The sequence below is a fragment of the Nostoc sp. genome (assembly GCF_036917615.1).
In the GTDB taxonomy this organism is placed as follows: Bacteria; Cyanobacteriota; Cyanobacteriia; order Cyanobacteriales; family Nostocaceae; genus Nostoc.
The window spans coordinates 1-57,649 of sequence record NZ_JBALCZ010000045.1 but is presented as its reverse complement, the minus strand read 5'-3'; the positions used below and the strand labels follow the sequence as shown (position 1 = coordinate 57,649).

Below are 57,649 nucleotides of genomic sequence, written 5' to 3'. Positions count from 1 at the left end.
GCTGTTGGCTCAACTTTGGGTGCTAATGGTATAGCTCTTGCGATCGCTGTTGGCTCAACTTTCGGTGCTGGTGGTATAGTTGCTCTTGCGATCGCAGTTGGCTCAACTTTGGGTACTGGTGGTATAGTTGCTCTTGCAATCGCTGTTGGCTCAACTTTGGGTGCTAATGGTATAGCTCTTGCGATCGCTGTTGGCTCAACTTTCGGTGCTGGTGGTATAGTTGCTCTTGCGATCGCTGTTGGCTCAACTTTCGGTGCTAATGGTATAGCTTTTGCAATCGCTGTTGGCTCAACTTTCGGTGCTGGTGGTATAGTTGCTCTTGCGATCGCAGTTGGCTTAACTTTGGGTACTGGTGGTATAGTTGCTCTTGCGATCGCTGTTGGCTGTGGTTTGAGTGCTGGTGGTATAGGTGGTATAGTTGCTTTTGCGATCGCTGTTGGCTCAACTTTGGGTTGTTGAGGAGATAGATTTGGTGATTCTGCTTTCTGCTGCCTTGGTTCTGGCCGGAATACCTCTGCTGAAGATAAGGCTGTTGAGTCAAAAGGACTCTTGTTAGAGGACTTATGTGTATCTGAATTAGCTGACTTCACAGCAGAAACAGGTTTTTTCGGTAAAGCTTTACCACCTGCAATTGAATCTTTAGTAGCCCGGAATGAGCTTTTTTGGGGTATGTGTGTTTCATTGGGATAAACTTCAACTACCTCAATTGGAATCTCTTGCTTAGGCTCAGGCGTAAATGCTGTGAGCCAATATTTGCTCCCTATCAGTAAAATACAGTGTAGGAGGATGGAACTAACTAAAGCTGGGAGCATATCCAGGGAGCGCACGCTCCGATAGCGCTGAAATTCCTGAGAAAAAGCCATGTTATTGTGCTTTTGCGTGATAGATAACAGCCTCAACAGTCTATTTACTGTCTTCTAATTTAGAGGATATCGCATCTGATTCCAGCAAAACAACGAGATATTGGATGATATCTTCTTTGAACTGCATCAAGCTGAAAATTCTCTGGATAAGATCATTTACGATGAGCCAGAAGATAGCTTAATTCCTGAGTTTGATCTGACGGACTCCTACCTTGAAAATCACCTGCACTTGAAAGACTTTTAATACATCGGCGCTAGGCCATTACCTCGATAGAGCTTTAAAATCTCCTCTTGTGTAGAACGACAGATTATTTGATAGATTAGGGATATAGGAATCCTATTTGAGATCCGAACAGGGTACATACTGATGCAACTTCGGAAAATCAAATTCTTGATGATTGATAAAAAACTTAAATAGCCATTTGACAACAGTAAAAGATTTGCATATCATCCAAAATTTTCTCAAGAAGTTTTTGCTCTGTAAACAAAAATCTTCTACAGGATTTTGCTCTTGAGCATTGTGTACAAATCGAAACTGTTGAAATATCGCATTTCATCAGGATAGGTGAAAATCAGAGCGATGTCTACGACGGGCTACGCCTACGCGCTGCTTTTTCTAGTTTAGCTTTCAGGGGCGATCGCTTTTTTTATTACTAATGGAATTTTTCTCAGCGTAGTTGAGATTTTTCTGATATTCTCTAATTTTTTGTTGAGCTACTACATAATTTTGGCTGGAAGATGGCACAGTTTTCATAAGTGCGATCGCACCTTCCCACTGACTCATAACTATCTTCCAATCATCTGAAGATTTTGCTAATTGAGTAAGGTTAGCTGCATTAATTGCTTTCCTTACTGCTTCTCGGAATGTATCGGTTTTCAGTAACACAGCCGGCGATTCTGAAGTCACTGGTGAGGGTGTAACTAATACAGACTTTGATGGGATTTGTATTGAAATTTTAGAGGTTATGGGAAATATTTCCACGGATTTTGAATAAAAGTATATTCCTACAGCAATTGAAAATATCAAAAAGATAAACAGCCAATTTTTATTTAAATTGCGAGATTTATATTGATTATTGATAATTATAGTTTTTTCATCATTTGATAAGATATTTGATTTCATTTTGTGTACACCCATTTTCCCACGCAATCTATTGAGTTGTTTATCTACCTTTAAATCAGTGTTAGATTTACTTGTATCTATTTTTTTATTCTCAGAATAAGCAGATATAATTCGGTGTCTTACCAAATATTCAATTTGATAAGTTAATGCCCCACTAGAAATATAGAACAGTCCCAATATTAATATTAAATTATTACTAATATTTTGCATTTGTGTATAGTATTCAATTGGTCTGGCGTAAATAGGATTAAATAAGGATAGGAGTATTATAGAAAACAAAGCTGTTATCAGTGTAGAAATTGCAATTACAAGCCAAGCATACAATCCTTCCCACCAACTCATTATTCCTGGTAATAATCCTTGTGTTTTACCTATTTCAGGTGCTTGAATTTCTGATAGAAACCTACTAATGAGCAAGTGTAAGCAGTGATGAGTAAAAGAAATTATAGGAATTGGAGATAGGAGTAACAGTATTGTAAATATAAAAAATAATTCCGGACTGTTGACAAAATAGGCGATACGGTAGCCTACCTTTCCAGTATTATTAACTACAAATATAATAACTCTCAAAAATAGAGCCAAAATCAATACTTTTAACCAAGAACTAGGATAAGGAAACCATAAAGTCCAGTAAAATTTTTGTAGCTTTTGCTTAGTAACATTCAGAATATTCGGCTGTGTCATAATCAATAAATGTAAAAAACTGATAAACTATCGTCTATCTTAGGATTCCCCATTTACACGATAAAGCAACATTTTCAAAAATTTTAAAGTTATATATTTAAAATTTAGATTAAATCTGTTACATTTATTACAAAAATACCGAATTTAGACTCTTTCTCTGCATCTCTGTGTAAAGGAAATTCAATCCTAACGTTCCTTTGTAATAACAGAACTACCATTACTAATACTTACTTTTTGAATAAAAACGTCAGTACAAGATGATAAAATATCAGTACTTATTTGATTAGCAATAAATTCAAAATCTTGGTTTGTTAATTCCTGTGCAGTATCGCCACTGAAGTTAATAGAAATAGTTAGAATTTGAGGATTACTAGAAGACTGTTCATCATCTACTCCTTCTATTTGAGCTTCTGCTATGCCCAAATCAAACTCTTTACTCCAAGCTGGAAACTCTTTACCTATTTGTTGTCCATAAACTTTCACTATTTCAACAGATACAGCCCCTAAAGCCGTTAACCCTTTACGGATAAATGCAACTAAAATTTGCTGATTTGGTACTTCAGCAGATTCTAGGATTACCTCTAAGCAAGCATCTTGGAAGGCAACTTTTGCAGTGATCCCTTTGGGGTATAGATGGCGGTTCATCAGAGATGCGATCGCCTGGGTATCTCCCTGTTTTGCAAGTTCCAGAATATTCGGCTGTGTCATAACCAGTAAAAGAGAAAATCTGGGAAAATAAACTTATATTCTCAGGGTTCCCTCTCGACAGCCTTAAGTAACATTCTCATGCAAGATATCAACTAACCAGGGTTAAAATATCTAGTATAAAGATAGTCTTTCATAGAGTTTTGCAAAAAATATATTTTGACTGCATCAATATCAAAAATTCCCAAGATTGATATCAATCAATTTAATTCCCCATTAAAACATGAAGATTTATCAAGATTATGCTTGGCCCTCAACGCTGGAGGAAGCCATAGTTATCCAAGAAAAGTTCCGAGATCAGGTAATTACTGAGGATCAACTGCAAGAACCTATCCAGTATGTTGCTGGAGTAGATATGGGTTTTGAAGCCGATGGAACAATTAGCCGTGCAGCTGTCGCAGTCCTGAGTTTTCCTGATTTGCAAGTAATTGAGACGAGCCTAGCACACCGTCCTACTTCCTTTCCCTACATTCCTGGTTTCCTCTCATTTCGGGAAATCCCAGCTGTTCTTGATGCTTTGGAGAAAATTAAAATAACACCAGATATCATCCTGTGTGATGGTCAAGGAATTGCCCATCCCCGCAGATTAGGTATAGCTAGCCATCTAGGGTTACTTATAGATATGCCAACAATTGGTGTAGCTAAGTCGTTGTTGGTAGGCAAGTATGAAGAATTGCCCCAAACCAAAGGCAGCACGCAACCACTGATATATAAGGGTGAAACCATTGGGGCAGTTTTACGCACACGCACCGGAGTAAAACCTCTGTACATCTCCAGTGGCCATCGAATTAGTTTACCTACAGCAATTGACTATGTATTACGCTGCACGCCAAAATATCGGCTGCCAGAGACTACACGCATTGCTGATAAATTAGCGTCAGCGAAATAAAGCTTATGGAAATTTTTTCTAAATACTTGCTTGCACTTACTCAATCGTGTTAGGAATCGCACAGAAAGAAGTTGAAGTAGCTAAATACGAGTTACGAAGTTAGAACAATGAACGCACTGACTTTACAGTGGCACGATGCAGGTCAAGATAGAACTCAGAACATTTACGAACAACAGCCAAGTCAAAATCCTGGCACTGTCCGCATCGGTCGCGATCCACTCCGGTGCGATATTGTTCTGAGTCACCCCACTGTCTCTGGTCTGCACGTTGAAATCTTTTTTCATCACCAGCAACAGCGCTTTTATATCAGGAATTTGCGATCGCAAAATCCCCCCATTGTCAATGGACAGCAATTAGTCCAAGGTGAAATGCCTTTAACTGAGGGTGCTAGTATCTGTTTGGGACAAATAAAACTCAAGGTTACTAGTATTTCCACGGGTAGCATTCCAGCAACAATTTTGCTGCCACCGCATCCACCAACACCCCCAGGAGTTTATGGCTTAGAATGCCCCAAATGTCATAAAGTTTCCCCAGGAGAAAATCTACAAATTGGCTGTCGTTGGTGTGGGACATCTTTGGCGGCGGCTGTGAGTGTGTTAGTAGCACCGAGTAGTTGATGAAGCAGGGGGAGCAGGGGGGGACAAGGGGACAAGGAGAATAACCATGCCCTGTTTGCCCAATACCCAATACTTCTCTACGAGAAGCTGCGCCCTAAGCGTAGCTATGCCGCAGGCTTTACGACTACGCTCAGTACAAGTGCCTAATGACTAATGACTAATGACTAATGACTTACAAATTAAATTGAGTTGGGAAGATCCAGCGACGGGAGAACGGCGAGAACCAATGTTGAGTATGCCGATCGCTTTTGGTCGAGAATTCGCTCGCTTACCTGCTGAACTCAGGGAAGTGCGGGTTTCTAGGATGCTGCTTAACAGTAACGAAGTTTCTCGCTACCATGCCCTAATTGACTGGGAACAAGACCATCTGGTGGTGATTGACCAAGGTAGCGTTAACGGTGTGTATGTCAATGGTCAACCACAAACGCGCAGTGTTCTAGCTAATGGCGATACGTTGCAAATGGGCCCCTATGTGATAATGGTGACATTTGCTGCTAGCGCCTCTGAACCAGATACCAGCCCCCCTTCAACGATTCACTTTAACGCAAATACCAATCTCCCAGACCCCAGATTGCCTGTAGTTCAGCCGCTAACGCCCTTGGCAAGTAATTTCCCGCCATTAGCGTTTGGGGCACAAAAAGTCGCTGTGCAAGCACTTCATGCTACGGGATTGCCAGTAGATGAATCCGATTATCTAGCGATCGGGGCGGGACTGGGTAGCTTTTTTTGGGCTGATTTGCTGCGAATTAGTGGTGTGCATGCTGAGAAGATTGTGGCTTTGGGATTAGAGGCGCAGCCTTATGCTCGTTACAAGCGCCTGTGTCTAAATTCGCAAATTCCCTTACATGAAAGACTGCGTTCTAATTCTGACTCTTGTCCTGATAATATTTGGGGCTGGCCAAGTTATGCCTTGCGTGAGGCTTGGCACGATTTCACCAAGGGACAGATGAAATCAGCATTCAAGTATTTGTGGCAAGTGTTTGCTGAACCAACATTTGCAGAAACTTATACTCCCCGTGCGGGTAATGTCTTTGATTCCATAGACCGGGAGGCGAAGCGCATTGGCTGGAATCAAATTTATCGCTATGGGCGAGTTAGGGTAATTCGCAAAACTGATGACGGCAGATATTGCGTAGCCTATTCTCGCGGCCCAGGAAATTATGCTTTTTTAGTTACTCGTTATTTACATTTAGCTACTGGGTATCCAGCAATTCAGTTTCTCCCAGATTTGCAAGCTTATAGGGAAAAATATCAAGATTTTAAATCTGTCGTCAATGCTTATGAAGCCCACGATCATGTTTATGAACAACTAGAGCAACAAGGTGGTACGGTATTGATTCGTGGACGGGGAATTGTGGCTTCGCGAATTGTGCAGCGGATTTATGAAGCGAGAAAACGAAATCGGAATATTGCAGTTTTGCATTTAATGCGATCGCCTAAACCCCAAGGCAACAAATTTCAAAATACCCAGCGCCTAGTCAAAAATCATTACGAATTTCAACCCTTTAACTGGCCAAAAGCTTGTTGGGGCGGCGAACTCCGGGCAATGTTAGAAAAAGCAAGTCCTGATGAACGCAAGCGTTTACTAGCAGACTGGGGTGGAACTACCACCGCCGACCGCCACGACTGGCAGCAAATTACTGCCCAAGGCATCAGCGAAGGTTGGTATCAAATTACCTTCGGAGAGGTTTTGGATGTAGAACGAGATGCCCAAAACCGGACTGTTACCCGTATCCGAGAGCAAAGCTTTGGGGAAATGAAGTTGCTAGCTGACTTTATTGTTGATGCTACTGGACTGGATGCCAAGGTAGATACTAATCCCCTCTTAGCAGATTTAGTGAAACATTACAACCTGCCAGTGAATCATCTTGGGCGATTGGCTGTAGCGAACAATTTTGAATTAGTAGAAATGCGTAGTGATAAAGGTCAAATGTATGGTGCTGGGGCTATTACTTTAGGTGGCCCTTATGCAGCAGTTGATAGTTTCTTGGGCTTGCAGTATGCCGCATTAGTCGCCATTGATGGACTCGCCGTCGCCCGTGCGCCTGAAGTTCAAAAGTTGAATCTTGTAAGTTCCTTTGGGCAGTGGTTGAAGTGGGTGTTAAATCGGTCACCTTAGTGTGAGGAGACAGGAGGCAGGAGGAATACAGTAGACCTCTTGCATAAATCAAAAATAAGAACCCCACCCCGCCAAAGCTACGCTTTGTCTCCCCTCCCCGCTTGCGGGGAGGGGTTGGGGGTGGGGTGTTAGGGACTTTTGCAAGAGGTCTAGTATTTAACTAGCTGTTTTGAGTACCAAATTCCAAATTTAAGATTCAAAGGCTCAACGTTCGAGTAAAAAGGTGCAACGTTTGAGTAAAAAGGCTCAACGTTCGAGCAAAAAGGTGCAACGTTCGAGCAAAAAGGTGCAACGTTCGAGCAAAAAGGCTCAACGTTCGAGTAAAAAGGCTCAACGTTCGAGCAAAAAGGCTCAACGTCGAGTCAAGGGCTTTATCAGCAAGCAGAACCTTGGTTGCAGCAGTGTGAAAAAGTCACTAAAAATCGTCTTGGTTTAGAACATCTCAATGTCGCGGCTAGCGTGAACAATCTGGCAACATTTTACCGTTCTACAGGACGCTACAACGAAGCTGAACCCCTGATGCAGCAAGTTTTGGCACTGGTCAAACGCCTACTGGGAGAAAACCATCCCCGTGTCGCCACTAGCCTGAACAATCTGGCAGAACTCTACCGTTGTACAGGACGCTACAATGAAGCTGAACCACTGTTTCAACAAGCTTTGGAACTGAAAAAACACCTACTGGGAGAAAACCATCCCCGTATCGCTACTATCCTAAACAATCTGGCAGAACTCTACCGTTGTACAGGATGCTACAACGAAGCTGAACCACTGTTTCAACAAGCTTTAGAACTGACAAAACGCTTACACGCAGACAACCATCCTGATGTTGCCACTAGCCTGAACAATCTGGCAGCACTCTACCGTTTTACAGGACGCTACAGTGAAGCCGAACCTTTGTATAAGCAAGCTTTAGAACTGACAAAACGCCTGCTGGGGGACAATCATCCTGATGTCGCCACTAGTCTGAACAATCTGGCAGAACTCTACTTTTCTACAGAACGCTACGACGAGGCTGAACCTTTGTTTCAACAAGCTTTGGAACTGAGAAAACACTTACTGGGAGACAACCATCCCGATGTCGCCACTAGCCTAAACAATCTCGCATTACTCTACCGTTCTACAGAACGCTACAGCGAAGCCGAACCCATGTTTCAGCAAGCTTTGGAACTGAGAAAACGCTTATTGGGAGAAAACCATCCCCATGTCGCCAATAGCCTGAACAATCTCGCATTACTTTACGGTTCTACAGGACGCTACAGCGAAGCCGAACCCCTGTTTCAGCAAGCTTTGGCAATTTCTGAGCAGACTTTAGGTATAGGTCATCCTACTACTATGAGGATTCGGGGAAATTATGCAAGCTTTTTAAAAGAAGCATATCGCTAACGATCGCACCCCTTCTCCCAAAATCACACCATAACCCTTCACTTATACAAATCTTTACCTAACTGCAAGCAATAATTGATGCCACACAACAGTTGTAGTTCAAATTTTAACAGCGATCGCCTCCAAATTGTAACCTCAAACAGCGATCGCTCCCTCTTAATCTCTTTCTCCGTGTCCTCTGCGCCTCTGCGGTTCGATTTTTATACTAATTGACAACGTGCAATTACCCTCTTATATCTAAAGTACAGTGAAAAATAGAGCGATCGCATAGCCATTTTGAGTACAAAACTCGAAACTTGAGGTTCAAAGGCTCAACTATCAGCCTCAAAGGCTCAATCGTCAGCCTCAAACGCTCAACTGTCAGCCTCAAAGGCTCAACGTTGAGGTTCAAACGCTCAACTGTCAACCTCAAAGGTTCAACATTGAGGTTCCGTAATCGCCACAATCATACTGGCAATTCCCCCAATCGACAATGAAGTTAAAATTGCAGCCGCGAGGATGATTTTAGTGAGACTGTATCCATCTCGCATCCAAGTAGATGGATTCTCTACCGATGTTGGCGAGGCGGGGATTAATTGCGAAGTTTGGGTGGTTTAATTGGAGTTGACTGGAGTTTTTAAGGCAGTTTTCACGGCTGGAACCTCTTCTAAATCTTTCTATGGAAATGGTATTTCTGCCAGAAGAAGAGGAGATTCCCTAGAAATGGGTAGAAATTAAGTAGAATCGAGAAGAAATCTCACAAGCTGTCTATGCAATGGGTTGATTTTCTAGCCAACGAAGCTGCTACTCATAACTTATCTCCAGAGCAAACGGCAGCTTTTGTAGAGCGTTTGAAGAATGAAAACTTAGGTAAGAGTCAGGTGAAACTTGCCAGCGAATTGAATATCAGTATTGGTGTTTTCAAAAAGCTGATGACTAAGGTGTATGACAAGTTTGCCCAGAGTTGTCCTGAGTTAGGGACTTCTAAGAGTCGGGGCAAACTAGAAAAGTTACGGGCTTACCTGAGCGCAAAATATAATCGCAGGCAAGACTTCGGCGTGAGCGCTACTTCTCTACAAGAGGCTGCGCCAACGGCAACGGCTCCATCGAGCGTACCCCTACGGGGAAGCAAGCTACGCGTAGCGTCTCGTAGAGAAGTCGAGATGCTCAGTACAAGTCAGTCGAACGCTGCCCACACCACAATAAAAGAAATTCATCAAAATATTCCCCCTGGTGTCCCATTGGAAAAATTTGTGGGACGTGAGGCGGAACTACAAAACCTGCACTCCTCATTACAAATATCTGGGCAAGTTGCCATTGTCGCTGGGGCGGGTATGGGTGGTGTAGGTAAAACTGAACTCGCTACCCAATACGCCAAACAGTATTTGCAGAATTATCAGGGTGGGGTTTGCTGGTTATCTGCACAGGGTATTGATGTCGGAATTCAGATTCTCAGATTTTTTGAATTAAAATTCAACATCATTGCACCGGACGATTGGGAATTAGCAGATAGGCTTCGATACTGCTGGGATAATTGGCAAGAAGGTGAAGTACTGCTGGTGTTTGATGATGTCAGCGACTACAAAAAACAGGTTCAGCCTTATCTCCCCCCAGAATCACCCCGGTTTAAAGTATTGCTGACAACGCGTCAGGAATTTGATATTATCCTGCCGCAATTACGTTTGGGTGTTCTCAAACCATTGGCGGCGATGAAATTATTAAAATCGCTAGTTGATAGGGAAGGACTTAAAAGCGAGGCTTGGGTTGCCAGAAGAATTTGTAAATTCTTGGGATATTTGCCTTTGGCATTAGAGTTAGTGGGGCGATATGTGGATACAATGCCAGATTTGTCTCTGGAAACACTGCTGAAGCAGCTAGAGAAAAAGCGACTGGAACACGAAGCAGTAGCCAAGGCTAACCCATTGATGTGTTATGAATATGGCGTTACTGAAGCTTTTGCATTGAGTTGGGAACAATTGGATGAGAATGCACAAAGCTTTGGCTGTTGGCTGAGTTTGTATGCCTTGGCTGACATTCCGTTATTTGTTGAGGCGATAGAAAATGACGATGAACAAGAATTCTGGGAAAAAGCTATAGCCCAGTTGCAGAAACTGCATCTAATACAATCGCAAAGTCAGGGAATTTATCGGTTACATCCACTGATTCGACAATTTTTCCAAATAAAGTTGGATGAGTCAAGTGAGGCAGATAAGGTAAAAACTGCCTTTGCAGCCATGATGTTAGAGGTGGCAAAGCAAATTCCTCAACAGCCTAACCCTGAAGATATTCTCAACTTCACTCTCGCTATCCCCCACATTGCAGAAATTGCAACCCATCTTTCCCAGTATCTCAGTGATGAGGATTTAAGTTGGCCTTTCACAGGCTTAGGCTGGTTTTATAACGGTCAAGGACTTTATCAGCAAGCAGAACCTTGGTACAAACTATGTATTGAGGTAGCTGAAAATCGTTTTGGTTTAGAACATCCCGATGTCGTCACTAGCCTGAACAATCTCGCAGGACTCTACATATCTACAGCACGGGACAGCGAAGCCGAACCCTTGTATCAGCAAGCTTTGGAACTGACTAAACGTTTACTGCCAGACAACCATCCCGATGTTCTCACTAGCCTGAATAATCTCGCAGGACTCTACAAATCTACAAGACGCTACAGCGAAGCCAAACCCTTGTTTGAGCAAGCTTTGGAATTGAGCAAACGCTTATTGGGAGACAACCATCCCGATGTCGTCACTAGCCTGAATAATCTCGCAGCACTCTATCATTCTATAGGACGCTACAGCGAAGCCGAACCCCTATATCAGCAAGCTTTGTCACTGAGAAAACGCTTACTGGGAGACAACCATCTCGATGTCGCTATTAGCCTGAACAATCTCGCAATACTCTACGAATCTACAGGACGTTACAGCAAAGCTGAACCCCTATATCAGCAAGCTTTGTCACTGAGAAAATGCTTACTGGGAGACAACCATCCCGATGTTGCAACTAGCCTGAACAATCTCGGAGAAGTCTACCGTTATACAGAACGCTACAGCGAAGCCGAACCCCTATATCAGCAAGCTTTAGAATTGAGAAAACGTTTACTGGGAGACAACCATCCCGATGTCGCCACTAGCTTGAACAATCTCGCAGAACTTTACCGTTATACAGAACGTTACAGCGAAGCCGAACCCCTATATCAGCAAGCTTTAGAATTGAGAAAACGTTTACTGGGAGACAACCATCCCGATGTCGCCACTAGCCTAAACAATCTTGCATTAGTCTACGGTTCTACAGAACGTTACAGCGAAGCCGAACCCCTGTATCAGCAAGCTTTAGAATTGAGAAAACGCTTACTAGGAGACAATCATCACCATGTCGCCAATAGCCTGAACAATCTGGCATTACTCTACAAATTTACAGGACGATACAGCGAAGCCAAACCCTTGTTTGAGCAAGCTTTGACAATTTCTGAACATACTTTAGGTGTAGCTCATCCCAATACAATGACAGTAAGGGGAAATTATGCAATCTTTTTAAGAGAAACATATCGCTAGCGATCGCCTCCAGCACACTACGCGATGTCTACGACGGGCGTAGCTGCTGCACCTTTCTACCAAGACTACACCATAACGCTTCGCTTGTGAAAATCTTTACCCAACTGCAAGCAATAATTGATGCCACACAACAGTTGTGATTTAAAGTTTAGGAGCGTAGACGCGCAGCGGCTTGCCGTTAGGCATCGCATAGCCATTTTGAGTACTAAAACTCGAAACTTGAGGTTCAAAGGCTCAACGTCGAGGTTCAAAGGCTCAAGTGGCGATGTCTAACCGCAACCACTGCTTTTAAATGTTTCTATGCAAATGGTATTTTTACCCGAAGACAGAAGCTTTCCAAATGGAGACAAAGTAGAATTAAAAATAAGTATCATAAGCCATTTATGCAATGGGTTAATTTTTTAGCCAAAGAAGCTGCTACTCATAGCTTATCTCTAAAGCAAACGGCAGCTTTTGTAAAATATTTTAATACTGAAAACTTAGATAAAAGTGAAGCTAAACTTGCCAAGAAATTAAACGTTGATGTTACTGCTTTCAGAAAGTTAATGCGTGAGGTATATGGCAAGTTCGCCCAGAATTATCCTGAATTAACTATTTCCAACAGTCGGGGCAAACTAGAAAAGTTACAAGTTTACCTGAGCGCTAAATATAATAGCGAATTGGATGTTCTCAAACCATTAGCGGCGATGAAATTATTAAAATCGCTAGTGGTTCGGGAACGACTGCGACAAGAAGCTTGGGTTGCCAGAAGAATTTGTAAATTTTTGGGATATTTACCTTTAGCGTTAGAGTTAGTGGGGCAATATCTGGATAAAATGCCAGATTTGTCTTTGGAAACACTGTTGAAGAAGCTAGAGAAAAAGCGACTGGAACATGAAGCAGTAGTCAATGCTAACTCATTGATGCCTTATGAATATGGTGTAGCTGAAGCTTTTGAATTGAGTTGGGAACAGCTCGATGAGAATGCACAAAGCTTTGGCTGTTTACTAAGTTTGTGTGCCTTAGCTGATATTCCCTTATCTGTTGAGACGACAGAAGATAAGAAAAAACAACAACTCAATGAAAAAGCCATAGCCGATTTACTGGAATTGCATTTGCTACAACAGAAAAGTAAAGGAATTTATCAGCTAAATCCACTGATTAGGCAACTTATCCAAATTAAGTTGGATAAGTCAAGTGAGGCGGATGAAGTAAAAACTAAATTTGCAGCGATGATGTTAGAGGTAGCAAAGCTAATTCCGCAACAGCCTAACCCTGAAGATATTCTTAACCTTACTCCACATATCCCGCACATTATAGAAGTTGCAACCCATCTATCCCAGTATCTAGGCAATGAAAATCTAATCACTCTGTTTACCAAATTAGCCTGGTTTTATCAAAGTCAAGGACTTTATCAGCAAGCAGAAACTTGGTTGCAACAGTGTATAGAACTGACTCAAAATCGTCTTGGTTTAGAACATTCCTATGTCGTTACTAGTCTGAACAAATTAGCAGGACTCTATGAATCTACAGGACGCTACAGCGAAGCCCAAGCCTTATATCAGCAAGTTTTAGAACTCAGAAAACGCCTGCTGGGAGGCAACCATCTCGATGTCGCCACTAGCCTAAACAATTTAGGATTACTCTACGAATCTACAGGACGCTACAAGGAAGCCGAACCCTTGCTTGAGCAAGCTTTAAAACTGAGAAAACGCTTGCTGGGAGAAGAACATACCGATGTTGCCACTAGCCTGAGCTATTTAGGATTACTCTACGAATCTACAGGACGCTATAGCGAAGCCGAACCTTTATATCAGCAAGCTTTAGAACTGTGGAAACGCCTAGTGGGAAAAGAACATCCCCATGTCGCCACTAGCCTGAACAATTTAGCAGCATTGTACTGTTATACAGGACGCTACAGCGAAGCCGAACCCTTGTTTAAGCAAGCTTTAGAACTGAGAAAACGCCTGCTGGGAGAAGAACATATTGATGTTGCCACTAGCCTGAACAATTTAGCACAACTCTACGAATCTACAGGACGATACAGCGAAGCCGAACCCTTGTATAAGCAAGCTTTAGAACTGAGTAAACGCCTGCTGGGAGACAACCATCCCGATGTTGCTATTAGTCTGAACAATCTAGCAGCACTCTACCGTCATAGAGGACGCCACAGGAAAGCCAAACCCTTGTTTGAGCAAGCTTTAACAATTTGTGAACGGACTTTAGGTGTAAGTCATCCAACTACTATGACGGTTCGGGCAAATTATGCAAACTTTTTAAGAGAAGCATATCACTAGCGATCGCTGCACTTGATTCGTAATTAGTAATACTCGCCAAGGCGCGAGAAGCAAGCTACGTAATTCGTAATTAGTTAAAATAATATCCCCCTCTCCAGCAGCGAAGAAGGGGTGAAAGTCTACTTACATCCTAAAGACTTGCGAGTATCCACAGCAGTTTTAGAATTCACACCACTTGCCTTAACACAAAGTTTTTTCACTTGCGTCCCATCTAAAATTGCATTCGTAAAATCAGCACCAGTGATATCTACGCCATCAAAAGTAGAACGCAGCATCATTGCATCGGTCAATACAGCATCACTTAAATCAGCATCCTTAAACCTTGTTAGATAGGCTATGCCTTCACTAAAATCAGCACCATGCAGATTTACTCCCTCCAATAGGGTACCGTTAAACACGCCACCACGTAAGTCAGCATTGCTAAAATTAGCATTCTCTAATTTTAGATTGGTAAACTCAGTGCCAATTAAACTTTGACCAGAGTAATCCTTGCCCTTAAGTTCATCATTACCCACAGAACGGGTAATACTGGAAGAACTTGCAGCTTGCGCCGATAGGGGAAACAAAAAAAGAACCATAGCTAAGACAAAGCTAGCTAGTAGTCGCCAATATTTCATAATCTCTTCTTAATAAATCTCAACACTTCCACCATTAACTATTAAACCTCACTGAAGAGAACAAGGGGGACAAGAGGACAAGGGGACAAGGGGACAAGGAAAATAACCATGCCCTGTTTGGCCAATACTTCTCTACGAGAGGCTGCGCCCTAAGCGTAGCTATGCCGCAGGCTTTACGGCTTCGCTCAATACAAGTGCCTAATGCCCCAATTCAATACACAAGACTGTAAAACCAGAAAGCATCTCGTAGGATGATAGATGTTGAGGTGCGATCGCAAAATTACCTGTGGCTAATCAAGAAGACAACGCCCAATCTCTGGCGCGAACCCCTTTATATCAACTGGGTGTAGAACTCAAAGCCCGCCTTACCAGCTTTGGCGGCTGGGAAATGCCTGTGCAATTTAGTGGCATTAGCCGCGAACACGAGGCTGTAAGAAATACAGCCGGAATGTTCGATATTTCCCACATGGGCAAATTTACCCTCCAAGGTAAAAACCTGATTTCCCAACTCCAGCCTCTAGTGCCTTCAGACTTGAGTCGTTTGCAAGCTGGTCAAGCACAATACACCGTATTGTTAAATCCCCAAGCCGGAATTATTGACGACATCATTGTCTATTATCAAGGTGAAGATGCCACTGCTATACAGAGGGCATTTATCATAGTCAATGCGGCAACCTCCAGTAAAGATAAAGCATGGCTATTGCAACACCTTGACCTGGATAAAGTGCAATTCCAAGACCTTTCACCAGAAAAAGCCTTAATCGCCGTGCAAGGGCCAAAAGCGATTAAATATCTCCAGCCATTAGTGCAAGAAGATTTACAAACAATCAAAGCCTTCGGACATCTAGAAGCCACGCTACTAGGTAAACCTGCCTTCCTGGCCCGCACAGGTTACACCGGAGAAGATGGCTTTGAGGTGATGGTAGATCCGGATGTGGGAGTAGAATTGTGGCGAAGTCTCCATAATGCTGGTGTTATCCCCTGTGGACTCGGTGCAAGAGATACCCTGCGGCTAGAAGCGGCGATGGCACTTTATGGTCAAGATATCGATGACACCACCACACCATTAGAAGCAGGATTGGGGTGGCTAGTTCACTTAGATACCAAAGGCGATTTTATTGGTCGGGAAGTTTTAGCACAGCAAAAAGCTGCGGGAGTGCAACGCCGATTGGTAGGTTTGCAAACTCAGGGACGGAACATTGCCCGTCACGGTTACCAAGTATTATCCACAGGTAAAATTGTGGGAGAAGTTACCAGTGGCACTCTATCACCCACACTTGGTTATCCCATTGCCTTAGCTTACGTTCCCACCCAGTTAGCAACTGTCACTCAGCAACTAGAAGTCGAAATTCGTGGCAAAGCTTATCCAGCAGTTGTAGTTAAACGTCCCTTTTATCGGTCAAAAAATCGTGTCGCCAACTGATAAGGGCGAGGTTTTTGAGGAATAATGTGTTGTGAGTTACTCAATCTACAGTAAGGTTCATTACCAGATATAGCTTGGATGACTATTGGGGCAATAATTTTTTTGATAAGGGAGAGGAAGTGATATGTCTTTTGAATATCCTCAAGATTTCAGATACCTGGATTCTCATGAATACGTGCGAATAGATGGTGAAATTGCCACCATTGGCATTACTGAATTTGCCGTGCATGAATTGGGTGATATCGTCTTTTTGGAACTGCCAGAAATTGGCGATGCTCTTAGCAGAGGAGAAAACTTTGGCACAATTGAATCAGTGAAAGCAGTTGAAGAACTGAATTCACCAGTAACAGGCACAGTTATAGAACGCAATGAAGCCTTAATTAATTCTCCCGAACAAGTAACAGAAGACCCCTACGGGGAAGGGTGGTTTTTGAAAGTGCGCGTCAATGACCCTGGCGAAGTTGAGGATGCCTTAACAGCGGATGAGTATCGCGCCCAGGTAGAAGGGGACTAGGGAATGGAGGATGAGGGGGACAAGGGGGACAAGGTAAAATTTTCTCCCTTGTCTCCCCCATCTCCTATTCCACCTAAAGATAAGTCATGAAATTTAGATGATCAGAAAAATTACACTTACTTCTCATGAGTATTTGTTGCAAAATATTAAATAGTACCATCTGGAGAGTAATTTGTGGTATCACACGCCCCTATTCTCAAATCTAATGAGCAGCAAGTGCTGGACCAAAGAGGTCAAAAGTTAAGTAGTTTTGCGCCAAGACACATTGGCCCTAACTCCGATGACATCCAGCAAATGCTTAAAGTTTTGGGGTTTCCCAGCCTGGATGCCCTAATCGACCAAACAGTCCCACAGGCAATTCGGCTGAACGAACCGCTAAAGTTATTAGAAGCAGAAAGTGAGTACGCAGCACTGGCATGGTTAAAAAAAGTTGCTGCCAAAAATCAGGTTTTCCGCTCATACATTGGTATGGGATATTACGACAGTATTACCCCACCTGTGATTGGGCGTAACATCCTAGAAAACCCCGGTTGGTATACTGCCTATACTCCTTATCAGCCAGAAATTGCCCAAGGGCGATTGGAAGCGCTGCTGAATTTTCAAACCCTGATTATCGACTTAACAGGTTTGGAAATCGCTAATGCCTCGTTACTTGATGAAGCCACAGCCGCAGCTGAAGCGATGAGCCTAAGCTATGGTGTTTGTAAAAATCAGGCAAATGCCTATTTTGTCTCTGGTGACTGCCATCCCCAAACTATTAACGTGTTGCAAACACGTGCTAAACCATTGGGGATTAAGATTATTATCGGCGATCATCAAACATTTGATTTTGATCAACCAATTTTTGGGGCTGTTCTGCAATACCCTGCAAGTGATGGCACCATTTACTACTACCGCGCTTTTATAGAAAAAGCCCATGCTAAGGGTGCATTGGTGACGGTAGCAGCAGATCCTTTAAGTTTAACTTTGCTGACCCCTCCTGGGGAATTTGGCGCTGATATTGCAGTAGGCAGCACTCAGCGGTTCGGTATTCCCTTGGGGTTTGGGGGACCTCATGCGGCATACTTTGCTACGAAGGAAGACTATAAACGGCTGGTTCCAGGGCGAATTGTGGGAGTATCAAAAGATGCCCAAGGTAAGCCGGCATTGCGTCTCGCCTTGCAAACCCGTGAACAGCACATCCGCCGCGAAAAAGCTACTAGTAATATTTGTACAGCACAGGTGCTACTGGCCGTAATGGCGAGTATGTACGCCGTCTATCATGGCCCAGATGGACTTAAGACAATAGCTCAGAGGATACATTCCCTGACTTTGATTTTGGCAGAGTGGTTGCAGCGACTAGATTACAGCATCAGTTCCAAACCTTTCTTTGATACGCTGCGGGTGGAGTTAGGAACTAAACCTCTGCAAGAAATTCTACAAGCTGCTGAAGCCCGTCAAATTAATCTGCGTATTTTTGATACATCTACTGTTGGTATCTCGCTGGACGAGACTACCACATTGGATGATGTGCGAGATATATGCCAGATTTTTGCAGGGACAGATGAGCTAAGGTTTGTTTTGAATGTCCAAGAGATGGAATGGATAATTCACCAATCAGGTTTAAGCGGTGAACCATTTAGCCGTCAAAGCACTTATCTCACCCATCCTGTATTTAACCGCTATCACTCAGAAACTGAGTTGTTGCGCTATCTGCACAAGCTAGAAAGCAAGGACTTGTCACTAACGACATCAATGATTCCCTTGGGTTCTTGCACAATGAAGTTGAATGCGACAGCTGAGATGATTCCAGTAACTTGGGAGGAATTTGGCAAGATTCATCCATTTGCCCCTGCGTCGCAAACGCAAGGTTATCAAATTCTGTTTGAGCAACTTGAGACATGGCTAGCTGAAATTACCGGGTTTGCCGGAATTTCTCTGCAACCAAATGCTGGTTCTCAGGGCGAGTATGCTGGACTTTTAGTAATTCGTCAGTATCACGAAAGCCGTGGGCAAAAACACCGCAATGTCTGTTTGATTCCCACCTCAGCACACGGGACAAACCCAGCTAGTGCGGTGATGTGCGGGATGAAGGTGGTGGCAGTTGCCTGTGACTTACAAGGTAATATTGACGTTGATGACCTGAAAGCGAAGGCAGAAAAACACAGCAATGAACTAGCCGCTTTAATGGTGACATATCCCTCTACTCACGGTGTCTTTGAGGAGTCAATTCAGGAAATCTGTGCTGTTGTCCATAGTCACGGTGGACAAGTTTACATGGATGGGGCAAATATGAACGCCCAAGTAGGGATTTGCCGTCCTGGAGATATTGGCGCGGATGTCTGTCACTTGAATCTACATAAAACTTTCTGTATTCCTCACGGTGGCGGTGGCCCAGGTATCGGGCCCATTGGCGTCGCTTCTCATCTTGTGCCATTTTTGCCTGGACATACTGTAGTAGGGACTGGGGACTTGGGACTGGGGACTAGGAAAGAAGAAATTCCCAATCCCGAATCCCCAATCCCCAGTAACCAGCATATTGGTGCGGTTGCTGCTGCGCCTTGGGGTAGCGCTAGTATCTTGGTGATTTCTTGGATGTACATCGCCATGATGGGTACAGCTGGTTTAACTCAAGCAACTAAGGTGGCGATTCTCAACGCTAACTACATCGCTAAGAGACTGGAATCTTACTATCCGGTTTTGTATCAGGGCAAAAATGGTCTAGTTGCCCATGAATGTATTTTAGATTTGCGATCGCTCAAAAAATCGGCTGCGATCGAAATCGATGATGTTGCCAAGCGTCTGATGGATTATGGTTTCCATGCGCCGACTGTCTCTTGGCCCGTAGCAGGTACAATCATGGTAGAACCTACAGAAAGTGAATCTAAACAAGAGTTAGATCGTTTTTGCGATGCGTTGATTTCTATTCGCCAAGAAATTGCTGAGATTGAATTAGGCAAGGTGGATGCCCAAGATAATGTTTTGAAGAATGCACCCCACACTGCCGAAAGTCTCATCACCGGAGAATGGCATCATCTTTATTCTCGCGAACAAGCTGCCTATCCTGCGCCTTGGACTCGTGAGTATAAATTCTGGCCGGCTGTTGGTCGCATTGATGCAACCTTTGGCGACAGGAATTTTGTTTGTTCTTGTCTGCCAATGGATGCTTATTAAACTGAAGTGAAGAGTTAGGAGTCATTCAATTTTGGATTTTAGATTTTAGATTTTTTCTTCAATCCCTTCGGCTTGGTGCAGTCACTCATGGGGGAAACCCCCTTCTCTACGAGACGCCAAGGGCGAACGCGTAGCGTCTCGTAGAGAAGACCGCGCTGCTTCACCAAAATCCAAAATTCAAAATCTAAAATTGACAGAGTTAGGAGTTAGGAATTAAAACTCCTAATTCCAATTCTTTTCGTAAAGATAAAGGCTGATACCCCAATGCAAAAGCTTTGGAACTATCTAAAGAAACATCTGCTGGTCTAGGTGCTGCCATTTTCACATCTTGTTGTCGGCAGGCTTTTAGTCCAGTAGCGGGAAGTTGAAATACTTCCACTAGTAGCTGTCCAAAATCATAGCGAGAAATTCGCTCTTTGCCACCTAAGTGAATGATGCCGTTAACTTTTTCCAATGCTAATAAAAGTCCTTTGGCAGCAGTTGTTCCACTTACTGGTGTACGGAATTCATCGATAAATAAACTTAGTTCTTTTTCGGCTTTTAAAGTTTGAATAAATGGCTGAATAAAGCTTTTAGCTGTGGGTGTTGCTGTACCAAACATCAATGGCATTCGACACACTGCTGTCAGGGGATATCTTTCTAGCATACCTGCTTCGGCGATCGCTTTTTGCTCACCGTAAAGATTGACAGGACACACGCTATCTGTTTCTCGATAGGGGGCATTTAAACCATCAAAAACTAAGTCGCTTGAGGTAAAAGCACAAGGAATAAAATTATCTGCACAAAGTCCGGCAAGATTACAGGATGCTGTGACGTTAATTGCGTGCGATTCTTCCGGATGAGTTTGACAAAAATTTGGTTGCGAATGTGCAGCAGTATGAATTACTGCTGCTGGTTTGACATCACTAAATATGCGCTGCAATTCCTGAAAATCTGTTAAGTTCGCTTTTAAGATTTTGATGCCAGGAATCTCTAAAGGATGGGAAAAATAAGTGCCATAAACTTCCCATTCTTTTTTTGCAAGCTGGTAAAGATGCCATCCCAAAAAACCACTTATTCCGGTAATTAACAATTTTTTCATGTCTAATCGGAAACTGCTCAATAAAAAAGTCTTTGTTATAGCAAGCTTATATTTTACACTGAGTGGTGGTGAAAAAATCCTATTGAAGTAATTCCTGAAACTGCTTTTCACTACGCACTTTGCTAAAGTCTGAGTCAGTTTTTGCTAACTTCTTGTATTTATCAGGAACAAGCTCGATTGCTTTATCTAAATTCTCAATTGCTAATTCGAGATTGCTTTGTAAAGCATAACAGCAAGCTTTGTTGTAATATGCTTGGTGCAAATCTGGCTTGATGGTGATCGCTCTATCATAAGATGTAATAGCATCGTGGTAGCGGTGCAGCTTTGTCAGAGCAATGCCTCGGTTAATTAAAGCTTCATATTTATCGGGTTGGATAGCGATCGCTTTGTCGTAAGATGCAATAGCCTCTTTGTAGCGTTGCAACGATGTTAGGGCTATGCCACGATTATACCAAGCTTCATATTTGTCGGGCTTAATAGCGATCGCTCTATCATAAGATGCAAGAGCCTCTTTGTCGCGTTGCAACGATGTTAAGCCTATGCCACGGTTAATCCAAGCTTCAGGATTCTCAACTTTGATAGCGATCGCTTTGTCGTATGCTTTTATTGCATCTTCGTAACGTTGTCCATCTAATAAATTATTACCTTGATGAAAGAAATCTTCAGCTTTTTGCGTAGCCTTCGCTTCTATCAAAAGTTGGGTTACATTACTTTCTTGCACAACTTGTGTAGTATTTTCTGTCGATGAGTTTGCCCCACCCCTACAGCCAAATGCACAGAAAGCTATCAAGCCAGATGCAACTAAGCAGCGCCGAAAAACCATGCTGTACCTACAAAACTTATCAGATGATGTGAAAATTTGTGCGTTTTTTGAGTATTATCAAAATACACTAGTTTTTACACATTAATTTACTTATATTTTGAGAAATAACTTTGTTGACACTGCATAAAAGCTTCTTAAAATCAAGCGGATGTTACATTATTATATTAAATAGACATAAAGCAATTGCTTAGATTTCCCTTTTAATGAACAAAGGTGCGATCGTTAACTATCTGAAGCTTACACGCTGATAGCAACCTCCTGCCTTATTCACATTACTCTGCTATCAATGGGTAATGAAAAGTCGCGAGACCATTCATTCCAAGACCCAAAATAATTTCTGGCGGAAATTCCTGCCATTTGCAGAGCAATCAGAGTATTCGCCGCCCTAGAACCTTTAAAACAGTAAACGTATACAATAGAATCGGAAGTAATACCTACAGATTGACAAATTTCTAAGATTTCCGCTTTTGAGCGGAACATGGAGATTTCCGATTCAGATGTCATCATCCGATGCCATTCTAACCATACAGCGTTAGGGATTCTACCTTTGCGAGGACAAAAATCAGCAGCATAGGGAGAAGAACTCAGCCCAAGCCATTCGTTGCGATCGCGCACATCTAATTTAATAATTGCTGGATTGTCAATTGCTTGCAACATCTCGGCGGTAGTAACCATCATGTCAGCGTTGGAATGCAATCTAAATATGCTGCTTTCACGTAATGGTACTTCATCGGTAGTAGGTAATCCCTCTGTCACCCATGCTCTATATCCTCCGTGTAAGATAGATACCTGAGCGCAACCCAAATACTTCAGTAAGAAAGCTGCTCGACAAGATTGCCCATAACCTTTATTTAAAGTATCTTCATAAACAATTAACCATTCTGCACCAGATATTCCTACCCTGCTCATAATTTCTGCAAAATACTCTTGTAATTTCTTTAATCCTGCTGGGTAAGAATTCTCTAAAAGATAGGTGAAAAAATCTCTAATATTTATGGATTGAGGAATATGAGAAATACCATAATCTTCTTGACTTCGCGTATCGATGATGACAGACTGTGAGGATTTTTCTGCTAACAGAGACGTGAGTTCTTGAGGAGAAATGAGGAGTTTTATATTCACGCTTTCATGCTTCTGTTATCGTACCATTAAGCATTATCGCTCTTGGTCGATTTACATTTTGGAATGCAAATTACAGAATAATGAATGTTGAATGTTATGAGAAAGCTTTTGTAGCTATGTTGTTTTAAAACTGACCAAATAAATTCAGTAAAATTAATGGTTAAAGATTCCCTCATCCCCCTCTTAAAAAGTGGTGCTAGTTTCCCCTATTTACCCCCTTAAAAAGGGGGTTGCCGTAGGCGGGGGGATTTTATTTGAAAAGTATTGGGCGTTATACCCTAATATCATCTCCGTCTAATTAATTATCAAAAAAACTCTCCGTGTCCCCGCGTCAGTCCTAATGATAAGTGTTCAAGCGGAATTGATATAATCCTTTCGGATCTTTGTGAACCCAAAATAATATTTTCAGCACAAAGATACAAAGACAAAAATAGATAATGGGCTTTATTTTTGCAATGCCTAACTAATCCCAAAGACTGACTCGACAGTTGACTTAATCGAATCTCTTGCATCCTTCAAAGTTTGACTAATAGGATGCTTTGCCTGTAAAAATGCGCGGGCACAATTGCGTCCCGGCATTCCCGAAATCGAACCGCCTGGATGAGTTCCTGCACCAGTCAAAAATAGATTATCAATTGGCGTTTTGTAGTTCGCTATTTCTGGCAACGGACGGAAAAATACCATCTGATCTAGGGTCATGTCAACATGGTAATAATTCCCTTTGTACGCACCTAATCTTTCTCCTAGTTCTGCTGGACTTTCTACACGACGGGCGATAGTTGCATTCTTGACATTTGGTGCATAGTCTGCCAACTTATCAATCACCCTATCTGCAACTTTGTTTTTCAATTCATCTGTCCAACCTGTACCTTTCAAACCAGTGCCTTCTGCACCCGCAATTTGATAAGGGGCAAAAAACTCAATCCATACGGTGTGCTTACCTGGTGGTGCTAATGTAGGGTCTAAATAGCTAGGCATTACCAAATACATTGATGGGTCAGCATCAGGAATTTCTCCCAAGGTACATTTGCTATGAGCCTGTTCTACATGAGCCACAGAATCTGCAATCAAGATAGAACCGACGAGATATTCATCTTTGTGGGCGTGGTATGGAAAGTGGAGTGGTTCGTCTAGAGCCAAATCTATCTTGAGGATAGTTTCGTTGTTGTTAACGATGCGGCGTTCTAATCTTTCCCATAAATTTGGGTCGGCTCCATCAACTTCGCTTTTATCAGTCATTTGCAAAAATAACCGCTTGGCATCAATATTAGAAATAACCCCGTGTTTCGCGCGATATTCTTTACCACCAGCAACCCGCACACCTACAGCTTTTCCATCATCAATTAAAACTTTTTCAACATGCTGATCTGTGAGAATAACGCCACCTTTACTTGTGACTAAATTCACCAAAGCTTGCACAAGTGCGCCAGTTCCGCCGCGAGGTCTTGCCATTCCAGGATTGTGACGCATTGCCATCATAATTGCACCAATAGCAAGGGTTTTTTGTGATGGTGGCGCACCAAGTTCTGCTGCTAATCTGGCTAGTGGCGCTTTCAGAAATTCCTCATCAAACCACTCGTTAAGTAAATCCTCAGCGCTGGTCAACATTGTGCGAATAAAGTCCAGCGTTTTGTTAGGGGAACCAATCACAGAAAATAAATCTTTCAGTTTGGTGATGTCGTAGTTACCAAGGATATCTATAACTGACTTTGGCGGTGCATTAAACATGGGAATCATCGCACCGAGCGATCGCTGCCAAAAGTCTACAAATTCAGCGTATTTTTTGGCATCACGTTCACTGTAACGAGCAATTTCTGCACAAGTCTTTTCCACTGACTTATGTGCTAAGAAATACTTGCCATCAGGATGAGGACAGAAAACAACTGGATCGCAATCCAGATAATGCAAGCCGTATTTTTCTAGTTCTAATTCTTCAACAACTGGCCCCAAGTGAATAAATTCATGGTCAATAGCACACAAGTTAAATTTAAATCCCGGAGCTTCTTGGGGTAAACATTCTTCAGTTGTTGCTGCACCACCGATAACAGAACGCTTTTCTAGTAACAGGACGCTATAACCAGCTTTCAGCAAATAAGCTGCACAAACTAGCCCATTGTGCCCAGCACCGATCAGCACAACATCATACTCTTGCATAGTTGTCACTTTTAATTTAAGTAGCTTTTAAAAGCTTACAAAACTTTTCAAAAATTTACATCATTCCCTAGTTACAAAAATTGTCCTTAACTAGTGTCAATACTACTAAAGAGATAGTTCAGTTATTGATGAGGGTATTTGCTTCACTTGAGTTTCTACCAGAAGTGTCAAACTACCCTTTTCTACTTTTATATCCTTAATCTTGAACGCCATATCTTCCCATTTCAAAGATGGTAGATTCATCAGTTCTTTGACTTTCTGCATTAATGCTGTAACTAATTCTATTGAAACACCGTCTCCCTCAGTGCAGTTAAAACTCTCCAGCATTGCGGGTTGTGAATTAGTCCGTGGGCGAAGCAGGGCAGTGTAAGCTAAAGGACGAGTATTTCCCTTTTCCTTTAATAACAATCTTCCTCTACATTCAATTTTGCCTTCACCAGGTAAAAATACTTGAATTTTTTGCGGCTTAAAACTCACAATCTCGCCATCTACATCAAAATCAAAGTTTTGCATCTGGCTGCTAACATAGTCTGATGCCAAAGTACGGTTCATATCCACTTCTGTGAGGACAATCCGAGCAATGGCATTTACAGCCTCATTGAGTTCTATTTGACCAAAAAGAGCGCTGAAGGGATTAATGGCAATACTATCTGTTTGCAGTTTTATTTCCTGTATGCGAATGTCTTCTTTAATCACTAATCCAATACCTGCAACGGAAACTCCATCCGCCTGTCCCTGAACTATTTTCAATAAATCGGTTTGTACATCTATTTCTATTTTTTCTGCTTCATCTAGCTTTTCGGATATTCTTTTTTCAGCTTCCTGGGATAGAAATTTTTCTTCCAACCGATTATCGTCAGGCATGAACTATTAATCTCATAAATGTCCTCTTCCTATTTACTGTAAAGGCTACTTCTGAAGAGGGAATCTATATTGGGGTATATGTTAATTTGAAAGATTACAGAGATTCGTAATTTCTCAACAGGACTGCGATCGTTAAGCACCAATTATAACGCTTTTAATTAATTATGAATTAGTTTGAAAATATGTCTAAATATATATAGCGTTTCTCATTTGTATGCAATAGAACTTGATCGCACTTCCATTCCTCTCTTTTAGAAAATAGAGGCTTTGAATCTTACTCCTCTTCTCTTGTAGGGAAGGGGTTAGGGGTTAGGTCTCTATTGGACTTAACTGAGAAACGCTATACATGGGAGTTTAAAATTTGCTAAACGCAACCATCAACTGCCAGAGTATTAAACAGTGGTTCTCTGTAGGATGGGAGATTTCACCTGACGTTGACCAGTGACAACCATCTGGATAGGACGATCTGGTCCTGTCACCAAACCACGGCGCTTAGGTCGCACTTCCCCATTGTCAACTAATTCTAATTCAAAGCTGGAAAGGATTTTGGCAAGTGCTAGCTTCATTTCCAACTGGGCAAATACTAGACCAATACAACGTCTTGCACCAGCGCCAAAGGGCAAATATTCATAGGCAGAAAATTGCCGTTCTAAAAAGCGTTCTGGCTTAAACTGCTTAGGTTCTGGGTAAATATCTTCCCTCTGATGGGTCAAATAAATGGAACCAAGTAGGACTGTACCCGGTTCTAGTTCGTAACCACCCAACGATATCGGTGTTCTTACTCTCCTTGGAAAAGTTAGCATAGCTACTGGGTAAATCCGCAATGTCTCGGAGCAAACAGCGTTGAGATAAGGTAACTTGAAAATGATGCTGGGATCTGGGTCATCGCCCAAGCTATCTAATTCTTGCAGTAGCTTTTGGCGCACTGATGGTATTTTGTGAATCCAGTAGAATGCCCATGCTAAGGCTGTCGCTGTGGTTTCATGACCGGCAGCTAACAGAGTCATCAATTCATCGCGCAACTCTTGCTCAGTCATGGGTTGACCTGCTTCATCTCTAGCAGCCATGAGTAAGCTAAGAATATCCGTGCGTGATGAATCTGGTTGTTCTCGACGTTCCCGAATTTCCTCGTAGATGAGTTGGTCAGCTTCCTGCTGACGGCGGATATGTTTTCCCCAGAAGTTAATCGCACCAAAATCCCTTTGCAAAGCGGGGAAATAAAGCAAAGCCACAAGTAACCGAGAACTAGCCTTTTCTAAAAACTCACCCAAAAATTGCTGTAGTTTTTCGGCGCGAGTCCCTTCATGTAGACCAAACACAGCTTGCATAATCACCCGCAGGGTAATGGCTTGAGTAACAGACCGAATGTTGAAGGGTTTGCCTATTTGGTATTGGCTGATAACTTTCTGGGTGACATCGGTAATCACCTGGCTATAGTTTCGCATTCTTTCGCCGTGAAAGGGAGGCATTAACAACTGGCGTTGGCGCTGGTGTTCTGCGCCGCTGAGAGTAAATACAGAATACTTCCCCACCAAAGATTCAAACACCTGATTCAAATCACCAGGCGCTTCCAATGCCTTGGTATCATTTGTCAAAATTTGCTGTAACGCTTGGGGGTTGCTGACCATCACCCAAGGAGGAAGATTTTTGCCTAACCTGATAGTAAAAATATCGCCATAACTTTTGGCACAAGCCTCCATAAATGACATCGGATTCCTAATCCAGCGCACCATCTGTACAAGGGGTGGGATTTGCGGCCCATTTGGTAATTTCATAAATTTTTTTGCTACTTAATATTTTTTACTACTTAAACTAACTGAAATTTTGTTGCGTAACCATTTAAAGTACTTATTCTAACGTTGGAAAAAACCAATAAACTGTTACAACCTCAAAGATGTAAAATTTTTGTTAAATTCAACGAGCATCTACAGTTTAATCTCATCGTCATAAGGTACTCAGCATGACCGCAATCACCCCAAAGGCATCTTCAGCGCTTCCCGATTTTTTTGAAGGTATTCAATATTTTGGTGAAGCGTTACCAAATTTTGAAACTCATGGTGCAACACCTGCTATAGAATCGGGCAAAGTAGCGATCGCAGATCCCACAGACAAAGCAGCTGTATATCAAACTTTACTGGCTGCTGATGCCCTCCGCTACCTGATTTTGCAAGTTACCGCTAGTAAAGCCTCTGGGCATCCAGGCGGATTCGCCAGCCAAGCAGAAGTTTACGCATCTCTTGTCATGCTGGGATACAAGAACATTCTCACTGAAGTCGGACACCACGCCCCCGGATTTTATAGTGCCATGTTCTTGGATCGTTCGCTAGAGGACATGGGAATTTTTACAGTCCAACAATTGCGCGATCGCTTCCGAGAAAAGCACGGACTTTTAGGACACCTTTCTGGTTTCATTCCCGGTATTCTTGCACCTGCGGGGCCTTTGGGACAAGGACAACACTTTGCAATGGCGGCTGCACTGTTGCACAAAGATAAGTTATTTCCCTTTACAGTTGGTGATGGTGGATTGGGTGAGCCTTATATTGTAAGTGCGATCGCACATTTCCATACTGCTTATCCTGCTGTCACCAACTTCTTGCCGGTGTTGGTGTGGAACGGTTACAGCCAAGAACATCACAGTATGGTTTCCCTTAAAACCAATGAACAGATGCAGGCATATTGGCAAGGTAACGGTTTTGATGAAGTCATATTAGTTAATGCCAAAGACTTCGACGATCAAAACCAACCAGGGGATTACGTTGATAGTACTGCTTTTTCTTTTGAAAAGCGCCTAGAATTCACTCAAGCAGTGCTTTCGGGTGTGGATAAAGCAGCGCGATCGGCACTGGGCGGTAAACTTACTGTATTTATAATTAAACAACTCAAAGGTGCAGGAGTCCACGCGCGCGGGGCAAAATCTCACAACCTCTATCCCAAAGATACGCTAAATGCTCCCCATATTATCAGTGCATTGCAAAGCCGTGCTTTGTCTGCGGAAGCTTGGCAATTAGTACGCACAAATGCAGAACGCGCAGGCGGTGGCCCAGCAGCGAAAACTGTGGTGACAGAATTTGAATTTCCATTACCAGAATTAGGCGAATTACCTTTAGAAGAATATGCAGTTGGAGGTGAACCCAAAGTTTCCACAACAGCGATGGGACGATTGGTAGGAATAGTTGGAAATAAAGATCAGAATTTCCTCGTCACCAACGCCGACGGTAATGAAGCATCTGGAATTGCCAACATCAACCAAGCATTAAAAATAATCCACCCCACAACCGACGATTTATATTACCAAGCACCAAATGGACAAGTTTATGAACCATTGAGTGAAGATGCTTGTGCCGGTTTAGCTGCGGGTTTGGCGTTAATGGGTGCGAGAACTTTGTGGTGTTCTTACGAATCTTTTGCCATCAACGGATTACCAATTTGGCAAACTGTAACCCAATCAATGGCAGAATTACGCCGTAAAACTCCCTCAACTATTACTTTATTCACAGCTGGCGCATTAGAGCAAGGGCGTAACGGTTGGACTCACCAACGTCCAGAAATTGAAGCTTACTTTGCTTCGTTGATGCGAAATGGCAATGTTTTCCCCTTATTTCCCCCCGATGCTAATAGTATTCAAGTCTGTTATGACTGGGCATTGAAAAGTAAAAATAAAGGAATTGTAATTACTGCAAGTAAATCGCCATTGCAAATTCGCACCACTTTTGAACAAACTCGTCAAGGGTTGCGCGATGGTGCAGTGCTGTTACATGAAGTCGCTGGTGATAAGCAAGTTGTATTTGCTGTGATTGGCGATATGACATTAATGCCAGTATTTGAAGCTGCTGCTTTCTTGGAAACTGAAGGTATTGGTGCCAAGATAGTTTCTGTGATTAATCCTCGGCAATTGTACCGTAGCCATGATACCGCTTGGGATACCTGTTCTGAACCTGAAGGCGGCTTCTTAGATGATGCCAAATTTGCCGAATTGTTTGATGCTGATGCGCTAATTGGTGTAACTGGTGGCGCTGCGGCGATGCTAGAACCAATTTTGTTACGGAGTACAGTCAAGCGCGACACCTTTGCTTGGAAACGTGGGGAAACTACAGCCAGTGCTGGAGAGTTGATGGCGTTTAATGGATTGACTGCTGAAGCGTTAACGAAACGTGCGATCGCATTAGTGCATTAAAGCTGGAATTGTTTCTCCTATTATCGCATTTATACGGATATAAACGCTGAAAAATTGCGTTGATAACCGTATATTTGCGTTTTTTATTTAAGATAACTTTTAGTGCATTGAGATTAGCAGATAAGAAAAATGCAGTGATATTGGCTGAAATTGGTTGATAATAAGAGCTATATGAGATGGAAGCTAGATTTTTGACTTCAAAACCTGATTTATGAGTTCTGAAGTTAGTTTATAATTTCAAAACTCGATTTAGAAGTTCAAAACTCGATTTAAAAGTTCAAAACTCGATTTATAAGTTCAAAACTTGATTTGGAAGTTCAAAACTCGATTTAGAAGTTCAAAACTTAGTTTAGAAGTTCAAAACTTGATTTGGAAGTTCAAAACTCGATTTATAAGTCCAAAACTTGATTTGGAAGCAAATGTGACACATTCGGTTGCAAGCGTGAGGAAACTACGTCAGTACTACTGAGTTGATGGCGTTTAATAGATTGACTGTGGAGGCTTGACGAAAGGTGCGATCGGGTTAGTGCATTAAGGATTTTCAAACCGCAGATGTACGCAGTTAAACGTGGATAATTTGGCGTTTGATTGCGTAGATTTGCGGTTTTTATTAGATAGCTTTTGATGTTTCTATAAAGTATGATTAAAAATATATATCTTTTATTTATGGGTGTCTGATTTTGCTAGAAAATATCAAAATATTTGAATTACCATCAGTTTATTTGTTTGACAAAGATCGTCCTCCTAATTGTGCAGCTATCTTTTGCATTTTCGCAAGTAAAAATTCTACAAAATCTAACGCCTCTTGTTGCTTATCAGGAGGTAATATTCTTACCTTGTCTATAATAATTTCTTCAATGTTCATTTTCTCTAGCCTCTGGTATCTACTAATATATTTTAAAATTTAAAATATTATTTGGTTGTATGCCTTGATAAATTATAAATTCATCAGCCGCGATCGCGCAATTTATCTTCTACCAATCGGGCGCACTTGTATACTATGAAGTGAAACAATTGCCACAGTTTTCCTATCAAGTGTGACAAATTCAACCTCGTATCCTTTACCACCCTGATGTACTAAAACAACTGTACCTATATCACCCTCTTCTAAACTATATTCTGGGATATCACTAGTCAGAATAACCCGATCAAGTTCTTGAATCATCGCTGTCAATCTTACAGCCTCAACCAACTATAATGTACTTAAGATTTTACACAAGGATGGAACCATGACTAACACTCAAAAGATGGTTCGCTTAAACTTAGATTTGTCACCTGAACTTAATCAGATACTAGACGAACTAGCAAAGAAAATAGGCACAAGCAAAAGTGATGTTTTGCGTCAGGCTATAACCTTGATGCAAATCATGGTTATAGCTAAAGAGGAAACCAAAAAATTAGGAGTTTCAGAAGCAAATCAATTGATAGTGAATGAAATCATTCTCTCATCTGAGCAGCAGTCAAAACCACATCCACTAGACACGTTTATGGAAAGGCTTGGCCCTTGGGAAGATGAACGTACTGCTGAGGAAATAGTCAAAGATATTTATGATAGCCGTACTATTTCTAACAATGACATTAGTCTATGACTTATTTACTTGATACCGATACTTGCATTTATTGGATTAAAGATATTAATTTAGTCAGAACTAAAGTTAGAGAAATAGGATGGAAGCAAATTTGTATTTGCAGTATCACGGTTGCTGAGTTGTATTTTGGTGCTTATAACTCTCAACGAGTAGTGGAAAATTTAACTCGTGCAGAAGACTTTATTCAAAACTTACCCGTTGTACCTTTAACTGAGCCTGCTCTCAAAAAGTATGGTGAATTAAAGGCAGAACTCCGTAAAATAGGACAAACAGTTGCTGAGTTTGATTTACTAATTGCTAGTGTTGCAGTTGCAGAAAATTACACGTTAGTAACAAACAATACTCGTCACTACAGCCGGATTTCTAATTTACAGTTGGAAAACTGGATTTCACCTTAAAAATATTAAATAAAATAGAAATGACTGCACAAGGAAAAAATCAACGAATTAAAATAAATTTAGATTTATCGCCAGAAGTTTATGAGACACTAAACAATCTGGCACAACAGATTAATGGAGATAATGCTGAGGTACTTCTAAAAGCGATCGCTCTCCTAGAAATAGCCGTTGAAGCCAAGCAAAAAGGCAAGCATATTTGGATTGCAAATGATAACCAAAATCTGGAAACTGAAATTATTGGTATCTAAACAGCATGACAGATAGAACAGATTTATCAAAATTAATTGCCAGCAAAGGCGATAATCCACTAATTATCTCAACTATAAACTTGCAGTCGCAAGAAGACGTAGAACTTCAGCGAAAACTACGAGAACTCAAGTTTAAACAGGAACTAAGAAAAGATTGGATTTTATTTATTGTCAGGGATGTAGTAATTTTTCCTGCCGCCATCCTTTTTATTTTTGCTGTCAGTGGTTACTCCCTATTTACTCAGATTCATAGGTAACTTATCTGGCTACAGTTTTTAATCAACCGCAGAGGCGTAGAGTAAACAGCCGTCGATCGCACTCATGATTATTGCGATTTATATTGCCACTTTATTTCTGTTCCGTATGGCTTTCCGTATTTGGCGGCATCCAGGGTTATTTCTCTACATGGCTGGGATTACAATAATTGCGTAGGCGTAGCCAGCCTTAGGCATCGCTTTTGCGCTGGCGTTAGATACTGAAAATCTTCAGATCCAAGCAAGCTCTTGTTGATGCCTGCGCCCACACGGTACTATTGGATAACAAAGTTACACATGAGGAAGCAAATTTACTAAGAGGTTGTTTGAAAAGTGTTTACCTGTAGACTTTAGGCACTTTTAGATCCCCCCTAACCCACGCCAGTCGCTCCACTTGGGGAGACCCCAAGACCGCGCTGGCTCCCCTTAAAAAAGGGGGTAACCGGAATCAAAGTCTCCCAATTAATCGGGGGATTTAGAGGGATCTAAAACTTTTGATACCGAAAAGAGAACTTTTCAAACATCCTCTAAGAGCGATCGCTATGCCGCCAGACTGTCCCATCCCCCCATTTTTAAATTCTCAATGTGGCGTTTCAAAACAGAAACAATCTTCTCCAAAGCTAACTTAATGTAACGAGTGCGACGCGATTATTTATAACTAAACAAAAAAATTCCGCAAAAACGGACTTTTCCATTATTGTTTCTTGTAGTTGCAAATGGCTGTTTCCCAGGATAATAACCTGTTGCATTTTCATTGCATTTCCAGGCAATTGATTTATTTTTGTTCTCGTTCCACTTATAGTATAAATAGTTATCTTGGCAGAGTATCATATTGTACAAAAATTCTTGACATTGCTTATAAGTGTTAACTTGCCTAAAAAAGTTTAGACAAAATGCCAGCATTCCAGAAATTTGATTGCTATATTAGATTAAATAACTATTCTGGCAAGGGTTAGAAAGCTGTGCGGGATGATTTACAGGGCTTGGAAATTAGTCAGGAGGAACTGCAAAAGCTGACGAATTTGCCTGTCAATGAAGAACTTTTAATCATTACAAATCCTCTGAAAATCTTAGCAAAAATATATATCCAAAAACTTCAAAGCTCTGAAGGGGCAACTGTAGTTTTTATTGGATTTTCTACATTTGTTTTTATCTATATTTTATTTAATATTATTATTAAGTTTTTTGTAGCGTGGATAACAATTCCCTCTTGGATATTGTTAATTATTTTAGGTCTTTGGATTGGTGGTCTTACCCAAACTATCTTATATTTAATCTGGAAAACTAGAAATAAACTTGTCAAAAGCAATATGACAAATTCTCTACAAACTCTGTTAAATGAAGTTAATAGATATAATACTGTTATGAAAGTAATAGATATCAATGACCAAATAGAAGAAGCTGGTAATCCAGAAGTAGTTATAAAGGAAAGAGAAGGTGTGATCGAAGCGCTTAAACTCACCAAAGCTGATTTAGTTCGCGCTTTGAAGACAGAAAGGATTTTGAGGGAGAATAAGAGCTTTATCCTTAGTAATACAGAACTATTCGTCAACAATTTAGCAACTTTAACAGCCATGCAAGTAAATGAACAGGCTACTGAGCATGGAAGGTTACTCAATGAAGCATTACAGATTGCATTAGATGTGCAATACGAAATGAAAAAATTACAGACTAAGCGTTAAAACCAATACTCAGGGTGAACGTGCGTAAAAAAAGTGAGTTGGAGAACGTGTAGATGCTCTCGATAAGTCTATAGATGCTGCTGGGTGGGTTGGCTGACAATCTACTCGCCAGACATCCTCAATGGCTTTTTCCATAATCCTTCCCACGGTTACGATCCCCGGTCTAACATAAAGAATATTCGTAAAGCGATCGCTCATCAGCATGGACTGGAAAGAAGTCAGAGGCAACTGGGTAATCATTCCCCGAAATCCCATAGGTATCGTTCATTTTTTAGGAGGTGCATTTGTCGCCACTGCACCGCACATCACTTATCGCTGGTTACTCGAACAACTGGCAAGTAAAGGTTATGTTGTAATTGCTACGCCTTTCGTCAACACCTTGGATCATACTGCGATCGCAAAATCCGTGCTGCTAAACTTTGACCGCACCCTCGAACGCTTACATGACTCTGGGGCATTACGCAAGTTTTACTTTCCCATTTACGGCATTGGACACAGCATGGGCTGTAAACTTCACTTGCTGATTGGTAGCCTCTTTGAAGTAGAACGTGCAGGCAATATTTTCATATCCTTCAACAACTACGCTGCTAAAGAAGCTATCCCCCTAGTAGAACAGTTCAATTCTACTTTGAAAATCGAGTTTACCCCCTCACCGTTGGAAACTAACAAACTTGTTAAAGAGCGTTACAATATCCGGCGCAATTTACTAATAAAATTTAGTAATGACACAATTGATCAATCGGCAGCTTTAACCAAAATCTTACAAGAACGTTTTGATGAGATGGTGACAGCACAAACGTTACCAGGAAGTCATACAACACCTCTAGGTCAAGACATTAAATGGCAAACTGGAACATCTTTCACCCCCTTTGATGCCTTAGGGCAATGGTTTAAGCAAGAAGCATACCGCGATTTGAACCAGCTAAAAAATACCATCCTCTTATGGGTAAATCCTCTTGCACCCCCATAATATTTTATGACGTTAAAAAGTCATGAATTTGACGGAAAAATAGAAATTAGTTAGTAGTATTATACAGATATACTACTAACTATTTAGCCCCAATCATATTTTTATTTTCTCTTTTGACAGCAAGTTCTTAATGAGTGTTTCGTATAATTTTCTATGTTTCAAATACTAATAATTGATGACGATTATTTAATAAAAACACTTCTGAAAAGGATCTTGGAAAAACAGGGTTATGAGGTAGTTACTGCCAGTAGCGGCGAGGAAGGAATAGAAAAGGCACTGGCTTACCGTCCAGCACTAATTATTTGTGATTGGATCATGCCGGGGTTGACTGGTCTGGAAGTCTGCCACCGCATTAAGACAGACCCCAAATTTTACACCACATTCTTTATTTTATTAACATCCTTAGATTCCGTTGACGATTGCGTCAAAGGTCTAGATGCTGGTGCTGATGATTTTATCTCCAAACCTATCGAACACAATGAATTACAAGCACGGGTAAGAGCGGGATTACGCCTGCATCAGTTGAGTAGAGATTTGCAGGCTCAAAAGTTGCTTTTAGAATCAGAAATGTCAGAAGCCGCAGAATATGTGCGATCGCTGCTGCCTCTTTCCATGACTGAACCCTTCAATATAAATTTCCGATTCATTCCCTCACGGCAACTTGGCGGTGACTGTTTCGATTACTATTGGCTTGATGCTGATTATCTGGCAATTTACTTACTGGATACTGCCGGACATGGACTCAAAGCGACTCTTCCCTCTGTTTCAGTGCTGAATCTGCTGCGTTCCCGTGCGCTCAAAAGTCTGGATTATTATCAACCTAGTGATGTATTGAAGGCTTTGAATGATACCTTTCAGATGGATTATCAAAATGATAAATACTTTACGATTTGGTACGGAGTTTACAACCGAATCAACCGCCAGTTAATTTATGCTAGTGCAGGTCATCCACCAGCAGTTTTAGTAACTGGCACATCTCCAAGAAAGTCTGAAGTTAAACTCTTGAAAAGCCCCGGAATGCCAGTTGGGATGTTTCCAGAGGCAAAATATGTTGATGGGTTTTGCAATATTGAAAAGTTTAGTACCCTTTACATTTTTAGTGATGGCGCTTATGAAATCACTAAATCAGATGGTACACTTTGGAGTTTGGATGCTTTTATTCAGCTACTGGTTAGTTTACAACATCCTGTTGATTGCCAACTTGATCACGTGCTGAGTTATTTAATCGCTCTGAACTCCAAAGATGCTTTTGATGATGATTTATCTATTTTGCAAATTAATTTTGATGAATTAAGTATTTGAGACTAAAACCTGATGAAATGCGTCTTGGCTGGGGAATATTTCAAAGACTTTATCCATATTAGTCAGTTCAAATAATATCCTGACTTGCTCATTAATTGAGCAGAGAACAAGCTGAGTATCCGCTGCCCGCAAGGTTTTGAAAGCTAATACTAAAGCTCCTAAACCTGAACTGTCCATAAACGTTACATCTTGAAAATCAACTAACACAATTTTCGCACCATTTATTAAAATATCAGTAATATTTTGTCGAAATTCTTGTGAAGTTGTGGCGTTTAAATTTCCTCTGAGCTTAATAACTTTCACTTGTTCTATCATAATACCTCACTCTGATTGGTGTAAATGATGCTCTGTTTTCGTTAGTATATCCCAATCATAAACCATTTAAAAAATGCTTACCAGATTAAAAATAAGCAATTATTAAGCTTCAATGCTTTACAATTCATTCTGAATAAGGCAGTGTAAATTATCAAAGATTTATTTTCTTTAGATAAAGTAATTATTAACTTATAATTATAGTCTTACTGCTAAGAAGTCACTGAGTGCAAATAAGTATTATGATGATTGTGATCAGTGAAGGGTGAAAAGCAGTCGTATCAAGAAGATTAAGAGTAGCGATCGCTCCAATGACTTATTTGCTACGTGTTTGAAAAAACTGAATTATGGCATAGGAATGCGATCGCCCAAAATAATCGTCTAATAGAAAGTGCGATCACATGAAATAATCGGGTTATCGAGAGCGTGATCGCTTGACTTTTAAGACAGTCACTACTAAACCAACTCACTGTCCTAATGGAACTTAAACAGAGTTTAGAAAAAAGGCGAAAATAAAAAGTCAGCCAGTGACCTACGTCCGCTTAAACTCAACTGGAACCACATCTAAGGCTAGCCGATTTAGTTCGCTGAAAATCATCCCGTCCTCCACCTGCTAATTGACGCTCAAGTACGTATCGAGGATTGCGTCCTATATTCAGTATAAAAAAAAGGTAGAAAGCTTTGGGGGCGTTAGATGAAGGCGAAAATTTGCGTCCTAACTCTCTCTAAGAGGACTTACTTTAGCTCGATAAAGCAGTTTGTCGCCTTGAAGATACCCAGTGTAGCGCACCTTGACTATTTCACCTAGTTGTGCAGTTCCCTCCATCAATTGGTGCAACTGGGGGTCATAAGGTAATTCTGCTCCCACGGGTGCGATCGCTTCCACTCCCCACGCCTGTAAAAGCTTTTCTAGGGGTTTCTGCACCAACGGTACTATTTTGACTGCTGGTAGCTGTGGATTCTCTTGCGCTTTCTGTGCTGCTGTTGGCCATTGCAATAATAAAGACTCCAGCAGTTGCAAACTCGACTGCTGGAGTTCTTGTTGCAATACCTCTCGCTGCTGTTCTAATTGCAGCTGCGATCGCTGATACTCTTTTCTTAAATCTGCAATTTCTTCTAATAATTCCAGAGTAGGTGCTACTTTCTCTTGTAACAACTCTACGGTTGAAAAAGTTGCAATTAATTCATTCAATGGCATCTGTAGCACTGGCGACAGCTTGAGCAGCACATCTACCCGCATCTGCTCTAGCTTTCCTTGTCGTAACCGCAAAAGTTGACGCTCTGAAACGCCAGCAGCGCGACTCAGCGCTTTAAAACTAGAAATACCCACCTGTTGCATTAAATCTTGCAACTTTTGGGCATAGGGCATAGGGCATTGAGCACTTGTACTGAGCGTAGTCGAAGTATTGGGCATAGGGCACTTGTACTGAGCGAACGCAAGAGCGTCTCGTAGAGAAGCCGTAAAGCCTGCGGCATAGCTACGCTTAGGGCGCAGCCTCTCGTAGAGAAGTATTAGGCATTGGACATTGGGCATTAGGCATTGGGCATTGGCGATTAAGTTTTTTCTCTATCCCTTATCCCCTATTCCCTATGCCCTATTCCCTATTCCCTATTCTTCCAGTAAACTTCTCAACATCCAAGCTGTCTTTTCGTGTACTTGCATCCGCTGAGTCAATAAATCGGCGGTCGGTTCGTCGTTAACTTCCTCTACCACGGGAAAAATAGACCGTGCAGTTCTGACTACGGCTTCTTGTCCTTCCACAAGTTCGCGGATCATCTCCACAGCTTTAGGAACTCCGGGAGTTTCTGGAATCGAACTTAGTTTGGCATATTCGCTGTAGGTTCCTGGTGCGGGATAGCCAAGCGCTCTAATTCTCTCCGCAATTAAATCAACTGCTAAGGCTAATTCTGTATACTGAGTCTCAAACATCAAATGCAATGTTTGGAACATCGGCCCCGTTACATTCCAATGGAAGTTATGAGTTTTCAGATACAGTGTATAAGTGTCAGCCAACAGGCGAGATAAACCCTCGGCAATTTTAGCCCTACTCGGCTCGTCAATGCCGATATTTATATTTTTGACTGTTACTTTTGATGACATAATTTTCTCCTAATTAGGTTATATGTAATTGGGGATTGGGCATTGAGCATTGGGGATTGGGCATTGGGAATACTCTAATTCCCCACTCACTATTCCCTATTCCCCATGCCCCATGCCCTATGCTAAGTGCATCTTCAGAACGCTGCGGGGTGCTTTACGGACTCTGGCTAAAACGGTTTCTTTGCCTAAACGCTGGCAAGCTTCATACCGATGGCAACCAGAAAAGCCATAATATTGTCCATCTACTTCTAGGACATCAATAGGTTCTTGCTGCCCAATTTCCGCAATCGATTCCATTAAGGCTTGCACTTTATTTGGATCGTTTGCACGGGGTAATGGGCGTTTTATCTGATTTAATGGAATTTCTTGGACTCTAACCATAAGGAGTTTATCCAACTAGTTCTGTTTTGTGTCTCTAAATAAATCATAGTCATTATGACTTCGTTTTGCAACCACTTTGGAGGCAAAACTGGTAATGGTATCATTGGAGCACTCATGCGACAAAAAAACCGCGCTATAAAGCAATTGGAAAATCAGCTCCTACGCCGCATTAAGGGGCAGAAGACGCTTGTGACGCTCGATGACTTAAAGAGGCTGCGCTATCGCCTTTGGCGTCTCCCTTTGGGAAAAGACTCGCTATCGCTTCTCTACAAGACGCGCAAGGGACGCTATCAGGTAGCCATGAAATTTTCGTTTTGGCGTTTTTCCCACACTGTGCTGACAACATTTTGTCTATTGGGACTAACTGCTGCATCAGGGCCTGAGAGCAACATCCAGGGTATGGAACTGAAAATTGGGATTGTGCAGCGATTTGGCGAACAACCCACAGCCAAGCTGCAACTGGAACCCATAAAAGGCGATCGCTTAAAGCTAAAATTTCAAGCGGGCAACAAGCAGCAAATCCTGGTTACCAAGAACCCTGTAAAGCTGGAAACAGTCATGCAAGCTTTACCCCAGTCAGCAGTCGAAGAAGTGGTAGTTTTGGGCACATACCGTACCTTTGAAACTGCGGAAGACAGTGCTAATAAATGGCGTTCTCAGGGAATGGAAGTGGAAATAGCCCAGCCAGAACGCTGGCAGGTTTGGGCTAAACGAGATGTTTACAGCACTCCTTTACTGCGACGATTACTATTGCAGAACATCCAAGCTTCTACCAAAGAAAAAGTATATCTTGATACTAAAGTTTTGAAACAAGTGCCGCGAGTGAGTTGGGTGGTGGATGGTAACCGCTATAGCCCGAATGATTTAGAAATTAGCGCTGATAAAAACTTGATTCGGGTGAATAAAAGCGAAAAACAAGAGTTTGCTCGTCTTTATGCTGGGCAACTAAATTTGCAGCCAAATGCCTACGGCACATACACTCTAGTTAACCAAGTACCTTTAGAAACTTATTTGCGTGGGGTTCTGCCTTACGAAATAGGCACAGATGCACCAACAGCAGCGCTAGAAGCCCAGGCAATTCTTGCCCGGACTTATGCTTTGAGAAATTTACGCAGGTTTGCCGCAGATAACTATCAGTTGTGTGCTGATACTCACTGCCAAGTTTATTATGGGCTGAATGGAGCGGCGGCCAAAACAGACCGAGCGATCGCCTTAACCAGGGGTAAGGTACTAACTTATAAAAATGAACTAGTAGATGCCCTGTATTCTTCTACCACTGGTGGCGTCACAGCCTACTTCAGCGATGTCTGGAATGGCGATGATCGTCCCTATCTACGCCCTGTACTGGATGCTGCGACTAATTTTTGGAACTTGTCTAAGCAGAGTTTAACAGATGAAAAAAACTTTCAAAAATTTATTAATACGCAACAAGGATTTAATGAAAGCAAGTGGGATATGTTTCGTTGGCACAAGGAAACCTCTTTAAAGGATATTACCAAAGACCTACAGAAATTTTTGCAGGTGAAAAACAGTCCCGATGCCAAATTTAAGACAATTCAGGCTATGGCAGTAGTGAAGCGAAGTCAGAGTGGACGCATCCTTGAACTCGCGGTTAAAACTGATCACAGCACCTTTGTTCTCCACAAAGACGAAGTTCGTAGTGCCTTTGCTGCTCCTAAAAGTACACTTTTTTACATAGAACCCCTGAACAAAGGCAAACCCGAACTGTGGGGGTACGCTTTTATTGGGGGTGGATTAGGGCATGGAGTCGGCTTGAGTCAAACTGGCGCTCAAAATTTAGCTAAATTAGGTTGGTCAAGTCCAAAAATTCTCCAATTCTACTATCCTGGTACTCAGATTCAAATTCTTAGCAAAGAGATTAAACTTTAAGCTAATCAGGAAACTCCATACTTAAAAAATCAAGCAGGAACACAAAGTCTACTTTGTGTTCCTGCTGAACACGAAATTAGGCTTTTTGTCAAAGTCGCTTTCAGAGGTACACATGGCATTGGAAGGGTGTTGACCCTAAATGCCTTGCTTCTATTTTTTCAACATAATTAACTCTTGCAAGAGGTTTATTGTTGAAATGCCCAACTCTTAATAGAGTTCTTCTTCTTTGTGAGTTTCGATTGTTACGTCAGAGGTTGGGTAAGCGACACAGGTAAGTACGTATCCAGCTTGTATTTGATCGTCATCTAAGAATGACTGGTCACCCTGATCAACGGTACCCTTTACAAGTTTACCTGCACAGGTCGAGCAAGCACCAGCGCGGCAAGAGTAAGGCAGGTCAAGACCAGCTTCTTCGGCAGCGTCTAGAATATAGGTATCGTCATCAACGTCAAGTGTTTCGTTCAGCCCTTCGGCCTCGTTGACTAGTGTGACTTTAAAAGTTGCCATTAAGTAATCCTCTCTTTTGAAAACGGCAGTATAAGTTATCTTTAAGCAAAGGTCACGGCTGTTCTGTGGGATTAGCCGCTGGTTAAAATTTGCTTCAATTCTGATACTACGAGAAAAATTAAACGATGTAACTGGAAATTGAACCCGATTAGTAATGAAATTTTGTTACTTAATCCTGATAAGTTTTATTTATATTATTTCCGGTCATAGTCAGGCTGTGATTAGAAAAAACTATCTTAGGGGTAAAAAAGCATGAATAGGATTAATACATCTGTATTTTGTAAGACTTACGCAGAAGAGATGCCTAACTTCCCTTAAAAAGCAGGGCTGTTTGATTCGTTCAGGTAGAGATATTGTCTAATATCACCAGCGAAAAATCAGCTTTGAGTCGGTAATCCCAAAATTACCGCGACAACTAAATTTAAGTGCCTGCACTTCTGGTGCGTCTGCTACGCGAATGCAGCAGCGGTTCTCTACGAGACGCACTCACGTTCGCGATCGCCATGATAATTGTTGAATCAGATTTTTTAATCACCTGATTTTTTGGGGTTAGAGGCTTGTAAATTAGCGCCTTTTAGGGAAAGAAACAACCCTACCCTTAAAAAGGGAGCTTTTAAGGCTTGATCAAAGGGATCTAGGTTTCAGATTTCCATTGCGTAAGTCCTGATTTCAATCCCATTCCAATTGTTTTTTTTTGCCTACTCTTCTCCTTCTGCTGTGGTTGATGTTGCGCGTCCTCAGCTTTAAGAGTAGGGGTACGAAAACGACTACATCGAACTGCATACGTATTTTTGCCTAGCTTTAAATAAAGTCTCATACGTCCTTGAGGGGGTAGGACGAATGTTGTAGAGTCTAAACTAGTGAAATCATTGGATTCTACATTAAGAGAGAATCTCACCACTATAAGCGTGGCAGGATCAAAAACAGAACTAGTGAGGATTATGTATAATCCAGAAGCAGCTTTGGAAAAAGCAAGAGTGCGTGTAGGTTTGGTGGGTACTGGGTATGCGGCAAAGTTTCGGACTGAGGCATTTCTCCATGATCAGCGAATGCGATCGCATTTAGTCGCAGTTGTTGGTTATACCCCAGAAAAAACAGAAACCTTTGCCAGAGAGTACCAGATTAAAGCGTTGAGTTCTTGGCAAGAGCTAGTAGAGCGTGAAGATATAGACCTAGTGGTGATTTCCACTATTAATCGAGATCATGGTGCGATCGCTCGTGCAGCACTTACCAACGGTAAACATGTAATTGTAGAGTATCCTCTTTCGTTGGATGTGGTTGAAGCTGAGGAACTGATTGCCTTAGCCAAAGCACAACAAAAACTCCTGCACGTGGAACACCTGGAACTTTTGGGTGGTTTGCATCAAGCCTTAAAGCAAAACTTAGCCAAAATTGGTGAGGTGTTTTATGTTCGCTATAGCACCATCAATCCCCAGAATCCTGCACCCCGGAAATGGACTTATAACCATGAGCTTTTCGGCTTTCCTTTAATTGGTGCGCTATCTCGCCTACATCGTCTCACCGATTTATTTGGTAAAGTATTTACTGTTAACTGTCACCAACGATATTGGGAAATAGAATCAGAATACTACCAAACCTGTTTTTGCACTAGTGAACTGTCCTTTAACAGTGGACTTTTAGCCCAAGTAGTCTATGGCAAAGGTGAAAGTATTTGGCAATCAGAACGCAAGTTTGAAGTTCACGGTGAAAAAGGTGGTTTAATTTTTGATGGCGACACAGGATTGTTTATCCAGCCAGGGGAAACAACACCTATAGAAGTTGCCCCTCGCCGGGGTTTATTCGCCAAAGACACGAGTATGGTGTTAGACCATCTTTTTGATGGCACTCCTTTGTATGTTACCCCAGAGGAGAGCTTGTATACCCTAAAGGTTGCTGATGCTGCTCAAAGAGCTGCACAGACAGGGTTAACTATGTTTATGTAAAGATATCTAGATAAAAATTAATGAAAACCGAACTAATTGTTATTTTATCCCAACGAGAATTAGACAAAATGCGTCAAGCTGGGCGTTTAGCAGCCAAACTTCTCCAGCATTTGGAACCGTTTGTGAAGCCAGGAGTTAGCACTCTCGAACTCAATGATGAAGCCGAACGTTGGACACAAGCGCATGGAGCAAAAAGCGCACCCCTTGGCTATAAAGGTTATCCTAAATCGATTTGTACCAGTGTAAATGAGGTAATTTGTCACGGCATTCCCAACGCCAAGCAAATCCTCAAAGAAGGTGACATCATTAATATTGATGTAACGCCGATTGTTGAAAGTTACCACGGCGATACATCCAAGACATTTTTTGTCGGTACTCCTTCCCCAAAAACGAGAAAACTGGTAGAGGTGACAGAAGAGTGTCTCCGCCTGGGTATTGCTGAAGTTAAACCTGGGGCACGCATTGGCGACATTGGTGCAGCTATTCAAGAGTATGCTGAAGCACAAGGTTTTTCTGTAGTGCGAGATTTTGTTGGACACGGCATCAGTAACATTTTCCATACTGCGCCGGATATTCCCCACTATGGCACACGTGGTAAGGGCAAGCGCCTCAGACCAGGGATGGTTTTTACCATTGAGCCAATGATTAATGAAGGCACTTACGAAGTCGAAGTTCTGGGCGATAAATGGACTGCTGTAACGCGCGATCGCAAGCTTTCTGCTCAATGTGAGCATACCTTAGCTGTAACTGAAGATGGCGTTGAAATTCTTACCCTACCAGAAGGCGAGAATTACTAAACTGGTAGATTTTTCTACTACTTGATTAACATAATGGCTCAAACTCTTGCAGCCGAAAATATCACACTTGAGCAATTAATATTGCTCTATGGATTAGAGTTAGTTGATTCGGAAGAATTCTTTCGAGAGTGGCAAGATGACCTACCGGAACTGACAAACTTAAGAATTGCAGCTATTGGATCAAATAAAGGCAGGTTACATAAATTTACGAAACTATCCGCCTTTATTAGAAAATACAGTTAACACGATTGTTTTATCGCCACTGCTATCCATTGGCAAGTTTTATTTACCTCTTTTTCACCTCAAATTAGAGAAATCTATCGAGATTGAAACACAAGACAACCAAACTATCATTAAAGGACGAATTGATTTCTTACTTCTAAATCAAAAATTCTGGGTATAGGTCAAAATTCAGCCTTTAGACCTAATGTTGTGATTCTTGATCAGACGGCTTTGGCGAATGAGCCATTATGGAAAACTGAGCCAGTGATTACACTAGGCAAATCTGTTAAATTGGTCGTGGAGGTTGTCAGTACTAATTGGCAAAATGACTATGCCCGGAAAGTGGAAGACTACGAAGCTTTAGGCATTGGGGAGTATTGGATCGTAGATTATTTAGAGTTGGGAGGCAAACGCTACATTGGCTTATCCAAACAACCAGTGATTACAATTTATCAGTTAGTAAATGGAATTTATCAAGCACAATAATTTAGGGGAACAGAACGCCTCATCTCCCAAACATTTCCATACCTGAATTTGACCGCAGAACAGATATTTGTTGCAGGTCGCTAGAGTTAGGATTGGGAAACATGTGGCGTTCTCTGGGGAGAAGTATGTGAACTACTTAATAATTCGTTAGTGGCGGTTATGTTGGAAAAGCGCAAAAACGATATAACATGACTCTTGGCACTATTTTGATGTCAACAATTATCGATATAGCGCTTCTGGCTTAAGTGCAATACAGACCTAACCCCCAACCCCTTCCCTACTAGCGTTGGGGAGTAAGATTCAAAGCCTCTCTCCTTTGAGGAGAGAGGAATGGAAGTGAGGTTAAACTGTGTTGCATCCAAGCAAGAACCGCTATAAATCTAGTCCTTCTCAAATCTTCAGAGTTAATAGCAAAGACCTGTTCAAATCGGGTGTAGTTCTGTTATCTCTTCCCACTCGTTATTTTTCCACCTTATTTTCTCGGTGTTGCTGAATGAAAGTGTGAAACTCCATGTTTTAAACTGTTTCCTTTGCGCCTTTGGAGGAAACCAAATTCATACTTTTAATCAGCAACACCGTTTGATGATGGGGAAGTGATGAGGTAATTTTTTACCCTCTAAGTTAAGGAGAAACTCATCAATGGCAGATAGAACTATTAACGGTACTAATTATGGTGAGAGTCTGACTGACTACAATCCCTCTTTTTTGGATCCGGACTCCAGTCTTGAATTTACTGAAATTAATATAGTTACCATCAACGGATTTGGCGGTGACGACATTCTGAGCGGGTTTGATTTTTTTAGCAGCTATTTTATCAATGGCGGTGCTGGCAACGATTTCCTTTCTGGCAGTATTAACGGTGATGTCCTCGCAGGGGATGATCCCGATGGCGTTGCTGGTAACGATGTCCTCGTAGGGTTGGACGGTGACGATGCCCTCTTTGGCTTTGGTGGCAACGATACTCTCATAGGGGGTACAGGCACCGATACTCTCTATGGGGGTGATGGCAACGATGTTTTCCGGTTTGACTCAGTTTCAGATAGTCAACCTGGTTTGTCACGGGATATTATCAAAGATTTTGTTGGAAATGGTAACTTGACCGGTGACAGAATCGATCTATCTCGTATAGACGCTAACACCACCATAAAAGGCGACCAAGCCTTCACTTACATTGGGACTCGCGCATTCACAGCAGCAGGTCAAATCCGTTATTCAAAAGATATTCTCCAAGGTAACACTGATAGTAATCTATCGGCTAATTTCGAGATTCAGCTTGAAGGATCACCACTACTAGTGGCAAGCGATATTATCGTTTAACGAACTTTGGGGGTTTAAGTCCCCTGTCTCTACAGGCAGCGTTAGAAATACTAACTGTAGTAGGTTGGGTTAAGCGGAGCGAAACCCAACGTTTTCGCGCTTGTTGGGTTTCGTTCCTCAACCCAACCTACAAAAAATTAAATTTCGACTATATTGAATTCGGGGTATCGTTTATTGAATTCGGGGTATCGTTTATTGAATTCGGGGTATCGTTTATTGAATTCGGGGTATCGTTTATTGAATTCGGGCAACCCCCAAGAATTTACATAAAGCCATTTAATATATTTGTAATCCTAATCAACATTTATTGCATGATAAAGTAAAACATATATGGATGTAAGATTATGACCCAAGCGTTGCCAAAGTTACTAACCTTCAATGAATTTATTGAATGGTATCCCAACGATGGAAAACGCTATGAGTTGCACAAAGGAGTAATTGTTGAAATCTTCGCCCCAACGGGTTCGCATGAAAAAGTTTTAGGATTTATAGCCCATAAGCTAACTGTGGAGTTTGATTGTCTTAATTTACCCTATGGAATTCCCAAAACTGCATTAGTCAAAACTCCTTCTGCCGAATCTGCTTATTCGCCTGATGTGTTGCTGCTAAATCTTGATAATCTCGACAAGGAACCGCTTTTTCAAAAACAGTCAACAGTAAGCCAAGCAGCATCGGTTCCAATAGTCATCGAAGTTGTTTCAACCAACTGGCGAGATGATTACTACAATAAACTTAGGGATTATGAAGAAATGGGCATTCCCGAATATTGGATTGCTGATTATGCTGCATTGGGTGCCAGAAAGTTCATTGGCAATCCCAAACAACCCACTATTTTTGTATGCGAATTAGTTGATGGCGAATATCAAATGACAGCGTTTCAAGGTAACACCGCGATTTCATCACCTACCTTTCCACAATTAAATTTAACTGCACAGCAGATTTTTAATGCGGCTAACTAATTTTTTATCTAGTCTTATAACTATCTTCCCAACTTATTAGGAATACCTTCACAACCACCAGGAATAGTACCTCTAGTTTTTTCACCACCCCAAGTGCAACAGTAGTGACGTGCAGACTCAGACATCCGCTGCACATTCGTCAAATCGGCATTTTCTACCACAGCGCCAGTGTGTTCGCCGATTTCATAATCTGGTGGTTCAGTGCGACTGCGGGGTGATGCTTTTTCCACTATACCGTAGAATAGGCGAACTCCATTGAGGTCAGCACTACTGAGATTAGCATTATATAAAATTGTGCGGGAGAGGTTGGCTTTTACTAAGTCACAACTGACCAGATTAGCGCGGACAAGATTAGCTTCGCTGAGGTCAGTCCAACGCAAATCAGTACCGGAAAGGTCTGCTCCCGCTAGCATTACGCCTAAATCAATGACACGCACACCTTCCAGGCGGTCTTCTGCATATCCGCCACTCCCATCAAGAATGGCTCGACCCAATCGCTGATCGCGTTTTAGGGGTGACAGCAACTTGGAACGTGAGAGAAAGCGGAGAATTTTCGCTTTCCCACTGCCATCAACACTACTTAAAATTGCCGCAGTGCGTCCTTCGGCGATCGCTCTCTCTTGGGGCCAATCTTCTAATAATCCTTCTTGATCTAATACTAAGTCTGAAACGCCTTGAAAATAGGAATCAATTGTCTGTTGCTGGGTAATAATGTTTTGCTGAACTGTTAGCAGGTTTTGCTGAATTGTCAAGTCTTTGGAAATGACATATTGTCGCCACGCCACGTAAACGGCAATGACGGCGATGAGAATTTGCCCCAAAGCGCCAAACCAGTCTGCTAGGGTTCCAGCAATGTCCCAGTCAATCTGGTGTCCCCAAAGCAGTAAGCGATCGCCTACACCTGTAAACTTGATCAAGCCGATGATAGCTACTATGAGTCCCAAAAAGGCAACAAACAGGGTGCGTTCTTCGGGTGAAAACCACTCGTCTAAGGCTTTTTGCAACCAAGGCAATAGTATCGCTAGGGATAACAGCAAAGTTATCAGTGTTCCGATAATACCGATGATCCAGTTATTTAAGATAACTCCAAGAAAAGTGATGGCGATCGCTATTAGAGTAATTAGCAATGCCCTCGGCTTAACTGTAAATAGCTTGGTAGTGGGTTGCTGGAGGTCAGAACGGGCTAGTTGGAGAGCATTTGTATATTGCGGAGATTTCAAAAATGCGATCGCTGCTAGGGCTTGTTGTGTCGCTAGTGGTTCTGAGGTTAGGTTCTTCTCAGTTGCACCACCGTCAAAGTCATCTGGTTGCAAGTCTTTTTCCGGGACTGGTTCTGGGGTTGGTAGATTAGAGGAATCGGATTCAATCGTCATGTTTTCTATTTTGCCCCAGCACATTTAGTTCAGCATCTGTTTTATCAGAAATTGCACTAAATCTAAAACGAAAAGCCTGTATTTTATGCAGATGAGAAATGCTAAATTTAACAGTTTTCAATTGTGTGTACTTCACGCAATTTGTCGGGGAACCACAGCAGTTCATCTGTATTAACTTAACGTAGAAACTCGCGCTGGGAAACGTGGTAAACGTTTTTCGATAAACTTTTTTATTCCCGTCTACCCTCTGCCTGATGTTTGGCCTACAGTTTGAATTGTCAGCATTTGAGGGGGGACAGCATCAGGTGGGTAGAGAAAATCCACTTCTACCATTCGCCGCTGGCCAGGAGATATTTTTAATTGAGCAAGCGGTTCTCCCATCTGTCCCTCTTGTTGAACTAAATGCCAGTATTGGGTTCTGGGTAAGCCGTTATCGTCATTGTAGCGAATACGAACTGTGCCTCGGAAAAAGACGGATGTTTGGGGTGGTGAAAAAAAGCGAAGCCCTGGTTTACTTAACTCATCTTCTTTAATAGGTGTTTGCAAAAGCACATTTATAGTTTGCGGCTTATCCGTATTGTTGATTAATGGTAGAGAGATGTTGTATTCAATGCCGTAGTTGCCGTGAGCTTCGTAAGCAGTACCAGGATAACGCGCTACTAGTTTAGCAGTTTGGTTTTGTCCAGTACCCATTTTGCCTGCTAAAAGGGTACTTAAACCGTAGGAAAAAGCTTGTCCTGATTCGGGAATTGTCAGGTATGAACTATTCGAGTCGGTAACTTGTGCTTGCCAACGAGAGCCAACAGCTACCCCCGCTACCCGTCCGTAAATTTCTGTTGCCCCTGCAAGGTGATTTGGAGGACTGGGGGCAGGTTCACGGGGTCCTGCAAAATCACCATTTTCTAACAAGTTCTCCCATTCTTCTAAAGTGGGCGCTCGTTCACTACCATCGGGATTGGGTTTAGCAAACATGGCCAGGTTCGCCAGATAAACTGGACTATCACTATACAAATGCAACAAAGTAGAACGTCCATTCAATGGCGGTGTTAAAGTCCGCACTGGAATGGGAAGATTCATTAACATCCGACTTTGTTTTGCTGGAATTACCAACTGGGCTGGCCATCCTGACTGTCGTCTGACTCGCAGCACATCATTCATGACGCGATCGCCAGGCCCAGCATAAATGTTTCCCGAATTATTTGATTGCATGGCGGGAAGTTTGATAAAAGGTGCATCAGGTTGACTAACATAACTAGCTGCTTGCAAGATGTTGACAGTTGTAGGGCGATCGCTTGGATTGTAAACAATCACTCCCAAATAAAGAGTCCGCAAATCATTTGGAGTTTCAATCGCTCCAGCAATGTGGTGAGAAAATAAATCAAACCGTCCCTGAAATGGAAAGTTCAGGTGGGCGCTAGGCACTCTTTTGCCTTGAGGAGGAAATGTAGACAGCAAAATGCCTTCACTGTGAACTTCTTCTGGGTTATTACTGTTAAATACCGGTACTGCATCAAGATGTCCTCTTAAAGCTCTTGTTTGTTGGGGAATGAAGATTTCCTGGGGTTCAGGTGCTGGAGAAGGCGCTGCTTGAGCCAAAAGCAAATAGGAAATAAAATTAAGCATTTATTCAAAAAGCAATTTATCGCTCAACTTCAGAATACAGCATACCTAATCTATATCTCCTGCAATCCGTGACAAGTTAGAGGATGTTTGCCAAAACCCTTACTAACTGTTTGTAAAATATGGTTGCAAGTAACAGCCACCAAAGTGACTAACAGATGTAAAATAAGCGTCCATGCTAATTTTTACAACCAAAATGAAAAGGTTCAAGGAACTCGCATTAGCTTGTGGTGCGATCGCTGCTTTGATCAGTACGAGTCTCAAGGTTCAGGCGACGTCCAAGCGGCTGATTAACCTAGACGATCTGTCTGCTCTCCACCAAGTCAGTGAACCGCAAATTTCTCAAGATGGAGCTTGGATAGTCTATACGGTCAAGAGTACCGATATCAATAATGATTCTGTCAACAACCATATTTATATGACTTCGTGGGATGGCTCCCGCACCCTAAAATTAACTAACAGCAAAGATAGCGAAAGTTCTCCTCGTTTCAGTCCCGATGGAAAGTATCTGACCTTTCTCTCCAGTCGTCAGTCCGGCAGTGAAGGCAATCAAATTTGGCTGCTGAATCTTGCCGGTGGAGAAGCAGAAAAGATTTCAGATTTTCCAGGAGGCATTTCTGATTTCGTTTGGTCACCCGATGGCAAACGACTAGCTGTAATCGCCGAAGATCCACCCGAAGAAACTCAGAACGAACAAAAGACCGCAGAGCCAATTGTCATTGATCGCTTTCAATTTCAGGAGGACGGCGTTGGATATCTCGGAAAAAGTCGCGAACACCTCTACGTGTTTGACTTAGCAACCCACAAAGCAGATATTCTGACGCCAGGTGAGTTTAATGAGTATTTGCCCAGCTGGTCTCCAGATGGGAAGAAGATTGCTTTTGTCAGCAAGCGTGGTGCTGATTTTGATCGGCATAACAATTGGGATGTCTACACAATCGAAGCCCAACCAGGATCAAAAGTACGTCAAATAACCACCAATGAAGGCCCCGATTGCGATCCCTCCTGGGGTAGCCGACCTGTTTGGAGTCCAGATGGGAAGTTAATAGCCTATCTACAAGGAGGCCCTCAAAAACTAATTGAGTACGCTGTTTACCATCTTGCCGTTATTCCATCGGAAGGAGGTACTCCACGCCTGTTAACAGCAAAACTTGATTGCAATGTTGTTAAGCCACGCTTTACATCTGATGGCAAATCAATTCTGTTTTTGCTGGAAGACGATGGCAATGTTCACCTAGCAAAAGTACCAGTAGCAGGCGGTAAGATAGAGCGATTGCTAGCTGGACGGAGAAATATCAGCGCCTTTGACTTAGGGGGTGACGACAGGATTGCCTTGTTATCTTCAATACCGCAGGAGCCAAGTGAGGTTTTCACCCTCAAAGGCACTGAACTGCATTCAATATCGCACCAAAACCAGGAATTGCTTGTCCAACTTCTATTAGGGACGACGGAAGAAATTAGTTTCAAGAGTAAAGATGGCACCCAAATCCACGGTTTCTTAGTCAAACCACCGAATTTTCAACCAGGAAAGAAATACCCAACACTCCTTGAGCTTCATGGTGGCCCAGTCGGGCAGTACACAAACCAGTTTATGTTTGACTGGCAACTGTTTGCTGCAAAAGGTTATGTTGTCGTTGCAGTTAATCCACGGGGTAGTTCGGGACGGGGTGAAGCGTTCTCGAAGGCTATTTACGCTGACTGGGGAAATAAAGATGTTCAAGATGTCCTTGCTGCTGTTGACTACGTTGAAGCACAAGGGCTAGCCGATCCATCTCGGTTGGGAATAAATGGATGGAGCTACGGTGGTATGTTAACAAACTATACTATCGCTCAAGATACCCGTTTCAAAGCTGCGGTAAGTGGAGCTAGCATTTCCAATATTTTGGCAGGATATGGTAGTGACGAGTATGTTTATGACTACGAACAGGAACTGGGCGTGCCGTGGAAAAACCTCAATACTTGGCTACGAGTTTCTTTTCCATTCCTGCACGCCGACCGAATTGTGACACCAACACTATTTCTGGGTGGTGATCGGGATGCTGCTGTTCCGTTGCACAACTCCGAACAGATGTATGAGGCACTCAAAAGTTTAGGGGTTGATACTGAATTGATTATTTATCCTGGGCAATCCCACGGTATTAGCAAGCCGAGTTACCAGCGCGATCGCTTACAACGCTATCTTATTTGGTATGACAAGCATGGGTTGTGAGTATCAATAGATACTGTTAGCCAACTTCACAAATTACCGAAAAGTCTGAGAAGCCCAGGGTGTGCTTCTCGCCCAAAAAATGACTAGATGTTGAGCATTCGCCCCCTTGCCAATACTGATCTATAAACCAATGGTTTACAAATACTATCGTTAAGCAGGGTGGACAGGATGCCCTCAAGTTCTGATGGTCGGAAACCTCCCCTCAGACTTCTTTCCACCCCGCAAAATTAGGTAATTTATTTGTTGTCAGTCCCAGTATTCCCCACTCAGTTAAGGTGCAAGGGCATTACCCCGAATTAGACTACCAATGGTTTTGGCAGTAATTTTCAGTTGGGTGATCGGATTAGCTGGGACAACCGTCTTATACAGATAGCTATCGAATGTTAGCCGCTGGACATCGAGGTCATCGCACATTTCCACAAACGCCTCGCGGGTGGCGTTGGAACGATAGAACACAGTTTGCAAAATGTCCAGCACCTTGTAAGTGAGTCCGTATCTTTTATCCCAACGCTTCAGATAAACCTTGAGGTCATCTTCTGTAGGAATACGGCTACCACTGTTAGAGGCTTCTACAATGGTTTCAGCACACATCCGCCCGGATTTAGCAGCAAAATAAATACCTTCACCAGAGGATTTGGTAACGTAACCAGCAGCATCTCCCACCAAAGCGATGCGACCGACAACACGACGGGGACGGGGATGTTCAGGAATGGGGTGGGCTTCTACTTTGATGATTTTACCGCCTGCCAGTTTCTCGGAAGCACGGGCGCGGATACCTGCTTGTAACTGTTTGATGCTGGCTTTATTAACCTGCATTGTACCAGTACCGACAGCTACGTGGTCATATTTGGGGAAAACCCAAGCGTAGAAGTCAGTAGAAACGTCATCGCCGACATACATTTCGGCCAGGTCGTTATAGTAAGCCATTTTGTCTTCGGGTAAGCGAATTCGCTCTTGGAAAGCGATCGCATAATTATAATCCCCAGCGTCCATTTCTTTAGCAACGCGAGAATTAGCCCCATCCGCCCCAATAATTAAATCCACTTTCAGGGTTTTGGCAATACCCTGTGATATACCTTCTGTATGGTCAACGTAATGGATGGTATAGGGATCAGTATTGTTTCCTGGTATATCAAGTTTATGAACAGTGGCATTAATTAAATTTGCACCTACTTTTGCCGCGCGATCGCGCAAAAAGCCATCCAGCACTTCCCGGCGGCACATTCCTATATATTCATCTTCATTTATCAGATTGATATCAACCTCGCGATTGGAAGGCGAAATCATTTTCATCTTCCGTACCCGGCGATCGATAATCTCTGGTGGTAAATCAAATTCACTCACCATACATAGGGGAATTGCGCCCCCACAAGGCTTCGCATTGTCTAGCTTCCGCTCAAACAGGTAGGTTTCAATCCCAGAGGCTGCCAGTGTTTCTGCGGCAGATGAACCAGCAGGGCCTGACCCAATAACAGCAACCCGTAGTGTCAAAGGTCTTTCTCCCAATCTTCACATTTACCGAGAGCATACTACCACGGTCTTTCGGCTGATTTGGCGCTTTACCTCCAGGTTTCGACTGAAATGCAATATTCCTTAATGTTTCGATACGAAAAGCGAGATGGGGAATGGATTGCATTTACTAGTGGGAATCATAACAATTCATTTAGCTTGAAGCGTAAGTTTTACCCCACCCTAACCCTTCCCTTATAAAGGGGAGGGAACTAGATTTCTTTTTTCCCCCCTTTATAAGGGGGGATTAAGGGGGTAATTCGACTTGTGTGTACAACCAGAGAGGTTAATTTCCTTACTCCCCATGCCCAAATTTGTGCGATCGCATTTATTCAGTGGGAATCATAACAAATAGATTCACCACAGTAAATATCCAATGGCTTACCAAAACATTACAGGCTCCCTTTCCCCAGCAGATATCCAAGAAATTAAAGCAGCCTTTGCGACTATCCAAGCAAAGATGCCTTTTCTCGTGACTCTAAGTGTGGAAGAACGACGCAAGTTATTTAAGATGGGCGATAAAAGCCTAGCTTTTGTCAACACTAGCCTGACTGCTGCCCAATCTAACCGAGAAATTCTCCCAGCCAGCTTTGATATAGATGATTTTGTGCGGGATTATCAATTAGCAATCACACTTACTGAGCTTTTGATTGGATTGCGACAACTGACAGAACAAGTAGATGATACCTTAATGGCAGTCGGCAGCGAAGCAATAGGCAGCAGTTTGACAGTTTATGATTACGTCAAGACTGCTGCTAAGAAAACTCCAGGGTTAAAAACGATTGCCGAACAGTTAGGGGAACGGTTTAAAGCTATTAAAAGTAAACCTGCTAAAACTAACTCTGATTCATAAGCAAATATTGCCATTCGGTTTATAGCCGTTCTCATTTGCGTCAAATACAACCATTCGTAGGGGCACAGCATGCTGTGCCCCTACCGCGTATCGTGGTGTAGTGCATTCAAACAATAAGTGCTGTAGTCTTTGAATTCCGCAAATGAGTAGTTAAACCTCATTAATGAGTCTTTAATACTCATCGGCGAGTCTTTGATACTCATCGGCGAGTCTTTGATACTCGCGGGAGAGTCTTTGATACTCGCGGGAGAGTCTTTGATACTCGCGGGAGAGTCTTTAATACTCATCGGCGAGTCTTTAATACTGGCGCGAGAGTCTTTGATACTCGTAAATGCGATCGTTTACCACTTGTTGATACCAAGTTGCATTCTCAATCAGGAATTACGAATTGCAAGGTTGTTATTATACTCATAACCGCCTGTAATCTGCCACTTTGCTCCAAACATGATCACAACTCCCCGCCACCACAGCAAGCCTTCTCGCTTTATCCTTTATGCTTTAACCTTCATCCTTTCTTTCCTTTTTTGTCTACCTTGGATTAACGCCAAACAAACCCCTAAACCCAAACCGCAACCCTGGCAGATTGAGGGTATAGTAGCAGCTCTTGAGGACAGCTACCCCAACGTGAAGGGATATGCTTTTGCCAAATTAGCTGAATATAAGCCGCAAGATTTAAAAATTGTGCTTAAAAAACCGGAGAAAATTGCTGAGAAAGCCGCTAACATCCTCAAGGATAAAAAGGTTGACTCAAATGTTCGTCGCAGTGCAGCAGAGGCATTGAGCAACTTCGGGCAGGCGGCGGCTCAATACATCCCTGACATCCTCAAATTCCTCAAGGATAAAAAGGTTGACTCAGATGTTCGTCGCAGTGCAGCAGTGGCATTGAGCAACTTCGGGCAGGCGGCGGCTCAATACATCCCTGACATCCTCAAATTCCTCAAGGATAAAAAGGTTGACTCAGATGTTCGTGGCAGAGCAGCAGAGGTATTGAGCAACTTCGGGCAGGCGGCGGCTCAATACATCCCTGACATCGCCAATATCTTCAAGGATGAAAAGGTTGACTCAGATGTTCGTGGCAGAGCAGCAGAGGCATTGAGCAAGTTCGGGCAGGCGGCGGCTCAATACATCCCTGACATCCTCAAATTCCTCAAGGATGAAAAGGTTGACTTAAATGTTCGTCGCAGTGCAGCAGAGGCATTGAGCAAGTTCGGGCAGGCGGCAACTCAATACATCCCTGACATCCTCAAATTCCTCAAGGATGAAAAGGTTGACTCAGATGTTCGTCGCAGTGCAGCAGAGGCATTGAGCAACTTCGGGCAGGCGGCGGCTCAATACATCCCTGACATCCTCAAATTCCTCAAGGATAAAAAGGTTGACTCATTGGTTCGTGACAATGCAGTAGAGGCATTGAGCAACTTCGGGCAGGCGGCGGCTCAATACATCCCTGACATCCTCAAATTCCTCAAGGATAATAAAGGTTGACTCATTGGTTCGTGACAATGCAGTAGAGGCATTGAGCAACTTCGGGCAGGCGGCGGCTCAATACATCCCTGACATCGCCAATATCCTCAAAGATGAAAACGTTGACAAATATGTTCGTGGCAGTGCAGCAGAGGTATTAGGAAAAATCAGACAACTGAAGTTAGAAGAGGTTGTTGTAATTTTGAATTATGCCTACGAACCAAATCAACAATTCTTTAGTCTTCCCTCTGAGAATAATAACTTTGAATTTTGGCGATTTTGGACTTATTTCTTAGGTGGCAGTAGTGAGGAAGTCAAAACCCTACTAAGATGGCTAGGCAGACCTCAAGCAATTCCTGATAAACTGACACATGATGAAGGTGTAAAAACACTAGAACTCTTTCTTAAAACCTGGGAACTTAGCCAAGATTTAGCGCAATTACACGAAGACTTAGCCAAAGAAATCGCCGTAGTCGCCAGAAAAGTTTCTTGGCAACCAGGAGATATTGTCATTTTAGAAAAGCACTACAACAACCTCAAAGGACTCAACGAAGCTGATTCACTGCAATCAGTCATAGTTAACCTCAAGGGTTGGCAGTGGTTTTTTAACGCCAGAACTACTATTTTGATTCATGCTGCCTTTTGGCTTGCCCTCATCTTCGCCTACCCCAAATTTCCCCAAGTCCAAGCCATCTTCTTCTGGAACCCTTGGGTACGCCGTATTCTCGGTGTCGGCTATGTCGGCTTTCTCCTCACCTGGGTTCCACCCTTCCGCCGCAAATTATTTGAACCATTCAAACCTTCCCTGTTAGCCGATGCCGGCTTAGATAATTTTTATGAGCAATCATACTTCCCAGAATCTAAAGTCAAAGTTCCCACTTCAGGGGACATCCTGCCAATTACCGCAGCATTACCCAGTATTTAAGGACAAATTATCTTAGAAGGAGATTCCGGCTTAGGCAAGTCGATGTTTCTCCGCCATCTGTTGAAAAATCAAGAGCGCATAGTCGTTTATCTCCCCGCCCAAAAATGTCATAAAGGTGTAATTGAGGCAATTCAAGACAAGCTACACGGCCAAGCCCAAGATGCCGGCTTCCTGAAAAACCTGATTTACAGTGGCGCGATAGATATCTGCATCGACGGACTCAACGA

General features: G+C 42.4%; 51 protein-coding genes and 1 pseudogene. 30 read left to right on the top strand and 22 right to left on the bottom strand.

The annotated features are described in order from the left end of the window. Positions 1–863: pseudogene (locus V7K85_RS15315) on the bottom strand (hypothetical protein); the annotation flags it as partial. A 100-nt stretch (positions 864–963) separates the two neighbouring features. On the opposite strand from V7K85_RS15315, the gene V7K85_RS15310 reads away from it, so the two are divergent. After that, positions 964–1,107, top strand: coding sequence for a hypothetical protein (locus tag V7K85_RS15310; protein ID WP_334814492.1), 144 nt, complete (start codon positions 964–966; stop codon positions 1,105–1,107). A 384-nt stretch (positions 1,108–1,491) separates the two neighbouring features. Here V7K85_RS15310 and V7K85_RS15305 read toward each other — a convergent pair whose 3' ends face one another. Both V7K85_RS15305 and V7K85_RS15300 read right to left on the bottom strand, forming a co-directional pair. Next, positions 1,492–2,670, bottom strand: coding sequence for a hypothetical protein (locus tag V7K85_RS15305; protein WP_334814491.1), 1,179 nt, complete (start codon positions 2,668–2,670; stop codon positions 1,492–1,494). A gap of 186 nt (positions 2,671–2,856) precedes the next feature. Beyond that, positions 2,857–3,378, bottom strand: coding sequence for a hypothetical protein (locus V7K85_RS15300; protein WP_334814490.1), 522 nt, complete (start codon positions 3,376–3,378; stop codon positions 2,857–2,859). Between the two features lie 220 nt (positions 3,379–3,598). Between V7K85_RS15300 and nfi the strand changes: the two genes are divergently transcribed. The 4 genes from nfi (at position 3,599) to V7K85_RS15280 (ending at position 8,383) form a co-directional block, all read left to right on the top strand. After that, positions 3,599–4,264, top strand: coding sequence for a deoxyribonuclease V (gene nfi / locus V7K85_RS15295; protein ID WP_334814489.1), 666 nt, complete (start codon positions 3,599–3,601; stop codon positions 4,262–4,264). Between the two features lie 107 nt (positions 4,265–4,371). After that, complete coding sequence (locus tag V7K85_RS15290; RefSeq protein WP_334814488.1) at positions 4,372–4,881, top strand: FHA domain-containing protein; 510 nt, start codon at positions 4,372–4,374, stop codon at positions 4,879–4,881. Between the two features lie 160 nt (positions 4,882–5,041). Continuing rightward, the gene (locus tag V7K85_RS15285; protein ID WP_334814487.1) at positions 5,042–7,000 is read left to right on the top strand and encodes an FHA domain-containing protein; all 1,959 of its coding nucleotides are present in this window, start codon (positions 5,042–5,044) and stop codon (positions 6,998–7,000) included. Positions 7,001–7,393: 393 nt separating this feature from the next. Then, a complete protein-coding gene (locus tag V7K85_RS15280) occupies positions 7,394–8,383 on the top strand; it encodes a tetratricopeptide repeat protein (protein ID WP_442940590.1) in 990 nt (329 codons plus the stop codon). A 223-nt stretch (positions 8,384–8,606) separates the two neighbouring features. Here V7K85_RS15280 and V7K85_RS15275 read toward each other — a convergent pair whose 3' ends face one another. Beyond that, entirely contained in the window at positions 8,607–8,795 is a 189-nt protein-coding gene (locus V7K85_RS15275; RefSeq protein ID WP_334814486.1) for a hypothetical protein, read from the bottom strand. A gap of 337 nt (positions 8,796–9,132) precedes the next feature. On the opposite strand from V7K85_RS15275, the gene V7K85_RS15270 reads away from it, so the two are divergent. Both V7K85_RS15270 and V7K85_RS15265 read left to right on the top strand, forming a co-directional pair. Then, positions 9,133–11,913 carry a tetratricopeptide repeat protein gene (locus tag V7K85_RS15270; protein ID WP_334814485.1) on the top strand — a complete coding sequence of 927 codons (2,781 nt, stop codon included), beginning with the start codon at positions 9,133–9,135 and terminating at the stop codon, positions 11,911–11,913. 383 nt (positions 11,914–12,296) lie between these two features. Then, positions 12,297–14,189: a tetratricopeptide repeat protein gene (locus V7K85_RS15265; RefSeq protein ID WP_334814484.1), complete on the top strand. Its 1,893-nt coding sequence runs from the start codon at positions 12,297–12,299 to the stop codon at positions 14,187–14,189. 119 nt (positions 14,190–14,308) lie between these two features. On the opposite strand, the gene V7K85_RS15260 is transcribed toward V7K85_RS15265, so the two are convergent. Then, on the bottom strand, positions 14,309–14,806 hold the full coding sequence (locus V7K85_RS15260; RefSeq protein WP_334814483.1) for a pentapeptide repeat-containing protein: 498 nt from the start codon (positions 14,804–14,806) through the stop codon (positions 14,309–14,311). 286 nt (positions 14,807–15,092) lie between these two features. On the opposite strand from V7K85_RS15260, the gene gcvT reads away from it, so the two are divergent. The 3 genes from gcvT to gcvP all read left to right on the top strand — a co-directional run bounded on the left by gcvT (position 15,093) and on the right by gcvP (position 19,896). Then, on the top strand, positions 15,093–16,229 hold the full coding sequence (gcvT, locus tag V7K85_RS15255) for a glycine cleavage system aminomethyltransferase GcvT (RefSeq protein WP_334814482.1): 1,137 nt from the start codon (positions 15,093–15,095) through the stop codon (positions 16,227–16,229). A 124-nt stretch (positions 16,230–16,353) separates the two neighbouring features. Beyond that, positions 16,354–16,743, top strand: a complete 390-nt coding sequence (gene gcvH, locus V7K85_RS15250) for a glycine cleavage system protein GcvH (RefSeq protein ID WP_334814481.1) — start codon at positions 16,354–16,356, stop codon at positions 16,741–16,743. A gap of 174 nt (positions 16,744–16,917) precedes the next feature. Further along, the gene (gcvP, locus tag V7K85_RS15245) at positions 16,918–19,896 is read left to right on the top strand and encodes an aminomethyl-transferring glycine dehydrogenase (RefSeq protein WP_334814480.1); all 2,979 of its coding nucleotides are present in this window, start codon (positions 16,918–16,920) and stop codon (positions 19,894–19,896) included. Positions 19,897–20,095: 199 nt separating this feature from the next. On the opposite strand, the gene V7K85_RS15240 is transcribed toward gcvP, so the two are convergent. From V7K85_RS15240 to V7K85_RS15215, 6 genes are all read right to left on the bottom strand, one after another. After that, a complete protein-coding gene (locus V7K85_RS15240) occupies positions 20,096–20,977 on the bottom strand; it encodes an SDR family oxidoreductase (RefSeq protein ID WP_334814479.1) in 882 nt (293 codons plus the stop codon). Positions 20,978–21,056: 79 nt separating this feature from the next. Further along, positions 21,057–21,800 (bottom strand): tetratricopeptide repeat protein, encoded by a 744-nt coding sequence (locus V7K85_RS15235; protein WP_334814478.1) that lies wholly within the window; start codon positions 21,798–21,800, stop codon positions 21,057–21,059. 267 nt (positions 21,801–22,067) lie between these two features. Continuing rightward, positions 22,068–22,922: a sulfurtransferase gene (locus V7K85_RS15230; RefSeq protein ID WP_334814477.1), complete on the bottom strand. Its 855-nt coding sequence runs from the start codon at positions 22,920–22,922 to the stop codon at positions 22,068–22,070. Between the two features lie 459 nt (positions 22,923–23,381). Further along, the gene (gene crtO / locus V7K85_RS15225) at positions 23,382–25,076 is read right to left on the bottom strand and encodes a beta-carotene ketolase CrtO (RefSeq protein WP_334814476.1); all 1,695 of its coding nucleotides are present in this window, start codon (positions 25,074–25,076) and stop codon (positions 23,382–23,384) included. Positions 25,077–25,181: 105 nt separating this feature from the next. Beyond that, positions 25,182–25,940, bottom strand: coding sequence for an LmeA family phospholipid-binding protein (locus V7K85_RS15220; RefSeq protein WP_334814475.1), 759 nt, complete (start codon positions 25,938–25,940; stop codon positions 25,182–25,184). Positions 25,941–26,332: 392 nt separating this feature from the next. After that, a complete protein-coding gene (locus tag V7K85_RS15215; protein ID WP_334814474.1) occupies positions 26,333–27,715 on the bottom strand; it encodes a cytochrome P450 in 1,383 nt (460 codons plus the stop codon). 185 nt (positions 27,716–27,900) lie between these two features. Between V7K85_RS15215 and V7K85_RS15210 the strand changes: the two genes are divergently transcribed. Further along, complete coding sequence (locus V7K85_RS15210) at positions 27,901–30,114, top strand: phosphoketolase (RefSeq protein ID WP_334814473.1); 2,214 nt, start codon at positions 27,901–27,903, stop codon at positions 30,112–30,114. A gap of 718 nt (positions 30,115–30,832) precedes the next feature. Here V7K85_RS15210 and V7K85_RS15205 read toward each other — a convergent pair. Then, the gene (locus tag V7K85_RS15205; RefSeq protein WP_334814472.1) at positions 30,833–30,979 is read right to left on the bottom strand and encodes a DUF2281 domain-containing protein; all 147 of its coding nucleotides are present in this window, start codon (positions 30,977–30,979) and stop codon (positions 30,833–30,835) included. 102 nt (positions 30,980–31,081) lie between these two features. Continuing rightward, entirely contained in the window at positions 31,082–31,279 is a 198-nt protein-coding gene (locus V7K85_RS15200; protein ID WP_334814471.1) for a DUF4926 domain-containing protein, read from the bottom strand. Between the two features lie 64 nt (positions 31,280–31,343). On the opposite strand from V7K85_RS15200, the gene V7K85_RS15195 reads away from it, so the two are divergent. The 5 genes from V7K85_RS15195 (at position 31,344) to V7K85_RS15175 (ending at position 34,285) form a co-directional block, all read left to right on the top strand. After that, positions 31,344–31,703, top strand: coding sequence for a CopG family transcriptional regulator (locus tag V7K85_RS15195; protein WP_334814470.1), 360 nt, complete (start codon positions 31,344–31,346; stop codon positions 31,701–31,703). Then, positions 31,700–32,101, top strand: coding sequence for a type II toxin-antitoxin system VapC family toxin (locus tag V7K85_RS15190; RefSeq protein WP_334814469.1), 402 nt, complete (start codon positions 31,700–31,702; stop codon positions 32,099–32,101). The genes V7K85_RS15195 and V7K85_RS15190 overlap by 4 nt, the downstream gene beginning before the upstream one ends. Before the next feature lie 20 nt (positions 32,102–32,121). After that, positions 32,122–32,349, top strand: a complete 228-nt coding sequence (locus V7K85_RS15185) for a DNA-binding protein (protein ID WP_334814468.1) — start codon at positions 32,122–32,124, stop codon at positions 32,347–32,349. Positions 32,350–32,354: 5 nt separating this feature from the next. Beyond that, positions 32,355–32,606: a hypothetical protein gene (locus V7K85_RS15180; RefSeq protein WP_334814467.1), complete on the top strand. Its 252-nt coding sequence runs from the start codon at positions 32,355–32,357 to the stop codon at positions 32,604–32,606. A gap of 959 nt (positions 32,607–33,565) precedes the next feature. Then, a complete protein-coding gene (locus V7K85_RS15175; protein WP_334814466.1) occupies positions 33,566–34,285 on the top strand; it encodes a hypothetical protein in 720 nt (239 codons plus the stop codon). 9 nt (positions 34,286–34,294) lie between these two features. Here the strand turns inward: V7K85_RS15175 and V7K85_RS15170 are convergent, their stop codons facing one another. Then, the gene (locus V7K85_RS15170; RefSeq protein ID WP_334814465.1) at positions 34,295–34,513 is read right to left on the bottom strand and encodes a hypothetical protein; all 219 of its coding nucleotides are present in this window, start codon (positions 34,511–34,513) and stop codon (positions 34,295–34,297) included. Here V7K85_RS15170 and V7K85_RS15165 point away from each other — a divergent pair. Further along, entirely contained in the window at positions 34,488–35,255 is a 768-nt protein-coding gene (locus V7K85_RS15165) for a DUF1350 family protein (protein WP_334814464.1), read from the top strand. The genes V7K85_RS15170 and V7K85_RS15165 overlap by 26 nt on opposite strands. Before the next feature lie 153 nt (positions 35,256–35,408). Then, complete coding sequence (locus tag V7K85_RS15160) at positions 35,409–36,557, top strand: PP2C family protein-serine/threonine phosphatase (protein WP_334814463.1); 1,149 nt, start codon at positions 35,409–35,411, stop codon at positions 36,555–36,557. Here the strand turns inward: V7K85_RS15160 and V7K85_RS15155 are convergent. The 4 genes from V7K85_RS15155 to V7K85_RS15140 form a co-directional block, all read right to left on the bottom strand. Next, the gene (locus tag V7K85_RS15155) at positions 36,546–36,872 is read right to left on the bottom strand and encodes an STAS domain-containing protein (protein WP_334814462.1); all 327 of its coding nucleotides are present in this window, start codon (positions 36,870–36,872) and stop codon (positions 36,546–36,548) included. The genes V7K85_RS15160 and V7K85_RS15155 overlap by 12 nt on opposite strands. 712 nt (positions 36,873–37,584) lie before the next feature. Further along, complete coding sequence (gene grpE / locus V7K85_RS15150) at positions 37,585–38,283, bottom strand: nucleotide exchange factor GrpE (protein ID WP_442940589.1); 699 nt, start codon at positions 38,281–38,283, stop codon at positions 37,585–37,587. Between the two features lie 195 nt (positions 38,284–38,478). After that, the gene (locus V7K85_RS15145) at positions 38,479–38,970 is read right to left on the bottom strand and encodes a Dps family protein (protein ID WP_334814461.1); all 492 of its coding nucleotides are present in this window, start codon (positions 38,968–38,970) and stop codon (positions 38,479–38,481) included. 117 nt (positions 38,971–39,087) lie between these two features. Beyond that, positions 39,088–39,351 (bottom strand): ParB N-terminal domain-containing protein, encoded by a 264-nt coding sequence (locus V7K85_RS15140; RefSeq protein WP_012410090.1) that lies wholly within the window; start codon positions 39,349–39,351, stop codon positions 39,088–39,090. Between the two features lie 300 nt (positions 39,352–39,651). Between V7K85_RS15140 and V7K85_RS15135 the strand changes: the two genes are divergently transcribed. Continuing rightward, positions 39,652–41,241 (top strand): SpoIID/LytB domain-containing protein, encoded by a 1,590-nt coding sequence (locus V7K85_RS15135; RefSeq protein ID WP_334814494.1) that lies wholly within the window; start codon positions 39,652–39,654, stop codon positions 41,239–41,241. 207 nt (positions 41,242–41,448) lie between these two features. Here V7K85_RS15135 and V7K85_RS15130 read toward each other — a convergent pair whose 3' ends face one another. Next, a complete protein-coding gene (locus V7K85_RS15130; RefSeq protein WP_334814460.1) occupies positions 41,449–41,748 on the bottom strand; it encodes a ferredoxin in 300 nt (99 codons plus the stop codon). 941 nt (positions 41,749–42,689) lie between these two features. On the opposite strand from V7K85_RS15130, the gene V7K85_RS15125 reads away from it, so the two are divergent. The 6 genes from V7K85_RS15125 to V7K85_RS15100 all read left to right on the top strand — a co-directional run bounded on the left by V7K85_RS15125 (position 42,690) and on the right by V7K85_RS15100 (position 47,472). Then, entirely contained in the window at positions 42,690–43,691 is a 1,002-nt protein-coding gene (locus V7K85_RS15125; RefSeq protein WP_334814493.1) for a Gfo/Idh/MocA family protein, read from the top strand. Between the two features lie 20 nt (positions 43,692–43,711). Beyond that, positions 43,712–44,488, top strand: coding sequence for a type I methionyl aminopeptidase (map, locus tag V7K85_RS15120; protein ID WP_334814459.1), 777 nt, complete (start codon positions 43,712–43,714; stop codon positions 44,486–44,488). Between the two features lie 33 nt (positions 44,489–44,521). Next, positions 44,522–44,731 carry a hypothetical protein gene (locus tag V7K85_RS15115; RefSeq protein ID WP_334814458.1) on the top strand — a complete coding sequence of 70 codons (210 nt, stop codon included), beginning with the start codon at positions 44,522–44,524 and terminating at the stop codon, positions 44,729–44,731. 189 nt (positions 44,732–44,920) lie between these two features. After that, positions 44,921–45,196: a Uma2 family endonuclease gene (locus V7K85_RS15110; RefSeq protein ID WP_442940588.1), complete on the top strand. Its 276-nt coding sequence runs from the start codon at positions 44,921–44,923 to the stop codon at positions 45,194–45,196. A 639-nt stretch (positions 45,197–45,835) separates the two neighbouring features. Beyond that, a complete protein-coding gene (locus V7K85_RS15105; RefSeq protein ID WP_334814457.1) occupies positions 45,836–46,513 on the top strand; it encodes a calcium-binding protein in 678 nt (225 codons plus the stop codon). 344 nt (positions 46,514–46,857) lie between these two features. Further along, positions 46,858–47,472 carry a Uma2 family endonuclease gene (locus tag V7K85_RS15100; protein WP_334814456.1) on the top strand — a complete coding sequence of 205 codons (615 nt, stop codon included), beginning with the start codon at positions 46,858–46,860 and terminating at the stop codon, positions 47,470–47,472. A gap of 20 nt (positions 47,473–47,492) precedes the next feature. Here V7K85_RS15100 and V7K85_RS15095 read toward each other — a convergent pair whose 3' ends face one another. Both V7K85_RS15095 and V7K85_RS15090 read right to left on the bottom strand, forming a co-directional pair. After that, a complete protein-coding gene (locus V7K85_RS15095; protein WP_334814455.1) occupies positions 47,493–48,845 on the bottom strand; it encodes a pentapeptide repeat-containing protein in 1,353 nt (450 codons plus the stop codon). 240 nt (positions 48,846–49,085) lie between these two features. Then, the gene (locus tag V7K85_RS15090; protein ID WP_334814454.1) at positions 49,086–50,468 is read right to left on the bottom strand and encodes a DUF3370 domain-containing protein; all 1,383 of its coding nucleotides are present in this window, start codon (positions 50,466–50,468) and stop codon (positions 49,086–49,088) included. 193 nt (positions 50,469–50,661) lie between these two features. Between V7K85_RS15090 and V7K85_RS15085 the strand changes: the two genes are divergently transcribed. Next, a complete protein-coding gene (locus V7K85_RS15085) occupies positions 50,662–52,674 on the top strand; it encodes a S9 family peptidase (protein ID WP_334814453.1) in 2,013 nt (670 codons plus the stop codon). A gap of 270 nt (positions 52,675–52,944) precedes the next feature. Here the strand turns inward: V7K85_RS15085 and chlP are convergent, their stop codons facing one another. Beyond that, positions 52,945–54,165 (bottom strand): geranylgeranyl reductase, encoded by a 1,221-nt coding sequence (gene chlP, locus V7K85_RS15080; RefSeq protein ID WP_334814452.1) that lies wholly within the window; start codon positions 54,163–54,165, stop codon positions 52,945–52,947. Positions 54,166–54,559: 394 nt separating this feature from the next. Between chlP and V7K85_RS15075 the strand changes: the two genes are divergently transcribed. From V7K85_RS15075 to V7K85_RS15060, 4 genes are all read left to right on the top strand, one after another. Next, a complete protein-coding gene (locus tag V7K85_RS15075) occupies positions 54,560–55,036 on the top strand; it encodes a hypothetical protein (protein WP_334814451.1) in 477 nt (158 codons plus the stop codon). A 444-nt stretch (positions 55,037–55,480) separates the two neighbouring features. Next, a complete protein-coding gene (locus V7K85_RS15070) occupies positions 55,481–56,518 on the top strand; it encodes a HEAT repeat domain-containing protein (protein ID WP_334814450.1) in 1,038 nt (345 codons plus the stop codon). A 4-nt stretch (positions 56,519–56,522) separates the two neighbouring features. Beyond that, positions 56,523–57,422 (top strand): HEAT repeat domain-containing protein, encoded by a 900-nt coding sequence (locus V7K85_RS15065; RefSeq protein WP_334814449.1) that lies wholly within the window; start codon positions 56,523–56,525, stop codon positions 57,420–57,422. Positions 57,423–57,464: 42 nt separating this feature from the next. Further along, the coding region (locus tag V7K85_RS15060; protein ID WP_334814448.1) for a hypothetical protein at positions 57,465–57,649 on the top strand (185 nt) is incomplete at its 3' end.

Bases quoted from the DNA above. Each gene is read 5' to 3' on its own strand.
- V7K85_RS15140 (WP_012410090.1), bottom strand. From the start codon at position 39,351: ATGGTTAGAGTCCAAGAAATTCCATTAAATCAGATAAAACGCCCATTA.
- crtO (WP_334814476.1), bottom strand. From the start codon at position 25,076: ATGCAAGAGTATGATGTTGTGCTGATCGGTGCTGGGCACAATGGGCTA.
- V7K85_RS15285 (WP_334814487.1), top strand. From the start codon at position 5,042: ATGACTAATGACTTACAAATTAAATTGAGTTGGGAAGATCCAGCGACG.
- V7K85_RS15115 (WP_334814458.1), top strand. From the start codon at position 44,522: ATGGCTCAAACTCTTGCAGCCGAAAATATCACACTTGAGCAATTAATA.
- V7K85_RS15305 (WP_334814491.1), bottom strand. From the start codon at position 2,670: ATGACACAGCCGAATATTCTGAATGTTACTAAGCAAAAGCTACAAAAA.
- V7K85_RS15235 (WP_334814478.1), bottom strand. From the start codon at position 21,800: ATGGTTTTTCGGCGCTGCTTAGTTGCATCTGGCTTGATAGCTTTCTGT.
- V7K85_RS15210 (WP_334814473.1), top strand. From the start codon at position 27,901: ATGACCGCAATCACCCCAAAGGCATCTTCAGCGCTTCCCGATTTTTTT.
- V7K85_RS15160 (WP_334814463.1), top strand. From the start codon at position 35,409: ATGTTTCAAATACTAATAATTGATGACGATTATTTAATAAAAACACTT.
- map (WP_334814459.1), top strand. From the start codon at position 43,712: ATGAAAACCGAACTAATTGTTATTTTATCCCAACGAGAATTAGACAAA.
- V7K85_RS15125 (WP_334814493.1), top strand. From the start codon at position 42,690: ATGTATAATCCAGAAGCAGCTTTGGAAAAAGCAAGAGTGCGTGTAGGT.
- V7K85_RS15085 (WP_334814453.1), top strand. From the start codon at position 50,662: ATGAAAAGGTTCAAGGAACTCGCATTAGCTTGTGGTGCGATCGCTGCT.
- V7K85_RS15260 (WP_334814483.1), bottom strand. From the start codon at position 14,806: ATGAAATATTGGCGACTACTAGCTAGCTTTGTCTTAGCTATGGTTCTT.
- nfi (WP_334814489.1), top strand. From the start codon at position 3,599: ATGAAGATTTATCAAGATTATGCTTGGCCCTCAACGCTGGAGGAAGCC.
- V7K85_RS15165 (WP_334814464.1), top strand. From the start codon at position 34,488: ATGGACTGGAAAGAAGTCAGAGGCAACTGGGTAATCATTCCCCGAAAT.
- V7K85_RS15105 (WP_334814457.1), top strand. From the start codon at position 45,836: ATGGCAGATAGAACTATTAACGGTACTAATTATGGTGAGAGTCTGACT.
- V7K85_RS15095 (WP_334814455.1), bottom strand. From the start codon at position 48,845: ATGACGATTGAATCCGATTCCTCTAATCTACCAACCCCAGAACCAGTC.
- V7K85_RS15200 (WP_334814471.1), bottom strand. From the start codon at position 31,279: ATGATTCAAGAACTTGATCGGGTTATTCTGACTAGTGATATCCCAGAA.
- V7K85_RS15300 (WP_334814490.1), bottom strand. From the start codon at position 3,378: ATGACACAGCCGAATATTCTGGAACTTGCAAAACAGGGAGATACCCAG.
- V7K85_RS15240 (WP_334814479.1), bottom strand. From the start codon at position 20,977: ATGAAAAAATTGTTAATTACCGGAATAAGTGGTTTTTTGGGATGGCAT.
- V7K85_RS15075 (WP_334814451.1), top strand. From the start codon at position 54,560: ATGGCTTACCAAAACATTACAGGCTCCCTTTCCCCAGCAGATATCCAA.
- V7K85_RS15270 (WP_334814485.1), top strand. From the start codon at position 9,133: ATGCAATGGGTTGATTTTCTAGCCAACGAAGCTGCTACTCATAACTTA.
- V7K85_RS15155 (WP_334814462.1), bottom strand. From the start codon at position 36,872: ATGATAGAACAAGTGAAAGTTATTAAGCTCAGAGGAAATTTAAACGCC.
- V7K85_RS15180 (WP_334814467.1), top strand. From the start codon at position 32,355: ATGACAGATAGAACAGATTTATCAAAATTAATTGCCAGCAAAGGCGAT.
- V7K85_RS15135 (WP_334814494.1), top strand. From the start codon at position 39,652: ATGAAATTTTCGTTTTGGCGTTTTTCCCACACTGTGCTGACAACATTT.
- V7K85_RS15265 (WP_334814484.1), top strand. From the start codon at position 12,297: ATGCAATGGGTTAATTTTTTAGCCAAAGAAGCTGCTACTCATAGCTTA.
- gcvH (WP_334814481.1), top strand. From the start codon at position 16,354: ATGTCTTTTGAATATCCTCAAGATTTCAGATACCTGGATTCTCATGAA.
- V7K85_RS15185 (WP_334814468.1), top strand. From the start codon at position 32,122: ATGACTGCACAAGGAAAAAATCAACGAATTAAAATAAATTTAGATTTA.
- V7K85_RS15215 (WP_334814474.1), bottom strand. From the start codon at position 27,715: ATGAAATTACCAAATGGGCCGCAAATCCCACCCCTTGTACAGATGGTG.
- V7K85_RS15220 (WP_334814475.1), bottom strand. From the start codon at position 25,940: ATGCCTGACGATAATCGGTTGGAAGAAAAATTTCTATCCCAGGAAGCT.
- V7K85_RS15070 (WP_334814450.1), top strand. From the start codon at position 55,481: ATGATCACAACTCCCCGCCACCACAGCAAGCCTTCTCGCTTTATCCTT.
- V7K85_RS15090 (WP_334814454.1), bottom strand. From the start codon at position 50,468: ATGCTTAATTTTATTTCCTATTTGCTTTTGGCTCAAGCAGCGCCTTCT.
- V7K85_RS15205 (WP_334814472.1), bottom strand. From the start codon at position 30,979: ATGAACATTGAAGAAATTATTATAGACAAGGTAAGAATATTACCTCCT.
- grpE (WP_442940589.1), bottom strand. From the start codon at position 38,283: ATGCCCAATACTTCGACTACGCTCAGTACAAGTGCTCAATGCCCTATG.
- V7K85_RS15190 (WP_334814469.1), top strand. From the start codon at position 31,700: ATGACTTATTTACTTGATACCGATACTTGCATTTATTGGATTAAAGAT.
- V7K85_RS15290 (WP_334814488.1), top strand. From the start codon at position 4,372: ATGAACGCACTGACTTTACAGTGGCACGATGCAGGTCAAGATAGAACT.
- V7K85_RS15130 (WP_334814460.1), bottom strand. From the start codon at position 41,748: ATGGCAACTTTTAAAGTCACACTAGTCAACGAGGCCGAAGGGCTGAAC.
- V7K85_RS15145 (WP_334814461.1), bottom strand. From the start codon at position 38,970: ATGTCATCAAAAGTAACAGTCAAAAATATAAATATCGGCATTGACGAG.
- V7K85_RS15100 (WP_334814456.1), top strand. From the start codon at position 46,858: ATGACCCAAGCGTTGCCAAAGTTACTAACCTTCAATGAATTTATTGAA.
- V7K85_RS15195 (WP_334814470.1), top strand. From the start codon at position 31,344: ATGACTAACACTCAAAAGATGGTTCGCTTAAACTTAGATTTGTCACCT.